The 57671-nt window shown below is 54.2% G+C and carries 49 protein-coding genes, 1 pseudogene and 1 riboswitch (1 of these 51 running past the window's edge); of the genes and pseudogenes, 22 read left to right on the top strand and 28 right to left on the bottom strand.

Features of this window, described 5'->3' with window-relative positions:
- A protein-coding gene (locus ABIB59_RS23655) for an MBL fold metallo-hydrolase (protein ID WP_079498456.1) crosses the window boundary here: on the top strand, positions 1-469 show its 3' portion. 485 nt of this gene lie to the left of the window's left edge; only the last 469 of its 954 coding nucleotides appear in the window; the start codon falls outside the window, past its left edge; its stop codon occupies positions 467-469.
- Between the two features lie 139 nt (positions 470-608).
- On the opposite strand, the gene tpiA is transcribed toward ABIB59_RS23655, so the two are convergent.
- Positions 609-1373, bottom strand: a complete 765-nt coding sequence (gene tpiA, locus ABIB59_RS23650; protein WP_039077308.1) for a triose-phosphate isomerase — start codon at positions 1371-1373, stop codon at positions 609-611.
- Positions 1374-1483: 110 nt separating this feature from the next.
- The gene (locus ABIB59_RS23645; protein WP_039077307.1) at positions 1484-2071 is read right to left on the bottom strand and encodes a DUF1454 family protein; all 588 of its coding nucleotides are present in this window, start codon (positions 2069-2071) and stop codon (positions 1484-1486) included.
- Positions 2072-2183: 112 nt separating this feature from the next.
- Between ABIB59_RS23645 and ABIB59_RS23640 the strand changes: the two genes are divergently transcribed.
- Entirely contained in the window at positions 2184-2603 is a 420-nt protein-coding gene (locus tag ABIB59_RS23640) for a DUF805 domain-containing protein (RefSeq protein WP_039077306.1), read from the top strand.
- Here the strand turns inward: ABIB59_RS23640 and fpr are convergent, their stop codons facing one another.
- The 4 genes from fpr to ABIB59_RS23620 form a co-directional block, all read right to left on the bottom strand.
- Entirely contained in the window at positions 2604-3350 is a 747-nt protein-coding gene (gene fpr / locus ABIB59_RS23635; protein ID WP_039077305.1) for a ferredoxin--NADP(+) reductase, read from the bottom strand.
- 96 nt (positions 3351-3446) lie between these two features.
- On the bottom strand, positions 3447-4457 hold the full coding sequence (gene glpX, locus ABIB59_RS23630) for a class II fructose-bisphosphatase (protein WP_039077304.1): 1011 nt from the start codon (positions 4455-4457) through the stop codon (positions 3447-3449).
- A 196-nt stretch (positions 4458-4653) separates the two neighbouring features.
- Entirely contained in the window at positions 4654-6162 is a 1509-nt protein-coding gene (glpK, locus tag ABIB59_RS23625; protein WP_039077303.1) for a glycerol kinase GlpK, read from the bottom strand.
- Between the two features lie 21 nt (positions 6163-6183).
- Positions 6184-7032 carry an MIP/aquaporin family protein gene (locus ABIB59_RS23620; protein ID WP_039077302.1) on the bottom strand — a complete coding sequence of 283 codons (849 nt, stop codon included), beginning with the start codon at positions 7030-7032 and terminating at the stop codon, positions 6184-6186.
- Between the two features lie 440 nt (positions 7033-7472).
- On the opposite strand from ABIB59_RS23620, the gene zapB reads away from it, so the two are divergent.
- Positions 7473-7718: a septal ring assembly protein ZapB gene (gene zapB / locus ABIB59_RS23615; protein ID WP_103245119.1), complete on the top strand. Its 246-nt coding sequence runs from the start codon at positions 7473-7475 to the stop codon at positions 7716-7718.
- A gap of 191 nt (positions 7719-7909) precedes the next feature.
- Here the strand turns inward: zapB and rraA are convergent, their stop codons facing one another.
- The 7 genes from rraA to priA all read right to left on the bottom strand — a co-directional run bounded on the left by rraA (position 7910) and on the right by priA (position 15887).
- A complete protein-coding gene (gene rraA, locus ABIB59_RS23610) occupies positions 7910-8395 on the bottom strand; it encodes a ribonuclease E activity regulator RraA (RefSeq protein ID WP_039077301.1) in 486 nt (161 codons plus the stop codon).
- A gap of 92 nt (positions 8396-8487) precedes the next feature.
- Complete coding sequence (gene menA / locus ABIB59_RS23605) at positions 8488-9417, bottom strand: 1,4-dihydroxy-2-naphthoate polyprenyltransferase (RefSeq protein WP_132440637.1); 930 nt, start codon at positions 9415-9417, stop codon at positions 8488-8490.
- Between the two features lie 71 nt (positions 9418-9488).
- Positions 9489-10823 (bottom strand): ATP-dependent protease ATPase subunit HslU, encoded by a 1335-nt coding sequence (hslU, locus tag ABIB59_RS23600; RefSeq protein WP_039077300.1) that lies wholly within the window; start codon positions 10821-10823, stop codon positions 9489-9491.
- Positions 10824-10832: 9 nt separating this feature from the next.
- Positions 10833-11363, bottom strand: a complete 531-nt coding sequence (gene hslV / locus ABIB59_RS23595) for an ATP-dependent protease subunit HslV (RefSeq protein ID WP_039077299.1) — start codon at positions 11361-11363, stop codon at positions 10833-10835.
- A gap of 90 nt (positions 11364-11453) precedes the next feature.
- Positions 11454-12446, bottom strand: a complete 993-nt coding sequence (ftsN, locus tag ABIB59_RS23590) for a cell division protein FtsN (RefSeq protein WP_075203617.1) — start codon at positions 12444-12446, stop codon at positions 11454-11456.
- 95 nt (positions 12447-12541) lie between these two features.
- The gene (gene cytR, locus ABIB59_RS23585) at positions 12542-13567 is read right to left on the bottom strand and encodes a DNA-binding transcriptional regulator CytR (protein ID WP_039077297.1); all 1026 of its coding nucleotides are present in this window, start codon (positions 13565-13567) and stop codon (positions 12542-12544) included.
- 124 nt (positions 13568-13691) lie between these two features.
- Positions 13692-15887, bottom strand: a complete 2196-nt coding sequence (gene priA / locus ABIB59_RS23580) for a primosomal protein N' (protein ID WP_165159441.1) — start codon at positions 15885-15887, stop codon at positions 13692-13694.
- A gap of 206 nt (positions 15888-16093) precedes the next feature.
- Here priA and rpmE point away from each other — a divergent pair, with 206 nt between their 5' ends.
- From rpmE to ABIB59_RS23565, 3 genes are all read left to right on the top strand, one after another.
- The gene (gene rpmE, locus ABIB59_RS23575) at positions 16094-16306 is read left to right on the top strand and encodes a 50S ribosomal protein L31 (RefSeq protein ID WP_039055221.1); all 213 of its coding nucleotides are present in this window, start codon (positions 16094-16096) and stop codon (positions 16304-16306) included.
- Between the two features lie 375 nt (positions 16307-16681).
- Complete coding sequence (locus tag ABIB59_RS23570; protein WP_039077295.1) at positions 16682-17362, top strand: oligogalacturonate-specific porin KdgM family protein; 681 nt, start codon at positions 16682-16684, stop codon at positions 17360-17362.
- 110 nt (positions 17363-17472) lie between these two features.
- Positions 17473-19014 carry an MFS transporter gene (locus ABIB59_RS23565; protein WP_079498465.1) on the top strand — a complete coding sequence of 514 codons (1542 nt, stop codon included), beginning with the start codon at positions 17473-17475 and terminating at the stop codon, positions 19012-19014.
- A gap of 420 nt (positions 19015-19434) precedes the next feature.
- Here the strand turns inward: ABIB59_RS23565 and ABIB59_RS23555 are convergent.
- Together ABIB59_RS23555 and metJ are read right to left on the bottom strand one after the other, a co-directional pair.
- A pseudogene (locus ABIB59_RS23555) lies at positions 19435-19551 on the bottom strand (YiiX family permuted papain-like enzyme); the annotation flags it as partial.
- A gap of 95 nt (positions 19552-19646) precedes the next feature.
- Positions 19647-19964: a met regulon transcriptional regulator MetJ gene (gene metJ, locus ABIB59_RS23550; RefSeq protein WP_007369220.1), complete on the bottom strand. Its 318-nt coding sequence runs from the start codon at positions 19962-19964 to the stop codon at positions 19647-19649.
- 276 nt (positions 19965-20240) lie between these two features.
- On the opposite strand from metJ, the gene metB reads away from it, so the two are divergent.
- The 3 genes from metB (at position 20241) to metF (ending at position 24957) form a co-directional block, all read left to right on the top strand.
- Positions 20241-21401 (top strand): cystathionine gamma-synthase, encoded by a 1161-nt coding sequence (metB, locus tag ABIB59_RS23545; RefSeq protein ID WP_071194801.1) that lies wholly within the window; start codon positions 20241-20243, stop codon positions 21399-21401.
- Between the two features lie 2 nt (positions 21402-21403).
- On the top strand, positions 21404-23836 hold the full coding sequence (locus ABIB59_RS23540) for a bifunctional aspartate kinase/homoserine dehydrogenase II (protein ID WP_071194802.1): 2433 nt from the start codon (positions 21404-21406) through the stop codon (positions 23834-23836).
- A gap of 230 nt (positions 23837-24066) precedes the next feature.
- Positions 24067-24957, top strand: a complete 891-nt coding sequence (gene metF / locus ABIB59_RS23535) for a methylenetetrahydrofolate reductase (RefSeq protein ID WP_317086912.1) — start codon at positions 24067-24069, stop codon at positions 24955-24957.
- 26 nt (positions 24958-24983) lie between these two features.
- Here metF and nagA read toward each other — a convergent pair whose 3' ends face one another.
- The 8 genes from nagA to ptsP form a co-directional block, all read right to left on the bottom strand.
- Positions 24984-26129: an N-acetylglucosamine-6-phosphate deacetylase gene (gene nagA / locus ABIB59_RS23530; protein WP_079498474.1), complete on the bottom strand. Its 1146-nt coding sequence runs from the start codon at positions 26127-26129 to the stop codon at positions 24984-24986.
- A 4-nt stretch (positions 26130-26133) separates the two neighbouring features.
- On the bottom strand, positions 26134-26877 hold the full coding sequence (gene nagB / locus ABIB59_RS23525; protein WP_125125583.1) for a glucosamine-6-phosphate deaminase: 744 nt from the start codon (positions 26875-26877) through the stop codon (positions 26134-26136).
- 9 nt (positions 26878-26886) lie between these two features.
- Positions 26887-27801 carry a glycyl-radical enzyme activating protein gene (locus ABIB59_RS23520; RefSeq protein ID WP_079498476.1) on the bottom strand — a complete coding sequence of 305 codons (915 nt, stop codon included), beginning with the start codon at positions 27799-27801 and terminating at the stop codon, positions 26887-26889.
- A 13-nt stretch (positions 27802-27814) separates the two neighbouring features.
- Positions 27815-30238, bottom strand: a complete 2424-nt coding sequence (locus ABIB59_RS23515; protein ID WP_335258182.1) for a glycyl radical protein — start codon at positions 30236-30238, stop codon at positions 27815-27817.
- A gap of 160 nt (positions 30239-30398) precedes the next feature.
- Positions 30399-31148 carry a DeoR/GlpR family DNA-binding transcription regulator gene (locus ABIB59_RS23510; RefSeq protein WP_165159433.1) on the bottom strand — a complete coding sequence of 250 codons (750 nt, stop codon included), beginning with the start codon at positions 31146-31148 and terminating at the stop codon, positions 30399-30401.
- Between the two features lie 136 nt (positions 31149-31284).
- On the bottom strand, positions 31285-32388 hold the full coding sequence (gene gldA, locus ABIB59_RS23505) for a bifunctional L-1,2-propanediol dehydrogenase/glycerol dehydrogenase (protein ID WP_079498478.1): 1104 nt from the start codon (positions 32386-32388) through the stop codon (positions 31285-31287).
- Positions 32389-32439: 51 nt separating this feature from the next.
- Positions 32440-33102 (bottom strand): fructose-6-phosphate aldolase, encoded by a 663-nt coding sequence (gene fsa, locus ABIB59_RS23500; protein ID WP_354037244.1) that lies wholly within the window; start codon positions 33100-33102, stop codon positions 32440-32442.
- Positions 33103-33113: 11 nt separating this feature from the next.
- Complete coding sequence (ptsP, locus tag ABIB59_RS23495) at positions 33114-35615, bottom strand: phosphoenolpyruvate--protein phosphotransferase (RefSeq protein ID WP_354037242.1); 2502 nt, start codon at positions 35613-35615, stop codon at positions 33114-33116.
- Between the two features lie 307 nt (positions 35616-35922).
- On the opposite strand from ptsP, the gene ABIB59_RS23490 reads away from it, so the two are divergent.
- The 5 genes from ABIB59_RS23490 (at position 35923) to ABIB59_RS23470 (ending at position 40930) form a co-directional block, all read left to right on the top strand.
- On the top strand, positions 35923-37002 hold the full coding sequence (locus ABIB59_RS23490; protein ID WP_071194811.1) for a PTS fructose transporter subunit EIIC: 1080 nt from the start codon (positions 35923-35925) through the stop codon (positions 37000-37002).
- A gap of 14 nt (positions 37003-37016) precedes the next feature.
- Complete coding sequence (locus ABIB59_RS23485; RefSeq protein WP_079498482.1) at positions 37017-37337, top strand: PTS fructose-like transporter subunit IIB; 321 nt, start codon at positions 37017-37019, stop codon at positions 37335-37337.
- 93 nt (positions 37338-37430) lie between these two features.
- On the top strand, positions 37431-39728 hold the full coding sequence (locus ABIB59_RS23480) for a formate C-acetyltransferase (RefSeq protein WP_354037240.1): 2298 nt from the start codon (positions 37431-37433) through the stop codon (positions 39726-39728).
- The gene (locus ABIB59_RS23475; RefSeq protein ID WP_354037238.1) at positions 39694-40572 is read left to right on the top strand and encodes a [formate-C-acetyltransferase]-activating enzyme; all 879 of its coding nucleotides are present in this window, start codon (positions 39694-39696) and stop codon (positions 40570-40572) included. The genes ABIB59_RS23480 and ABIB59_RS23475 overlap by 35 nt, the downstream gene beginning before the upstream one ends.
- A 1-nt stretch (position 40573) precedes the next feature.
- Entirely contained in the window at positions 40574-40930 is a 357-nt protein-coding gene (locus ABIB59_RS23470; protein WP_165159429.1) for a PTS fructose-like transporter subunit IIB, read from the top strand.
- Here the strand turns inward: ABIB59_RS23470 and ABIB59_RS23465 are convergent.
- The 3 genes from ABIB59_RS23465 to argE all read right to left on the bottom strand — a co-directional run bounded on the left by ABIB59_RS23465 (position 40917) and on the right by argE (position 45948).
- Positions 40917-41777: a helix-turn-helix transcriptional regulator gene (locus tag ABIB59_RS23465; protein ID WP_271850446.1), complete on the bottom strand. Its 861-nt coding sequence runs from the start codon at positions 41775-41777 to the stop codon at positions 40917-40919. The genes ABIB59_RS23470 and ABIB59_RS23465 overlap by 14 nt on opposite strands.
- A 95-nt stretch (positions 41778-41872) precedes the next feature.
- A complete protein-coding gene (ppc, locus tag ABIB59_RS23460) occupies positions 41873-44524 on the bottom strand; it encodes a phosphoenolpyruvate carboxylase (RefSeq protein WP_039077276.1) in 2652 nt (883 codons plus the stop codon).
- Between the two features lie 272 nt (positions 44525-44796).
- Positions 44797-45948 (bottom strand): acetylornithine deacetylase, encoded by a 1152-nt coding sequence (argE, locus tag ABIB59_RS23455; RefSeq protein WP_317078396.1) that lies wholly within the window; start codon positions 45946-45948, stop codon positions 44797-44799.
- A gap of 172 nt (positions 45949-46120) precedes the next feature.
- Between argE and argC the strand changes: the two genes are divergently transcribed.
- From argC to oxyR, 4 genes are all read left to right on the top strand, one after another.
- Complete coding sequence (gene argC / locus ABIB59_RS23450) at positions 46121-47125, top strand: N-acetyl-gamma-glutamyl-phosphate reductase (protein WP_079498488.1); 1005 nt, start codon at positions 46121-46123, stop codon at positions 47123-47125.
- Positions 47126-47140: 15 nt separating this feature from the next.
- Complete coding sequence (gene argB, locus ABIB59_RS23445) at positions 47141-47917, top strand: acetylglutamate kinase (protein WP_103245116.1); 777 nt, start codon at positions 47141-47143, stop codon at positions 47915-47917.
- Between the two features lie 75 nt (positions 47918-47992).
- Positions 47993-49366 carry an argininosuccinate lyase gene (gene argH, locus ABIB59_RS23440; RefSeq protein ID WP_039077272.1) on the top strand — a complete coding sequence of 458 codons (1374 nt, stop codon included), beginning with the start codon at positions 47993-47995 and terminating at the stop codon, positions 49364-49366.
- Between the two features lie 309 nt (positions 49367-49675).
- Positions 49676-50593 (top strand): DNA-binding transcriptional regulator OxyR, encoded by a 918-nt coding sequence (gene oxyR / locus ABIB59_RS23435; protein WP_039077271.1) that lies wholly within the window; start codon positions 49676-49678, stop codon positions 50591-50593.
- On the opposite strand, the gene sthA is transcribed toward oxyR, so the two are convergent.
- Positions 50576-51976, bottom strand: a complete 1401-nt coding sequence (gene sthA / locus ABIB59_RS23430) for a Si-specific NAD(P)(+) transhydrogenase (RefSeq protein ID WP_039077270.1) — start codon at positions 51974-51976, stop codon at positions 50576-50578. The two genes, oxyR and sthA, sit on opposite strands and share 18 nt — an antisense overlap.
- 196 nt (positions 51977-52172) lie before the next feature.
- Between sthA and fabR the strand changes: the two genes are divergently transcribed.
- Together fabR and ABIB59_RS23420 are read left to right on the top strand one after the other, a co-directional pair.
- Positions 52173-52811, top strand: coding sequence for an HTH-type transcriptional repressor FabR (gene fabR / locus ABIB59_RS23425; protein WP_039077269.1), 639 nt, complete (start codon positions 52173-52175; stop codon positions 52809-52811).
- A 10-nt stretch (positions 52812-52821) separates the two neighbouring features.
- On the top strand, positions 52822-53175 hold the full coding sequence (locus ABIB59_RS23420; RefSeq protein WP_039077268.1) for a YijD family membrane protein: 354 nt from the start codon (positions 52822-52824) through the stop codon (positions 53173-53175).
- A gap of 47 nt (positions 53176-53222) precedes the next feature.
- Here the strand turns inward: ABIB59_RS23420 and trmA are convergent, their stop codons facing one another.
- A complete protein-coding gene (gene trmA, locus ABIB59_RS23415) occupies positions 53223-54323 on the bottom strand; it encodes a tRNA (uridine(54)-C5)-methyltransferase TrmA (RefSeq protein ID WP_165159425.1) in 1101 nt (366 codons plus the stop codon).
- 118 nt (positions 54324-54441) lie between these two features.
- A riboswitch (cobalamin riboswitch) is annotated at positions 54442-54621 on the top strand.
- Positions 54622-54687: 66 nt separating this feature from the next.
- On the opposite strand from trmA, the gene btuB reads away from it, so the two are divergent.
- Both btuB and murI read left to right on the top strand, forming a co-directional pair.
- Positions 54688-56538, top strand: a complete 1851-nt coding sequence (btuB, locus tag ABIB59_RS23410; RefSeq protein ID WP_039077266.1) for a TonB-dependent vitamin B12 receptor BtuB — start codon at positions 54688-54690, stop codon at positions 56536-56538.
- A complete protein-coding gene (gene murI / locus ABIB59_RS23405) occupies positions 56483-57334 on the top strand; it encodes a glutamate racemase (RefSeq protein ID WP_072039696.1) in 852 nt (283 codons plus the stop codon). The genes btuB and murI overlap by 56 nt, the downstream gene beginning before the upstream one ends.
- Positions 57335-57671: the final 337 nt, after the last annotated feature.

Here is a 57671-nt window from a genome sequence, read left to right as displayed (position 1 = left end):
TGTCGACTTCTGGCTTAACCCGTCAAATGTCAATAAGGTGGAGCCAGGTGAAGCACACACTTTTGCTGAAAGTGAAAAGACGCTTCGTCCGGTCATCAATGCCGGGCGGCTAAAAACATTCCAGGCGCCTGCAGCTCTTATGGAGGGGATTCGTGCGGAATCTACCGCGGGTCATACGCCGGGCAGTGTACTGTATCGTGTGGAAAGTGAAGGTCAGACACTGGTTTTATGGGGCGATATTATCCACGCCAAAGCGGTACAAATGCCCGATCCGCACGTGGCAATACACTTTGACGTCAACCGCCAGCAGGCCATTAAAACGCGGGAGCGTGTGCTCAAACAGGCTGCGGAGCAGGGGTATTGGGTCGCCGCCGCACATATTTCTTTTCCGGGGTTTGGCCATGTAAAGCGTGAGGGAGACGGGTATCGCTGGGTGGAAAGTAACTATACGACCCAGTTAGGACAATAACCTGCATAGATTCTGGATGCCCGCATCGATAAAGCCGGGGCGGTAACCAGGTTAAGAGCGTATCTCTCCCCTGGAGGGGAGAGATAACGTGAACACTCCCCGCCTTAACAGGAAGTGAGTGCTCACAGGGGCAAGCGAATTACGCTTTAGCTGCTTCTGCTGCTTTAACGATCACCGCGAAAGCGTCAGCTTTCAGGGATGCACCGCCAACCAGCGCGCCGTCGATATCCGGCTGGGTGAACAGCTCAGCAGCGTTAGCTGCGTTAACGGAACCGCCGTACTGAATGATAACCTGCTCAGCCACTTTCGCGTCTGCTTTAGCAATGTGGTCACGGATGAATTTGTGAACCGCCTGAGCCTGAGCCGGCGTCGCGGACTTGCCGGTACCGATTGCCCATACGGGTTCGTAAGCGATGACCGCGCCTTCAAATGCCGCTGCGCCCTGAGTTTTCAGAACTGCGTCGATCTGACGTGCACACACTTCTTCGGTTTTGCCCGCTTCGTTTTCTGCTTCGGTTTCACCGATGCACAGAACCGGAATCAGGCCTTGTTCTTTCAGAACGGCGAATTTTTTAGCAATGAGTTCGTCAGATTCTGCGTGGTAAGTACGACGCTCGGAGTGGCCGATAATGATGTACTGCGCGCCGATATCTTTGAGCATTTCAGCGGAGGTTTCGCCGGTGAATGCGCCAGACAGGTTAACGTCGACGTTCTGAGCGCCCAGAATGATGTGGCTGCCTGCAGCGGCTTGCTTAGCCAGATCCAGGTACATAGCCGGCGGAGCGATAGCAACGCCACAACCTGTCACGCCAGCCAGCTCTTTACGCAGGTTAGCTACCAGTTCGTTTACCATGTGGCGGCTGCCGTTCAGTTTCCAGTTACCCATCACTAAAGGATGTCGCATTTGAATTCTCCACGCTATAAGAGCGAATTTAAGTAAGATGTCTGCCCGTCAGGGCAGTTTGGTCTGTGAAACAGTATAGAGATTCGTCATGGGAAAGGCTTTGCTTTTTGTCATTTATTGTCGCCTTCCAGGCTTTCAGATAGCGCCAGCTTAATCGGTTCAACAGCGAAGGTCAGCCCCTTTTCGCCGTCATCTGCAACAACATAACGGATAGCCCCTTCCGTTTCGGCATACCAGAGCTTGTTTTTGCCGTTGTTCAGTAATTTTTGCAGCTTTTGCAGACTTTGCGCTTTGGTCAGCGTCGGTGAGAACGCGCGAATCAGCGCCGCCATATACTCCTGGGCTTTCGCTTTGGCCGCCTTTTGCTCTGGCCCCCGGACCGGTAGCCAGGTCATCTGCATGGATTTAATTTTCAACGTGCCGCGTTCCAGCGCCGTGGAGGCATACAAGTTGTCGTTAATTTTGGTCGCGGCGCGGGTCAGGCGTTCAGTATCACCTCGCGAATCGACTGCGCGAAATTCATTGAGCTGCAGGTCGGGATTATCTTCGTTGAATTTTTCCCTGAACTGGCTGATGGATTGTTCGAAGGTGGGAGCACCCGGCAGCAGATACGGGGCCGCCGCCGCAGGTGGCGTATCCTCTGCGATGGCATAGTGATTGATGAAGAGCGCCGTAAACAGGAGCCACCAGGTTTTCATTAACATCGTCCTCACTTCTCTTTGCTCACGATTAAAACGATAACAGTCTGGCTTGTCAAAAACTCACGCGACCAGGGTAAACTACGCAGCACTACAATTAAAGGAACCTTACATGGGTATTCAGCAGTGGTTGTTCTCATTTAAAGGCCGCATTGGTCGTCGTGATTTCTGGATCTGGACCGTTATCTGGGTGCTGGCGATGGCGGCGTTGTTTTACGCGGTCAGTTTTGAACTTCTGGCCAGCCAAAATGCCGCGTTTATGCTGGTTTGCCTGCTCTGGCCAACCGCGTGTGTGATTGTGAAACGACTGCATGATCGCAATAAGTCTGGCAGTTGGTCGTTGTTATTTATTCTTGCCTGGATGCTGCTGGCAGGGCACTGGGAGATACTTGGCGGTACATGGCAATGGGTTGTTGGCCGCTTCGTGCCTGTGCTGATTATGGTGACAATGCTCATTGACCTGGGCGCGTTTATTGGCACCCAGGGCGAGAACAAGTTCGGCAAAGATACGCTTGAAGTACAGTTCCGCTGATCACCAGTAGTGTTCGGCGGTAATGTGGCCCGGGCGGCGGCGCAGGTGTTTCGCCATCTGCCGGGTCTCTTTCAGTAACTGCTGGGTGTCGCGCACCATCTGCGGGTTGCCGCAGAGCATGACGTGGCTGGTGTCGCTGTTCATCGGCAATCCCACCGCCGCTTCCAGTGCGCCGTTCTCAATCAGCGCAGGGACACGCCCTGTGAGCGATCCGGGCACGGTTTCCCGGCTGACCACCGTTTGAATCCGCAATTTGCCTTCATAGCGTTTCTGCAGTTCGAGCATCAGCGGCAGATAGCTTAAATCTGCGGCATAACGTACCGCATGCACCAGCACCAGATTTTTGAAGCGATCCAGGTCCTTCCCTTCCTGCAGGATAGACAAATAAGGCCCAATCGCGGTCCCGGTCGCCAGCATCCACAGCGTGTCGCAGTCCGGCACCTCTTCAAGAACAAAGAAGCCTGCCGCCTCGCTGACAATCAATACCTCATCGTCGGGCTGTAAGGCAGCCAGGCGCGGGCTGAGTTTGCCCTCAGGGACGGTGACCAGATAAAATTCCAGGTCGGGGCTGCCTGGGGCGTTGACGTAGGAGTAGGCACGCTGTACCCGTTCGCCATCGATTTCGAGGCCCAGTTTGGCAAATTGTCCGGCAGTGAAGGGATGAACGGGGGCATGAACAGTCAGGCTGAACAACGCGTCGGTCCAGAACTCGACTTTTACGACTTTTCCTGTAACCCAGTCGGCCATGATTTTCTCCTGTTCAGAATCATTGCCTTATCTTCGTCGTGAATGGGGAGGATTTCCAGCCCGGATGCGCCGGAAAGCTCTCCCTGATAAATAATCTTACAGAATGTGCGTCTGCACGTCCGGGTCTTTGCGATCCAGGTAGTGAATAGACTGGATACGGCGAATGGTGCGCGATTTCCCGCGAATCAGCAGGGTTTCGGTGGTGGCGATGTTGCCTTTACGGCTAATGCCGTCCAGCAGGTCGCCTTTGGTAATTCCGGTTGCGGAGAAAATCACGTTATCGCTGCGTGCCATTTCATCCAGGCGCAGTACTTTATCGGCCTCGATGCCCATCGCCTGGCAGCGTGCCAGCTCAATTTCCCCGATACGGCGATTCTCTTCGTTGTCGCCTTTCACGTGATGACGTGCCAGCAAGCGGCCATTCATATCGCCATCGAGCGCGCGGATGACGGCGGCTGAGACGACACCTTCCGGCGCACCGCCAATACCGTAGAGGACATCGACTTCACTGTCCGGCATACAGGTCAGAATGGAGGCCGCAACATCGCCGTCCGGAATAGCGAAAACGCGGACACCAAGCTTCTGCATTTCAGCGATGGTGGCGTCGTGGCGAGGTTTGGCCAGAATCGTCACCGTCAGCTCACTGAGCGGTTTACCGAGCGCATGAGCAACATTACGCAGGTTATCGGCAAGTGGCAGGTTCAGGTCGATAGTACCTTTCGCGCCAGGGCCGACAATCAGTTTTTCCATGTACATATCCGGCGCATTGAGGAAGCAGCCTTGATCACCCACAGCCAGTACTGCCAGAGCGTTAGCCTGGCCCATGGCGGTCATACGGGTGCCTTCAATCGGGTCAACGGCGATATCCACCGCGTCGCCTTTACCGGTACCGACTTTTTCACCGATATAGAGCATTGGGGCTTCGTCGATTTCCCCTTCGCCAATCACAATGGTCCCGGCGATATTGACCTGATTAAGCATGATGCGCATGGCGTGAACGGCAGCACCGTCGGCGGTATTTTTGTCGCCGCGACCCAGCCACTTATAGCCAGCCAGCGCCGCTGCTTCGGTCACGCGGGAAAATTCAATGGCAAGTTCTCGTCTCATAGCAAACTCGTGAAGTGAAAGAAATTGCGCGAAGTTTAACACACAGAGCAGGTCCGGGCGCGGTCTGGTCCCCTCGCCCTGGCACTCTCTCCAAAGGAAAGAGGGGCGAACCAGCGTGATTTTTGGGGCAGAAGGTGAGCGAACGTGCGGGGCAGGTTTTCACCCTCTCCCCCTAAAGGGAGAGGGTTGGGGGAGATTACTCGTCGCGCTCTTCCCATGCCAGCGCGCGTTTCACCGCTTTTTTCCAGCCCTCGTAACGGTAGTTACGTTCGGTGGTTTCGATGCCCGGACGGAATTCGCGCTCAATGACCGCTTTTTCCTGCAGTTCGTCCAGGTTTTGCCAGAAGCCAACTGCCAGACCCGCCAGGTAAGCTGCGCCCAGCGCCGTAACTTCACGCACTTCCGGACGCTCCACGCGGGTGCCCAGAATGTCCGACTGGAACTGCATCAGGAAGTTGTTGGCTACCGCACCGCCATCCACGCGCAGAGCGTGCAGACGAATGCCGGAGTCAGCCTGCATGGCTTCCAGTACATCACGCGTCTGGTAGGCAATAGATTCCAGCGTTGCGCGAATGATGTGGTTTGAGTTTACGCCACGGGTCAGACCGAAAATCGCGCCACGTGCATACGGGTCCCAGTACGGTGCGCCCAGGCCGGTAAAGGCAGGCACTACATAAACGCCGTTGGTGTCTTTCACTTTGGTCGCGAAATATTCCGAGTCAAACGCATCGCTGATCAGTTTCATCTCGTCGCGCAGCCACTGAATTGACGCACCTGCCATGAATACTGCACCTTCCAGCGCGTAATTCACTTCGCCACTCGGTCCGCATGCGATGGTCGTCAGCAGACCATTTTCTGATTTCACCGCTTTTTCGCCAGTGTTCATTAGCATAAAGCAACCAGTACCGTAGGTGTTCTTCGCCATCCCTTCTTTGACGCACAACTGACCGAACAGCGCTGCCTGCTGGTCACCGGCGATCCCGGCGATAGGAATACGTGTACCGCCTTTACCACCGATGTTGGTCTGGCCATAGACTTCGGACGATTTACGCACTTCCGGCAGCATGGCGCGCGGAATATCCAGCGCATCCAACATCTTGTCGTCCCACTCCAGGGTATTGATGTTGAACAGCATGGTACGGGAGGCGTTGGTGTAGTCAGTGACGTGTACACGGCCCTGGGTCATTTTCCAGATAAGCCAGGTATCGACGGTACCGAACAGCAGCTCGCCACGCTTCGCACGTTCGCGAGAGCCTTCAACATGATCGAGAATCCACTTCACTTTGGTGCCGGAGAAATACGGGTCAACCACCAGACCTGTTGCGTTACGCACGTACTCTTCCATGCCATCACGTTTGAGCTGCTCACAGATTTCTGATGTACGGCGGCACTGCCAGACAATGGCGTTATAAATAGGTTTACCGGTTTCGCGCTCCCAGACGATGGTCGTTTCACGTTGGTTGGTGATACCAATCGCGGCGATTTCATCTGAGTTGATATCCGCTTTAGCCAGCACTTCTACCAGCGTGGAGCTTTGCGTTGCCCAGATTTCCATTGGGTCATGCTCAACCCAGCCTGGCTTAGGATAAATTTGTTCGAATTCGCGCTGCGAAACGCTGATGATGTTGGCGTCATGATCCATTACGACGGCGCGGGAGCTGGTGGTACCCTGGTCCAGCGCAACGATATATTTCTTTTCAGTCATGATTTATGTCCCGTAGTCACATTACAGCGGAGCTTTTTGTTGTGAAGTTGTGGTGGCGTCTTTGTCATCTTCCACAGCACAAACGTCACACGGTAAATTACGGCCAATCAGTTTACGATAACCGAAGGCACCCAGTGATGCGCCGACAATAGGCCCAAACAGCGGTACGAGGAAGTAAGGAATATCTTTCCCACCGGTAAAGGCAACATTGCCCCAGCCTGCCAGCCAGGCGAACGCTTTCGGTCCGATATCACGAGCAGGGTTCATCGCAAACCCGGTCAGCGGACCCATAGAGGCACCAATAACAGCAATCAGAAGGCCAATCAGCAGCGGAGCCAGCGGGCCACGCGGGATCCCGTTGCCATCGTCACCCAGCGCCATAATGACGCCCATCAGAACCGCGGTAATCACCATCTCAACAGCAAAGGCCTGGAAGAAATTGATGTGCGGGTTAGGGTAGGTTGAAAAGATGCCTGCCAGATCGAGGCTTTCGACGCTGCCACGCACCATATGGTGAGTTTGTTCGAAATCGAAGAAAAGATTGTAATAAAGCCCGTAAACAAGTGCGGCCGCGCAGAATGCGCCGGCAAATTGAGAAGCAATAAAGGGTACAACTTTGCGCCCGTCGAAGCAGGCAAACAGCCACAATGCAATGGTCACAGCCGGGTTAAGGTGTGCGCCGGAAACCCCTGCGGTCAGGTAGATGGCCATCGCCACGCCCAGACCCCAAATGATACTGATTTCCCACTGTCCGAAGCTGGCACCTGCTACTTTAAGTGCCGCAACGCAGCCCACACCGAAGAAAATCAACAACCCGGTACCGAGAAACTCGGCGATGCACTGACCTTTTAAGGTTGAGGTTTGACTCATAATCGGATCCTGCAAAGAGTTTAATGGTTATAGTTTGCATGGAGGGAGAAGACTCCAAGATGCCGTGTAGACATACTGTTAATTTATCGTTAACGAGCAAAAACGAGAAATATCGAAATCAAAATGTGTGTGCTGCGTCAATAAAATGAGCGTTTTCGCGCGATGAGGCGCGTTTGCGAAGGAGGGAGAAGTGTGAGCTGAATCATTTTTGTAACCCTCAATTTAACAATTTATTGAAGCGGACCGCAAATGCACCAGGTTTAGGCTGAAAAGTGTTGCAAAGCGCGATCTGCGCGGGTTGTCGCTGGACAGGGGCTAAAGGGCTTCATACAATCGGGTACTAAGACCGTGCGCTAAATACATTAAGGCGTCGCCGTTCACGGAACGCGGATTTACCCGAGTGGTATATACCCATCAACGCCTTGCAATTCAGGAGAGGTATGACGATGTCATTAGAAGTATTCGAGAAGCTGGAAGCGAAAGTACAGCAGGCGATTGATACCATCACGCTGCTGCAGATGGAAATCGAAGAGCTGAAAGAGAAGAACAACAGTCTGTCCCAGGAAGTTCAGTCCGCGCAGCATGATCGCGAAGAACTGGCCCGTGAAAACAACCAGTTGAAAGAACAGCAGCATGGCTGGCAGGAACGTCTGCAGGCACTGCTGGGCCGTATGGAAGAAGTCTGATTACGCGTCATCTTTCGTGCCGTAGCGGCGTTAGCTGCGCTCACTTTCCCCTGGCACGTCGTTTCTGTGTTCCCGGGGATTCGCTCAGTTGTCGGCTTGCTACAACATGAAATCTTTCGCGTAGCTGCTCTGGCTTTCTTTTCCAGAACGGTACAGCGCATAAAAAAGGCACCTTGCGGTGCCTTTTTTGATCACTCGATATCCAGTGGATCTTCGGAAAGGATTATCCCGGTATTATCGGCATAGAGATGGTCGCCGGAAAAGAAGGTCACGCCGCCGAAATTGACGCGAATGTCGCTTTCGCCGATGCCTTCTCCAGCGGCACCCACCGGAATGGCGGCAATGGCCTGAATGCCAATGTCCAGTTCTTCCAGATCATCCACCTGGCGCACCGCGCCGTAGACCACAATCCCTTCCCACTCGTTTTGCAGAGCGATGCGCGCCAGGTCCGCATCAATTAACGCACGACGCACAGAACCACCGCCATCAACCAGCAGTACACGACCACGGCCATTTTCTTCGAGCAGATCGTACAGCAACCCGTTATCCTCGAAACATTTCACCGTGATGATTTGACCGCCGAACGACGACCGTCCACCAAAATTGGAGAACAGCGGTTCCACGACGTTGACATCTTCCTGGTAGATGTCACAGAGCTCAGACGTATCGTATTTCATAGGCTTAACGTTCAGTTGCTGCGAGAGTTGTCAGTATATCGCGCATCACGCATTGTTGGCAAAATCATCAATTGTTAATTGACTTTTGTCAGTTAAAAATGCGTCTGACTCAGCATAATCCCAATCACAAACAAGAGGTTAGTCAGTAAAGCCCCTTTTACTGTACGTTCGAGCATCGGCGGCATGGCTTTCGGATCCCGCTCACGCATCACAAAACGCGCCTGTTTTAACAGCAACGGCGCGGCAAGGACGAACAGCCAACCCCATACGCTATGCAGTGACAGCAGGTTAAACAGTGCCAGACAGAGAAGGGCGCCGGCCAGCAGACCCGCATGGTAGCGGCGTGCGTTCAGCGGCCCTAAGCGTACCACGAGCGTGATTTTGCCATTGGCGCGATCGCTGTCGATATCACGCAGATTGTTGATATTCAGCACCGCAGTCGCCAGCAGCCCGCACGCCGTAGCGGGTAAGATAATCGCAGGGATCAGCATATGCGTTTGCAAATACCAGCTTCCCATTACGCTCAGCCAGCCAAAAAAGATCAGTACCGAAACGTCGCCAAGGCCGATATAGCCGTAAGGTCGTTTGCCGATGGTGTAGGTGATAGCGGCGATGATAGACAGCGCGCCAAGCACCACAAAGCCGATGAAATCCGTCAGGGTTTGTGAGGCGGCCAGCAGCAACAGCAGGCCGGAAATGCAGCTCAGGCCAATGACAATGATCAGCGCACGCTTCATCTGCTCAAGCGAAATCGCCCCTTTTTGCATACCGCGCAACGGACCAATACGGTCGGGTTTATCGCTGCCTTTGACCGCATCGCCATAGTCGTTGGCGAGATTGGAAAGGATTTGCAGCAATCCGGCGGTGCTTAATGCCAGTATGGCAACCAGCGGATCGAAGAAACCCTGCCACCAGGCCAGCGTCGTCCCTACCACGATAGCGGCAAACGCCAGCGGCAGTGTTTTTGGGCGCAGGCTTTCCAGCCAGGCCTGGGTGCGGCTCAAAGGTTGTGCGTCAGTCATAGTCACCAGCCAGTAATAAAAAATGGGGGCATAAGCCCCCATCGGAAATGATGAAAACGTTGTGGCTGCGATTATAAGATAAAACGGCTCAGATCTTCATCTGCCACTAAAGCATCAAGGTGCTTACTCACATAGTCGGCGTCGATGATGATAGTTTCGCCATTCAGGTCGCTGGCGTCATAGGAAATATCTTCCATGAGACGTTCCAGAACGGTGTGCAGACGGCGCGCACCGATGTTTTCGGTGGTCTCGTTCACCTGCCAGGCCGCTTGCGCGATGCGTTTAATCCCGTCGTCAGTGAAATCGATATTGACGCCTTCTGTTGCCATCAATGCTTTGTACTGCACGGTAACCGATGCGTTTGGCTCGGTCAGAATGCGTTCAAAGTCTTGCGTGGTCAGCGCTTTCAGTTCAACGCGAATAGGCAGACGACCCTGCAGTTCCGGGATCAGGTCAGACGGGCTGGCCACCTGGAATGCGCCGGAGGCGATAAACAGGATGTGGTCAGTTTTCACCATGCCGTGCTTGGTAGAAACGGTACAACCCTCTACCAGCGGCAGCAGGTCGCGCTGAACACCTTCGCGGGAAACATCCGGGCCGGATGTGTTACCGCCGCGCTTACAGATTTTGTCGATTTCGTCGATGAAGACGATACCGTGCTGCTCAACCGCGTCGATTGCATCTTGTTTCAGCTCTTCCGGGTTCACCAGCTTCGCCGCTTCTTCTTCAATCAGCAGTTTCATTGCATCTTTGATTTTCAGCTTACGCGGCTTCTGTTTTTGCCCGCCCAGATTCTGAAACATGGACTGGAGCTGGCTGGTCATCTCTTCCATTCCCGGAGGCGCCATGATCTCTACGCCCATCGGTGACGCGGCCAGGTTGATTTCAATTTCTTTGTCGTCGAGCTGGCCTTCACGCAGTTTTTTGCGGAAAGACTGACGTGCAGCAGACGGCTCAGCAACGGTTTCCGGCTGGCCCCAGTTGTTTTTTGCCGGGGGGATCAGTACGTCCAGAATACGCTCTTCCGCCATCTCTTCGGCGCGATAGCGGTTTTTCTCGATGGACTGCATGCGGACCATTTTCACGGCGGCATCGGTAAGATCGCGGATAATGGAATCCACTTCTTTACCGACATAACCCACTTCGGTGAATTTGGTTGCTTCAACTTTGATAAACGGCGCGTTTGCCAGTTTCGCCAGACGGCGGGCAATTTCGGTTTTACCGACACCGGTTGGCCCGATCATCAGAATGTTTTTCGGGGTCACTTCATGGCGCAGCTCTTCATCAAGCTGCATACGACGCCAGCGGTTACGCAGGGCAATCGCCACGGAACGCTTCGCCGCATCCTGACCGATAATGTGTTTGTCCAGTTCGCTGACAATTTCGCGTGGGGTCATTTCAGACATGAGGAATCCTTACGCCTTGGTGGTCAATTCTTCGATGGTGTGGAAGTGGTTAGTGTAGATGCAGATATCACCGGCGATGTTCAGCGCTTTCTCGGCGATATCGCGCGCGCTGAGGTCGGTGTTTTCCAGCAATGCACGGGCAGCCGCCTGGGCATATGGGCCGCCAGAGCCAATGGCAATCAGGTCATTTTCTGGCTGTACAACGTCACCGTTACCGGTGATGATCAGTGAGGCCGTTTCATCGGCCACCGCCAGTAACGCTTCCAGCTTGCGCAGCATGCGATCGGTACGCCAGTCTTTGGCCAGTTCCACCGCCGCTTTCACCAGATGGCCCTGGTGCATCTCCAGCTTACGTTCAAAGAGTTCAAACAAGGTGAAGGCATCAGCCGTGCCTCCGGCAAAGCCTGCGATGACTTTGTCGTTGTACAGACGGCGAACTTTCTTCACGTTGCCTTTCATAACGGTGTTGCCCAGTGTCGCCTGGCCATCACCAGCGATAACGACATGGCCGTTACGGCGTACGCTTACTATTGTTGTCACGAGCAGACCCCCTGGTTACGAATGCAGAATACAAGCCCCGTAGTGATACGGGGCAGAATGCAAGTATAGATGGGGGAGATTTTGGGGGTTTCAACCCCCGGCGGCGAGACGGATGCAGTTTGTGTGGCCGGCCAGTTTCAGACGGCTAATGGTGCTATCTGCGTTATCTTTGCCTTTAACCGGACCGATAACCACGCGATTCCAGCCGTTATTGCTGGTGATGCGAGAATCAAACCCTTCAAAGGCGAGCTGGGCACGAACGGTCTCTGCCTGGTCCGCACCTTTGAACGAACCACACTGTACCATCCAACGGCGTTCGTCTTTTTTCTCGGCCGTTTGCTTCGGTGCTTCTTCATGCGTCACCGGAGCGGCCTGCTGCGTTTTCGGCGCGGCCGCCGTGGTATGTGCTGGCGTTTGCAGCAGATCCTGGTATGGCTGCTGGCTGGCGGCAGATGGCTTTTGCTGAGGCGTTTGCTTCGCTGCCTGCACCGGCGCGGTTTGCGCCGTGCGTGGTTGCTCCGTCACCCGTGGCGGCGTCCGTGTCGGTTGCTCAACCTGCACGTTGCTCCACTGCTGTTGTTGCATCTGCTGCTGTACCTGTTGCTGCGCCTGACGCTGGCGTTGCAGCGTTTGTTGGCGCTGCTCCTGCGTCTGCTCGTTCCACGGCACTTCGTTTAATTGCGTAGGCTGCTGGCGCATATCCGCCTGCATTTGCGCCAGTAACTGACGTTGCTCATTGGTCAGTTGCTCCGGTTTTTCCACTTCACCACCCGCAGATGGCTCGGTAGGCGCACGTACGCCTGGCTGGCGACTTTCCAGCTCTTTAATGTAACGCCAGCGCTCTTCCGGTTTTGGCGGCAGACCATTGCCTGCAACCTTCTGGTTTTGCAGCGTTTCAGATTCTTCTTTCTTGTGGTGGGTAATAAAGTACAGGCCACCGATAAAAGCTACCAGTACTGCGGCGGCAATCGCGACCATTGCGGGCGAGACAGCGGATACGCTACGTTGCTTCTTCCTTGAGCTACTCTTTTTTTGCCGCGAAGGAGCCGACTGGCTGCGGCGTACATAATCTCGTTGTGCCACTATCGTTTCGCTGTATTTATTTCGTTTGTCAGCCCGTCATGTTACTTAAGCGACGGGCTTTTGACCAGAAGAGGGATTCCGATAACGCATTTACGTTAAGTCAACGCCTTAGTTGACCCACGAATGACCAATTCGCAATCCAGTAATCGGGAGCCGCTGCTTACCGTATGCCCTTGTAACTGTTCAAGTAATAACAGCATTGCTTCGCGACCGATATCGAAACGCGGCTGGGCAACGGTGGTGAGCGGAGGATCGCAGAACTCCGCCAGCGAGATGTTATCGAAACCAATAATAGACAAATCATTCGGCACTTTCAGACCACGGCGCTTCGCATAAGACAATGCGCCGAGCGCCATGACGTCGCTATGACAGAATACCGCCGTGGGCGGCTTCGGCAGCGAGAGTAACCGTTCCAGCGCCTCGCTACCAGCGGCAAAGGTAAAGTCGCCACGGGCAATATAGTGCGGGTCAACGGTAATGCCGGAGCGACGCAGCGCCTGTACATAGCCCTGCAGGCGATAGTGGCACAGCGGCATCTCTTCCGGACCGGCGATGCAACCAATGTATTGATGCCCCTGTTCGCGCAGGTAATTCACGGCATTGAAGGCGGCGGTCAGGTTGTCGATATGTACTGTGGGCAGTTCCAGTTCCGGGGCAAATTCATTCGCCATCACCATTGGCGGCAGGTTACGTTGTTCTTCGATGCTGGCATCAAAAGGCAAGCGTGAACCGAGCAGCAACATGCCATCTATCTGCTTAGTGATGATTAAATCGATAAAGGTTTTTTCTTGCTGATTCTGATGAGCACAATCGCCGATCAATACCAGATAGCCATTTTCTGCGGCAGTGACTTCGATGCCACGGATAATTTCACTAAAAAACGGATCGCAAATATCCGGCACAATCACCAGGATCGTCCGGGATTCATTACGTTTAACGTTACGTCCCATCGACTGCGGCAAATAACCCACTTCCATTGCCGCCTGCTCAACCCGATTGCGGGTAGCCTGCGACACTTTATCCGGGTTCATTAACGCACGGGACACCGTTGCCGTGGATACCTTCGCTTTAACGGCAACATCTTTCATGGTCGCGGCTGCAACCTGATTCCTGGTCTTCACCTTCTTCTCCTCGCATGCGCGGCGCAGGCGCAGACACATTTTTATCAGATAGTTAATCTAATCGGTTACAGAATTTTCATTAAAAATGTGATGAAAGTTGAATTTTTCGAGGTGCCTCGCAACCTTAGCCCTCAATAGGGTCCACATCCAGCATCCACTTCACTTTGCGGGCTTCTGGTAAGGTGTTGATAAGCGTAAGCGTGCCGCTGACAATTTGTTGCAGACGCACGCGGGAAGGATGTTGTAGCAGGAGCTGCCAGCGCCAGCGCCCGGCGCGTTTGGGAGCCAGTGCCGGAACCGGACCAAGCACCCAGAGGTGCTGGTCTGCCAGCGGGCTGGATTGCAGCAGATTTTTTAGCTGTTGCAGGAACAGCGGCGCCTGTTGGTTGTTATGATCTTCCGCACGGATGAGCACATGGCTGGTCCAGGGGGGAAGCTGGAGCGTCTGACGTTCCGCCAGTGCCTGCTCAGCGAAGGTGTCGTAACCTTTATGCAGAAGTGTTTGCAATAAAGGGTGTTCCGGATGGTGGGTTTGCAGCACCACTTCACCCTGTTTCCCCGCGCGCCCGGCACGCCCGGAGACCTGGGTATAAAGCTGCGCAAAGCGTTCAGCGGCGCGGAAGTCAGCGGAGAAGAGCGCACCGTCGACATCCAACAGGGCAACCAGCGTGACATCCGGGAAATGGTGCCCTTTCGCCAGCATCTGCGTGCCGATAAGAATACGCGCGCCGCCGCGATGTACTTCCGCCAGGTGTTGCTCGAGCGCACCTTTACGGCTGGTGGTGTCCCGGTCGATACGCGACAGCGGCACCCCCGGAAAAAGCGGGGCAAGCGCCTGCTCCAGTTGTTCCGTGCCCAGTCCAACCGGCATCAGATGGGTTGAGCCGCAGGAAGGGCATTGCCGTGGCACCTGGCGCTGGCTGTCGCAATGGTGGCAGCGTAGATGCTGCTGGGCCTGGTGTAACGTGTAGTAATGATCGCAGCGCGGACACTCGGCAATCCAGCCACAATCATGGCACAGCAGTGCCGGCGCGAAGCCTCGACGGTTCAGGAACAAGATGACCTGATTGCCTGCCTGCAAATGCTGGCGCATGCGATTGACAAGAGCAGGGGAGAGTCCTGCCTGTAGCGCCTGGCCTTTCAGGTCCAGAACATGCTGCATGGCGGGGCGGGCGTTGCCGGCGCGGCGCGTCAGGCGCAGCATCTTATATTTCCGCGCCCGCACGTTGTGGAGCGTCTCCAGGGCGGGCGTCGCCGAGCCGAGTATGATTGGAATCTGCTCGCTGTGGGCGCGATAGACGGCCAGGTCGCGCGCATGGTAGCGCCAGCCTTCCTGTTGTTTATAAGAGCTGTCGTGTTCTTCATCGATCACGATAACGCCCAAATTTTTAAACGGGGTGAATAGTGACGAACGTGTGCCAATGACAATCGCCGCTTCGCCGTTTTTGGCTTTTAACCAGGCCGACAGGCGTTCACTGTCATTGAGTCCGGAATGCAGTACCTCGACCGGGGCAGAAAAGCGTTCGCGAAAACGGGCGATGGTCTGCGGCGTCAGGCCAATTTCCGGCACCATCACCAGCGCCTGTTTCCCCTGTGCCAGCACATTTTCCAGCACGCTAAGATAGACTTCTGTTTTGCCAGAACCGGTTACACCCGCCAGCAGCCAGGCCGAGAACTGGTCCGCCGCGCTGTGAATGGCCCCCACCGCGGTTGCCTGTTCAGTGTTAAGGCGCAGACGCTCGCCGCAGACGGAAAAGCCATGCCGCCAGTCATGATGCGCGGGCTCCTCACTGTTGAGCTCTGCCAGCCCCTTGGTACGCAGTGCTTGTAGCGCGGCGTCATTGAACTCAAGCTCAGCAACCTGATGCCGCCAGATGCGCCCCTGGCGCAGGGCTGCCAGCGCCTGTTGCTGCTTTGGCGAACGTTTAAGGCTATTAAGGTCGACCGCCTGCCCTTGCTCGGTGGCAAACCAGAACCACTGTACTGCGGCACTGGCGGGTTTACCCTGGCGTAGCGGTACAGGAATTGCGTTGAAAAGCACATCGCCAATGGCGTGGTGATAATAATCCGCCGCCCAGAGCAGAAGCCGCCAAACCGGGACGGAAAAGACAGGAGCACTGTCCAGCACTTCAAGCACGCTTTTGAGCTCACTGAGGGGCAATTCACTGGTCTCACCGACGGAGACCACAATCCCCACCCGTTGCTGGGTGCCAAAGGGCACGCGTACCCGGCAGCCCGCGCTGGCGACCATGCTATCGGGAAGCAGGTAGTCAAAGGTGCGGGGCAACGGTACGGGTAGCGCTACATGGGCGACGGGCATCTCAGGATCCTGGCTTGAAAACTGGCGGGATAGTATACACATTGTTAAAGGTGGGGCGCGGATCAGTTTGCATACGTTGGTTAATTTCTGTATGATTCGCCGCCTTTGGTGCGTATTCACGTGCCAGAGATCCACTAATACATTAACTCGCGTGGTGTCTGGCGTTAGGGCTGGAAGAGCGACGCGGCCTTAAACTGAGGTTTCCCATGAAAAAAGGTATTCACCCGAATTATGTAGCTATTACTGCAACCTGTTCTTGCGGTAATGTGATCAAAACCCACTCTACCGTGGGTCACGACCTGAACCTGGACGTGTGCGGCAACTGCCACCCGTTCTTTACTGGTAAACAACGTGTTGTTGATACCGGTGGTCGTGTTGAGCGTTTCAACAAACGCTTCAGCATCCCGGGCAGCAAATAAGTTGCCAGATGAAAAAAGCGCCGCAAGGCGCTTTTTTTGTCCCTGAATTCCGCGCCCTTCTGTGTAACACCCCCTTGCTCTTCATCCCCTACCGCAGTTTTTCGCAACGCCAGTTCTTTTGATTTGGCACGCTGTTTCTTTTTAAAAAATCCAATGTTTCAGTTGGTGACATTAAGCCGACATATCTTTGCTTTTTTGCCACTTAAACGGAATGCTGGCAAAAACTCAAAGGTTTGTACATTTACACTAAAATACAATTCCTCACGTTATTAGGACATTTTTAATTTGTAGCTGTCTTTCACTCGTTACGCTGGCCTGCGAATCCATAGCTACACGCTTTTCTTTTATTGAAATTTACGTCAAAGAGGAATTTCCATGAAGTTGAAATATGCGTTGTTATTACTGCCGGTACTGGCAGGAACAGCCCATGCGGGTTACGTAGACTATCGTCATGAATATTACGATGACGGGCGTAACTATGATCGTGTATATATGTCACAGCGTTTTGCCAGCGGCTTTGGGGTGGCCTTAGAAGGTATTTCCCGTTCTGATGATGCGGATGCGAAAAAGCCGCTAAATAATATGGAAACGAACGGGATTGAGTATACAGCCAACTACCAGTTTACCTGGAGCAACCTGGTCTGGTTGCCTGGTATTGCCATCGAAACGGACGAGAACCAAACCATTTATAAGCCGTTCGTGCGTGTTCAGTACAATATCAACGACAACTGGTGGACCGCCTTCCGTTACCGTTTCGAGTACACTCGTCGTAACGCAGAAGGTCGTGATGACCGTCGCGTTAACCGCCCGGAAGTATGGATTGGTTATAATACCGGGAACTGGATGTTTGAGCTAAACGGTATTTATAAATTTGCTGAAGCTGAAAATCTTTATAACAATACCAAGCGTGATTATGAATATAACGGCCGTATTGCTTATAAATTTGGTTCCTGGGTGCCATTTGTTGAAGTAGGTAATGTGTCTTCTGGTTATAAAACGGCAACGACAGACGATCGCCAGACGCGTTATCGCGTCGGTATCGGTTATAACTTCTAATTACCTTTCTTTCTGTGTCTGAATAATGCGGCGGCAATATATATTGCCGCCGTATCCGCTCGCAATTTTTAAGTCGAAATTTTATATTTCGCTAAGGATTGGGTTAAACAATGTCTACACGCAAAATTGGTTTAGTGAATTATCTGGCGTACGGCTCCGGAGATTTTCTGGGCGCGGGTACAACAGCACTGACCGCCGCATGGTTACTTTATTTTTATACAACGTTTTGCGGCTTAACGCCGATTGAGGCGACCTTCATTTTCGCCATGGCCAGGGTGCTGGATGCCGTTGTCAGCCCGCTGATGGGTTATCTGACCGATAACTTTGGCAATACCTGGTTCGGTAAACGCTTCGGCCGCCGTAAGTTTTTTATTCTGCTCGGTATTCCCTGCGTATTTTCCTATACGCTGATGTGGGTTGGCCACATGAACTATTGGTACTATTTATTCACGTACCTGCTGTTTGATGTGGTGTACACCATGATTCTGGTGCCTTACGAAACGCTGGTACCGGAGATGACCGATGACTTTAAACAGAAAACCAAGTTTTCCGGGGCGCGTATCGCGCTGGCGCAGCTTTCCGCCATTCTGGCCGCATTCCTGCCGGGCATTCTGTTAAGCCATTTCGGCAAAGATAATGCCGTCTCCTTCTTCTATGCCAGTATCGTGTTCGCGGTGATTTGCGCGATCGTCCTGACGCTGGTGTGGACCTTCACCTGGGAGCGCCCGCGTGATGAAGAAGCGGAAGCGGCGAAACCGAAACTGACGCTTGGGCAAAGCCTGAGTCGTCTGATCATTGAGCTGAGTTCCACCTTCCGTATCCGTATTTTTCGTCAGCATCTGGGCATGTATCTTGGTGGGTATATTGCCCAGGACGTTTTCAACGCGGTCTTCACCTACTATGTGGTGTTTGTGTTGATGCAGAGCCCGACACTGGCCTCCAGCCTGATGGGAACCATGGCGATTCTGCAATTTATCGCGGTCATGGGGATGATCCCACTCTGTATTCGTTTCGGCGCTGCGCCGTCTTACCGTATTGTTGTGGTGCTGTTTGGTCTGGCTGCGGTTTCGTTTGCTCTGCTGTCGTTGGCCGGACAGAGCGATAACATGTCGCTGCTGTTGTTTATTTCTGGTATTGCCGGGTTAGGGCGTGGCGGCATCAACTATATTCCGTGGAATATCTATACCTATATCGCCGATGTGGACGAGGTGGTGACAGGTCAGCGTCGCGAGGGCATCTTTGCCGGGATCATGACGTTAACGCGTAAAGCCTCTCAGGCTGGCGCCGTGATGCTGGTGGGTATTGTGATGCAGATGTCCGGTTTTGTTTCCGGGCAGAGTACGCAGGTGCCCGGAGTGAGCCATACCATCCTGATGATTCTGAGTATCGGTACCGTGCTGGTGCTGTCGATCGGTTTCCTGGTGTCGTTGCGCTTCCGCCTGAACTTGTCCACGCACAGCGTTCTGCGCGAAGAGACGGCAAAAATGCGTAGTGCGGGCCGCCTGACGCCGGAATCCATCACCCCACAAGCGCGTAAGACTGTGGAAATGCTGGCGGGTATGCCTTATGACCAGCTATGGGGCAACAACGATATCGGCTATATCAATCGCCAGAAGGCGCGTGAAGCGCAATCTCACGCCTCAGTCATATAGGTGATCATTTGAGCAATGTTTTTGTGACACATGTCACAAAAACATTGCCGATAAGGGTAAACAGGCATATGCTTTTCACTGCGAAAGAGGTTATCAACAACGCGTGAAAGGAAAATGAATATGCTGAATGCACTCAAAAATGTCGTTGTGTCTTACTTCACTTCTCTGGCAGAGGTTCACCCGGAAGTGACCCGCTTCTGATTCAGCCAGCGCAACAGACAGACAAACAAAAAGGCAGAAGATTTCTTCTGCCTTTTTGTTTGTCTCTGCTCCATTACTGGGGATAGCAGTGCACATTCAGGCATGCTCTGTGGTTCTCCACTGCGCTTATAACGCTTCCCGCCGTTAACGTAAGCGACGTATCCAACGTCATTTCTGCGCTTTCCAGCCTCTGGTTGTAGGTATTCAGTATGCTGTAGCAGTGTGGCTAAAGCGCGAATGAGTGGCTTGCTGGATAGCTTTACTTTGCGACGAGCGAGACATCTGAAAGATGATATCGCCCGTCTGCGGTTCATAAGCCAGAACCGGGAAAACCATCACCGCGAGCAGCAAGAGGACAAACTTCTTTGTCATGATTTACATCCTTGTTCGAGACAAAAAAGGCGATTCAATCCATGAGCCGCCTTTTTAAATCAGTACTCCCACGTATCGGGGTCGATACCCAATTCGCGCATAATTACTTTTGCCTCCTCCGGGATTTCATCGCTGCGCTCTTTACGCAGGTCTTCATCGTTGGGCAAAGGTTGGCCGGTAAACGCATGCAGGAATGCCTCACACAGCAGTTCGCTGTTGGTGGCATGACGCAGGTTGTTAACCTGACGACGGGTGCGCTCATCGGTGAGGATTTTTAACACCTTCAGAGGAATGGAAACCGTAATTTTTTTTACCTGTTCACTCTTCTTACCGTGCTCAGCGTACGGGCTGATATATTCGCCGCTCCATTCAGCCATGAGATACCTTTAATCCTCTCAGTCATTAATAAAAGGTCAGAACCTGATCAACGCAGCGCCCGGACCATAATCTCGCGTAGTTTACCGTAGAGTCAGTACCGTGACACGGTGTATCGCTCTGCGTCACTTCACTAAAGCATATAATTTTAACGGCTATTGCGATTTTGCTCAATCTATACGCAAAGAAGTTTAGATGTCCAGATGTATTGACGTCTATTATTCTTATGTTTACTCTGGTGCCTGACTTTTCATCCATTAAGCCAGGAAGCCTTCACCATGACGCGTAAACAGGCCACCATCGCAGTGCGTAGCGGATTGAACGATGACGAGCAGTACGGTTGCGTTGTTCCGCCCATCCACCTCTCCAGCACCTATAATTTCACCGGATTTAATGAGCCTCGAGCCCATGACTATTCACGCCGCGGTAACCCGACGCGCGATGTCGTGCAGCGTGCCCTGGCAGAGCTGGAGGGCGGTGCGGGTGCCGTGATGACCAACACCGGTATGTCGGCGATTCATCTGGTGACCACGGTTTTCCTGAAACCGGGCGACCTGCTGGTTGCGCCGCATGACTGCTATGGTGGTAGCTATCGCCTCTTCGACAGTCTGGCAAAACGCGGCTGCTATAAGGTTTTGTTTGTCGATCAGAATGATGAGCAGGCATTAAAATCGGCGCTGGCGCAAAAACCAAAGCTGGTACTGGTGGAAAGTCCGAGCAACCCATTGTTGCGCGTCGTGGATATTGCGAAAATCTGTCAGCTCGCGCGTGAGGCTGGTGCGGTCAGCGTGGTGGATAACACTTTCCTGAGTCCGGCGTTGCAAAACCCGCTGGCGTTGGGTGCTGATGTGGTATTGCATTCATGTACTAAATACTTGAATGGCCACTCAGATGTTGTCGCGGGCGTGGTGATTGCCAAAGACCCGGAAACTGTCACAGAACTGGCGTGGTGGGCGAATAATATCGGCGTCACCGGTAGCGCCTTCGACAGCTACCTGCTGTTGCGTGGCCTGCGAACACTGTCTCCACGTATGGAAGTGGCGCAGCGTAACGCCCAGGCGATCGTTGAGTTTCTGAAAAAGCAGCCGCTGGTGAAAAAACTTTATCACCCGTCGCTACCGGAAAATCAGGGGCACGAGATTGCTGCGCGCCAGCAGAAAGGCTTTGGCGCAATGTTGAGTTTCGAACTGGATGGCGATGAGCAAACACTGCGTCGCTTCTTAAGCGGTTTGTCATTATTTACGCTGGCGGAATCTTTAGGTGGGGTTGAAAGCTTAATTTCCCACGCTGCCACCATGACACACGCGGGCATGGCGCCGGAAGCACGTGCTGCCGCCGGGATTTCAGAGACGTTACTGCGTATCTCAACCGGCATTGAAGATGGTGAAGATTTGATTGCCGACCTGGAAAATGGCTTCCGGGTCGCAGCTGAGGGATAAACATGAGTGTGAATGCGCAGGCAGGGGCGAAGGTTCGTCAACTGCATAAGTTTGGTGGGAGCAGTCTGGCTGATGTGAAATGTTACCTGCGCGTTGCGGGGATCATGGCGGAATATTCGCAACCGGGCGATTTGATGGTCGTTTCGGCAGCAGGCAGTACCACTAACCAGTTGATTAGCTGGCTTAAATTGAGCCAGACCGATCGTCTCTCTGCGCATCAGGTTCAACAGTCGTTACGTCGTTACCAGAGCGAGCTGATTGCCGGGTTGTTGTCACCGGAGGTGGCTGATGGCCTGATTAGCGAGTTTATTCGTGACCTCGAGCGCCTGGCCGGGTTGCTGGACGGTGGCATTACCGATGCGGTCTACGCCGAAGTGGTGGGGCATGGGGAAGTGTGGTCTGCGCGTCTGATGTCTGCCGTACTGAATCAGCAAGGGCAAGCGTCGGCATGGCTTGATGCGCGCGAGTTTCTGCGCGCGGAACGCGCGGCACAGCCGCAGGTCAACGAAGGCGCCTCCTGGCCGCTGTTCCAGCAACTGCTGGCGCAGCATCCGGATAAACGTATCGTTGTGACGGGCTTTATCAGCCGTAACGAGGCGGGCGAAACCGTACTGTTGGGGCGTAATGGTTCTGACTATTCGGCAACGCAAATTGGCGCATTAGCCGGTGTTACCCGCGTGACGATCTGGAGCGACGTGGCCGGGGTGTACAGCGCCGACCCGCGTAAAGTGAAAGATGCCTGCCTGCTGCCTCTGCTGCGTCTGGATGAAGCCAGCGAGCTGGCCCGTCTGGCAGCACCTGTACTCCACGCCCGAACCCTACAGCCGGTATCCGGCAGTAATATCGATTTGCAGTTGCGTTGTAGCTATAACCCGGAGCAGGGTTCCACGCGTATTGAGCGCGTACTGGCATCTGGCACGGGTGCCCGCATCGTCACCAGTCATGATGATGTCTGTCTGATCGAGTTTCAGGTCCCTGCCGGGCAAGATTTCAAACTGGCGCAACGTGATATAGATGTGATCCTCAAGCGCGCTCAGGTTCGTCCGCTGGCGACAGGCGCGCACGCTGACCGTAATTTGCTGCAACTCTGCTACACCTCGGAAGTGGTGGATAGCGTCTTTAAACTGCTCGACGAAGCCGGTCTGCCGGGCGAGTTGCGTTTACGTCAGGGGCTGGCGCTGGTGGCGCTGGTCGGGGCGGGCGTTTGCCGTAATCCGCTGCACAGCCACCGTTTCTGGCAACAATTGAAAGGTCAGGCCGTGGAATTCGTCTGGCAGTCAGATGAGGGGATCAGCCTTGTTGCCGTGCTGCGCGTGGGGCCAACGGAAAGTCTGATTCAGGGGCTGCACCAGTCACTGTTCCGCGCGGAAAAACGCATTGGCCTGATGTTGTTTGGTAAAGGCAATATTGGTTCTCGCTGGCTGGAACTGTTTGCCCGCGAACAGAGCGCGCTGTCTGCCCGTACCGGGTTCGAATTTGTTCTCGCAGGGGTGGTGGATAGCCGCCGCAGCTTGTTGAATTACGATGGTCTCGACGCCAGCCGGGCGCTGGCCTTCTTCAATGATGAGGCGGTCGAGCAGGAGGAAGAGGCGTTATTTCTGTGGATGCGTGCGCACCCGTACGATGATCTGGTGGTGCTGGATGTCACCGCGAGCCCGCAGCTTGCCGACCAGTATCTGGATTTCGCCAGCCACGGTTTTCATGTGATCAGTGCCAATAAACTGGCAGGTGCCAGCAGCAGTAATAAATACCGCCAGATCCACGACGCATTTGAAAAAACCGGACGTCGCTGGTTGTATAACGCCACCGTCGGGGCCGGGTTGCCAGTAAACCATACGGTGCGCGATCTTATCGACAGCGGCGACAGTATTCTGGCCATCAGTGGTATCTTCTCCGGTACGCTCTCCTGGTTGTTCCTGCAATTTGATGGCACCGTGCCGTTTACCGACCTGGTCGATCAGGCCTGGCAGCAGGGATTGACCGAGCCCGACCCGCGCGTCGATCTCTCCGGTAAAGATGTGATGCGTAAGCTGGTCATTCTGGCGCGTGAGGCAGGCTATGACATTGAGCCAGACCACGTGCGCGTGGAGTCCCTGGTGCCGACGAGCTGTGAAGAAGAGTCTATCGACCACTTCTTTGAGAATGGCGATGAGCTGAATGAGCAAATGACACAGCGTCTGGAAGCCGCTCGCGAGATGGGACTGGTGCTGCGTTATGTGGCGCGTTTTGATGCCAACGGCAAAGCGCGTGTGGGTGTGGAAGCGGTGCGTCCGGAACATCCGCTGGCGGCACTGCTGCCTTGCGACAATGTGTTTGCCATCGAAAGCCGCTGGTATCGCGATAACCCGCTGGTGATCCGTGGGCCGGGAGCCGGTCGTGATGTCACTGCCGGCGCAATTCAGTCGGATATCAACCGCCTGGCGCAGTTGCTGTAGTCGGTAGGTTTTCTCCCTCTCGCTGTGTGAGAGGGTTGGGGTGAGGGCATCAGCGCGCACTCACCCTGACCGCCATGAACTTTTTTCATCTTCGCTGAACATTCCTCACGCATTATGATGATTTTCCTGTTGACGCCCGTCCGCTTTTCCGTCATTTTTACATCTGGACGTCTAAACGGATAGATGTTCGTAGCGCAATAAATAACAACACGCGATTGATGAGGTAAGGTATGAGCTTTTTTCACGCCAACCAGCGGGAAGCCCTGAATCAGAGCCTGGCTGAAGTGCACGGTCAGATTAATGTTTCATTTGAATTTTTTCCGCCGCGCACCAGTGAAATGGAACAGACCTTGTGGAACTCCATTGATCGTCTGAGCAGCCTCAAGCCGAAATTTGTCTCTGTCACCTACGGTGCCAACTCCGGCGAGCGCGACCGCACCCACAGCATCATCAAAGGTATTAAAGATCGTACCGGCCTGGAAGCAGTACCGCACCTGACCTGTATTGATGCGACCCGTGATGAACTGCGTGCTATCGCAAAAGATTATTGGGACAACGGTATTCGCCATATCGTGGCGCTGCGTGGCGATCTGCCACCGGGTAGCGGCAAGCCGGATATGTATGCTGCCGACCTGGTGACCTTGCTTAAAGAGGTGGCGGATTTTGATATCTCCGTTGCTGCTTACCCGGAAGTGCATCCGGAAGCAAAAAGCGCACAGGCAGATTTACTTAATCTGAGACGCAAGGTTGAGGCGGGCGCTAACCGTGCCATCACCCAGTTCTTCTTTGACGTAGAAAGCTATCTGCGTTTCCGCGACCGCTGTGCGTCGACGGGCATTGACGTTGAAATTATTCCGGGGATCCTGCCGGTCACTAACTTTAAACAGGCGAAAAAATTTGCCGATATGACCAACGTGCGTATTCCGGCGTGGATGTCACAAATGTTTGAAGGACTGGAGGACGATGCCGAAACGCGTAAGCTGGTTGGCGCCAGCATCGCCATGGACATGGTAAAAATCCTCAGCCGCGAAGGGGTTAAAGACTTCCACTTTTATACCCTGAACCGCGCGGAAATGAGCTACGCCATCTGCCACACACTGGGCGTTCGCCCGGCGGTATAAGCCAGCGTAAATGCCGGGTGAGCGCATCATCCGGCGACGCTATATGCCACCTCGCCACAACAGAATGTGGTGTGCACATCATAGTTATCCTCCAGCACCACAATATCGGCGTCATAGCCGCGCTGCAGTTTTCCTTTGTGTCCGTCAAGCCCCAGCAGCCGCGCCGGGTTGATCGTGCAGGATTTCAGCGCTGCGCCAAACGGCACCATTGCGCCTTCGACCATATTGTATAAACCGCGATTCAGATGCAGCGTGCTGCCGACCAGCACGCCATTCTCACGTCGCGTGGCGCCATCTTCACCTAAAATCATCGGTTCGCCGCCAAACATATAACGTCCTGGCGGGCATCCCTTCGATTTCATGGAGTCGCTGATCATAATGATGTCGTCGTCATTCTTCACCCGGTACAGATGGGAGGCAGACACAAGGCTCACGAAGATACCATCGGCGATCACTTCCCCGTACAGGCCGTCCAGGCGAAAAGCAGCACCGAGAAGCCCCGGTTCACGATTCACATATTTCGCCATGCCGTTATAGACGTGGGTAACGTTTTTCGCACCGTTGGCGACTGCTTCCAGCACCTGCTCAAACGAGGCATCGGAGTGACCCATGTTGACGGCGATCCCCCGTTGCGCGCAGTAACGGGTCAGGGCGAGGCCTTTATCGTTTTCTGGCGCCAGGGTAATGGCGACAATGCGATTACGCGCCGCCTTTTCGAAAGCCTGGAACTCTACCACGCTGGCCGGGCGAATCTGTTTTTCTGGCTGTGCGCCGCGGTATTTCTGGCACAGAAAGGGACCCTCGAAATGAATTCCGAGGATCTCCGCGCCCGCATAACCTTCATCCATCACGCGGGAAATATTCTCCAGCGCAGAGATCAGTGTGGCATCTTCGTCTGTCACCGTGGTGGGGCAAAAAGCCGTTACCCCTTCTGCCGGGAGGTTAGCCGCCCAGCGGCGCAAGCCTTCGGGATTATTCTCGTTGGTATCGTAATCCCATCCGCCGTGAGCGTGGCTGTCGATAAGGCCGGGGATAATACGGCGCTTAGCAAAATCGAAGTTGGCGTTGTCAGACAGGCCCATGACGACATTGCTGATACGGCCATTCTCAATGTGAATCGTTGCCGGATAAAAGCCGCCGGAAAGCCAGACACGCTCGCTTTGGATGATCATGGTGTCACCTCAGAGAAGGAATAAGTGAAGCGGCTTCCCGGTCACAGATAATCGTGACATCGGGATGCAATAACAAAAAAGATGCCGGGAAAAGCGGGTCAATTGCCGTGCATTCATAGAGCTGTTTCATGACGTGCGCTTTTGACTCGCCGTTGGCAATCAACACAATCTCTTTGCTTTTGAGGATAGTCCCCATGCCAAGGGTAATGGCCTGGCGTGGCACATCTTCACGGCGTTCGAAGAAACGGGCGTTGGCTTCGATGGTCTCGTCATTCAGATCGATAACGTGGCACACCGGGCTGTGTGTACTGTGGGGTTCGTTAAAACCGATATGTCCGTCATGGCCGATACCGAGGACCGCGAGATCGAAATTGCCGTGATCCTGAATCATGCGTTCATAGCGGGCGCATTCAACCGCCAGATCGGCGGCCAGCACATCGGGCACAAAGCGGTTTTCAACAGGCAGGTTGGCATGCTGGTAAAAGTAATTTTCCAGGAACCAGTAATAGCTCTGTGGATCGTCTTTGGTCAGCGGGATGTATTCATCAATATTGAACGAATACGCCCGCGAAAAATCCGCTTCGTTGTCGCGAGCCATGCGGCTCATCTCTTGTAATAAGCCGATTGGCGTGCCGCCGGTGGGCAGCGCCATCACTAAATCCGGTTTACGCTCCAGCGCCTGCGCGACACGTTTTGCCGCCAGTGTGCTCATTTCAGCGTAGTTATCCGTCAGGGTAAAGTTCAGCATCTGTTTTCCTTAACCGCCGATGGTAGCCTTGAGGCCAATATCTTCGGCGTACTGTTTTATCTGTGCGATCATGTCCCGCTGAACGGGCGGGAGATCATGAAGAAGGTAAGGCATACCGAGCTTTTCATATTTGCCGATGCCATAAATGTGATACTCCAGAATATCCACCTGCTGTACGGCGCTGCCGAGGCTGTGGATAAAATCAAGCCGCTTGCGGATATCTTCCGGCTGATCGTTACGCGTTGGGACGATCACCATGCGCGCCAGAATGGGCTTTCCTGTGGCGGCGATCGCTTTTGCGTTTTCCAGGATCAACCGGTTATCCACCCCCGTACAGGCAAGGTGGATTTCCGGGTCGAACGCTTTAAAGTCGTAAGAAACCATATCCACCGTGTCCACCAGGGGCAGCAGCTTGTCACGGCGTATGTTACCGGCAGTGTCGAGACAAAGATGAACACCTGCTGCTTTTAGATGCTGCGCGGTCTGCGTGATAAATTCCGCCTGCAGTGCGGGTTCACCACCGGAGAAGGTCACGCCGCCGTGGCTTTCGTCGTAAAACGCTTTATCGCGTAACAGCAGATCTGCCAGTTCGCGAGAGGTCATCTCTTTACCGACTTTTTCGTAGGCGTCGTAAGGGCAAATATCGACCATCTCAAGCAGGTTGCTACACTGTTTACGGTCAATATTCACCCCCTCGCCAGGTGCAGCAAAGGTAATGGCGTTATTCGCTGCCGCCTGCACACAGGAACCGCACTGACGGCAACGTTCTTTAAACCAGAACACGTTAAAGCCAGGCTTGATGGTTTCCGGATTCGCACACCACTGGCAGCGCAAATTACACTGCTGCATGAATACGGTACTGCGTATCCCCGGACCATCTTTGGTCGAGTAGCGTTGAATGCGGGATATCAAACCTGTTTTCATGGTGCTCTCCGCCTTACCAGGCCAGTTCTGTACGGGCGATAATCGCATCCTGCGCTTCCGGCATCAGCGTTGAGAACAGCGCACAATAACCGGCCACGCGGACCATCAGGTTCGGATAATCTTCCGGGTGTGCTTTCGCCGCCCGCAAAATATTTGAATCGATAATATTGAACTGGTTATGGAAGATATTTTTCTCGCGGCTGGCCTCCATGAAGGCGGTGAATTTTTCCAGGTTTTCGTCGCCTTCCAGCGCGCTCGGGGTGAATTTCATATTCAGCAACTGACCGCCAGCGATTTTCTGGTTTGGCAGTTTCGAAACGGAGTTAATCACTGCGGTCGGGCCTTCTTTATCCGCACCGAGGCATGGAGACGCGCCTTCGTTTAGCGGCAGAGTTGCCAGACGACCATCCGGCGTTGCCCCTACATCAAAACCGTTCGGTACGTAAGAGGTAATGTTGGACGTGGACATGGTATAGCCGCAGCCCTTCGGTCCTTTACCGTAGCGATCGGTTTTGTATTTCGGCAACAGTTTCAGGTAAGACTCGAATACGTCGGCGACAATATGGTCGACATAGTCGATATCGTTACCGAACTTCGGTGCGTTGCGGCACAGCTTACGCACGCGGGCGCCTTCAATGCCATCGAAGTTGCTGTCCATCGCGTCGCGCAGTTGTTTGAGCGTCAGTACCTTGTCATCAAAGACCAGTTTTTTCACTGCGGCGAGGCTGTCGCCCACCACGGAAGGGCCGATGTTGGAAGAGCTGACAAAGTCATATTCCGCGCCGCCGTTTTTCAGGGTCTTACCGCGCTCCAGCGAGCAGTTAATGGTCGCAGAGGCAAAGGCATCGGCATCGTGATATTTCAGTGCGCGATCGCATACCAGATCGCAGTCCACCGCCAGATCGGAGTAGAACTCCAGCAACTGGTTCCATGCGGCCCAGACTTCGTCATAAGACTCATAATTGATCTCGCGCCCCTCTTTGCCGTTTATTTTGACCAATTGGACGCCGGTCGCCGGATCGCAGCCGTTGTTCATGACCAGCTCAAGGATTTTGCCGAAGTTCACATAGGTCATGCCGGTGGCGCGATGCCCCCAGCGGCCCGGAATTGCGGTTTCCACACAGCCCATTGAGGCATATTCGCGCGCCACTTCTTCCGTCAGACCAAGGGTCATCATCGCCGGGATCACCACTTCGTCGCAGAAGATAGACGGCATGCCAAAGCCTTTACGGATCAATTTTGCAGCGTCCTGCATCAGTGAATGCGGGGTGTCTTTGGAGAAACGCACACTCAGGTTTGGCTCTGGCAGACCGGTCAGCGCCATGGCTTCCAGCGACAGATAAGAGAGATCGTTGGTGCCGTCAGTACCGTCCGGCTTCATGCCCCCCACCATCAGGTTGGAGTAGAGCGGGTAGCCGCCGCTGTACTGGGTGTGGCCCCACGGACGTACTTTGTTCAGGCTGTTGGTCATGATGAAGAAGTGGGTCAGGATCTCCAGCGCCTTCTCTTTGCTGATTTTGCCGGCGTTAATGTCTGCTTCGTAGTACGGCCAGACGTACTGGTCAAAACGGCCGAAGGAGAAGGAGTGACCGTTACTTTCGATCATCATCAGCAGGTGGGTCAGATAGACCGCTTCCACGGCTTCGTAGAAGCTCTGCGCTTTGCCTTCCATCAGATGGGCGAACATCTCGCTCATTGCCAGCAGCTCTTCGCGGCGTTTGGTGTCGGTGGTTTTCCCGGCTTCTTCTTTTGCCAGTACAGAGAAGCGTTTGCAGTAGTTCAGCGCCGCTTCCATGGTGATGATAACGGCCTGGTAGAAGTCGGTCTGTTCTTCGGTCAGGTCTTTATCTTCGGCCAGATGCTGTCTGGCGATATCGCGCATGCCGCCGTAGCCGACTTCCAGCACGAAATCATGATTGGGGATGATGTGACCGTCACCAGACATGCTGATGCCGCCACGGTGCAGAACGCCCTGTTTCTCCGCCAGGCGGTTAATTTGCGGCAGGTTTGCCAGCACCTCATCCTGGTGAGTTTTACCCTGCCAGTAATCTTGCAACACGCGCAGGCGCGCTTTGGTCTCTTCTGAAACCTGGAAGCTGTCACCGGAGCGTTTGTCGAATTCGTCCAGCTCGTCGATAACCCAGTTGAAGGAAAATTCCGGGAAGACGGGTGCGGCGAAGTTTGCACTGGCCTGGTTACCGACGATCAGCATGTCCGGCTCAATGTAGATCGTCATTTTTTCCAGAATGTCGGCCAGCGCGAGGGCGCGGCGAATAACGATCGATTTCCCTTCTGAGCGTTTGAAGGAGTCGGTAATGATTTCGGCACGTTCCGGGCAGAGGGTCGCCACGCGATGGAACATCTGATCCTGTTTTTTGGCGATGCGCGCAAAGTCGCAATCATTGTTGGTGGGTTTGAAGCTGAGCAATCCGTTCATAAATTCCCTCACTGGTGAAATGGTTTTATTGCATTTCATGCCTGAGGTGTGCTTTTGTCAACCATAAAATGATCTATTGTGTTCCTTTTGTCACAAAAGAATCCAAATGGAACATTTAAAGGCACAAAAAAACACAAGCGCCCGTGAAGGGCGCGGAGGGTTATTCGACGCTATCGGCCAGGATGAGCTCAGCACAGTGGCCGTTAAGAAGGGTCAGGACGTCGGCAGAAATGCCGCTTTGGCTGATGACGACATCAAAATCGCCCAGTTGGCCATGCCCGGCAAGGAAGGTCTGGCCGAACTTGCTTTTATCGGCCAGCAGGAATTTTTGCCGTCCGGCACGCGCCAGCGCACGCTTCACATGAGCATCAGTGATTTTGGGGACCGTCAGTTCCCCTTGTTCGTTGATGCCCTGAGTGCTCAGAAACACTTTGTCGGCATGCAGCGTAGTGAAGAACTCAGCCGTGCTAAAAGAGACCATTCCCTGGGTGTCATCTTCATACTCGCCGGGTGCGACAATCAATTTGATGTTGCTGCGGCCCTTGAGCAGGTTAACCACCGGCACGGAGTTGGTGATCACCATGATTTTTTTATCAAAGAGACATTGAGCAAACGCCAGCGCCGTGGTGCCGCAGTCGATAATGATCGTGTCACCATCTTCCACCCGTTCAGCCGCTTTTTGTCCAATCAGGTGCTTATCATCAACCATCTGTACGGATTTGAGCTGAAAACTGGGTTCCACGCTGGCACCGCTTGTCAGATACGCGCCGCCGTAGCTGGTTTTCACAATGCCCTGCTTTTCGAAGAAGGAGAGGTCGCGGCGAATAGTCATTTTGGTGACGCCAAACTTCTCCGCCAGGTCATTGACCACGACCTTTTTGTCCTGCTGCAGAATGGCATAGATGCGCATTCTTCTGTCTGATGATTGCATGGTGCGGGTTCGCTAAGAGGAAAAACGCACTATAAAGCACATAAACTGCAGTGACAATATCACTAGAAAGGAACATAAAGAAACACTCCCGGACACTGCCGGGAGTGTGAATGGGTTATTCCCACTCTTGAAGGAAGCGCTGACCGTACTGGTCGGCGACCAGGAGCGCAGCGTACACCTGATCTGCTGTTGCCCCACCCGGCATGTTGTGGATGGTTTCGCCTTCGGCACAGGCCGCTTCTGCCACGATGCGCATTTTTGCAGGAATGTCTTCGGTAATATCCAGCTGTGCCAGCGTAATGGGCAACCCAACGGCGTGAGTAAGCGCGGCGACGGTTTCAATTTCTTCCGCTGGCGCGTTTTCCAGAACCAGTTGTGTCAGCGTACCAAAAGCGACTTTCTCGCCGTGGTAGTAGTGGTGCGCATCGGGAATGGCCGTCAGGCCGTTATGCACCGCGTGCGCCGCTGCCAGACCGCCGCTTTCAAAACCCACGCCGCTCAGATAGGTATTGGCTTCAATAACGCGCTCTAGCGCCGGGGTGACCACGTGCTGTTCTGCGGCCAGCATCGCTTTTTCGCCCTCTTCAAGCAGCGTGTTGTAGCAAAGCTCCGCCAGCGCTAATGCAGCCTGAGTGCACTGACCACCTGCCATGGTCGTGGCGCCGCTGCGTGAACAGGCGCGGGCTTCGAACCAGGTTGCCAGCGCATCACCGATACCCGCAGCCAGTAAACGAGCCGGTGCACCAGCCACGATTTTGGTGTCGACAATGACGCGGTCCGGGTTATTGGGCAGCAGGAGATAACGGTCAAATTCACCGGCGTCGGTATAGATGACGGAAAGCGCGCTGCACGGCGCGTCGGTGGAGGCGATGGTCGGCGCGATGGCGACAGGTACGCCCATAAAGTGCGCCAGCGCTTTCGCGGTATCCAGCGTTTTACCGCCGCCAATACCGAGCACGGCGCCGCAATGTGCGCTTTCCGCGATAGCACGCAGACGGTCTATCTCATTTTGTGAACATTCGCCGCCGAAAGGCACCACTTCGCAGGCCAGTCCGGCATCGGCCAGGCTTTTTTGCAACGCCTCCTGGGCAAAACCTAAAACAAATTTGTCTCCCACCACCAGCCAGCTTGCTGCCAGTGGTTTGAGATACTCACCGAGACGGGTGATAACGTCTGCACCCTGAATATACTTACCTGGGGATTGAATAATGCGGTCCATATATTTCCTCCATTGGCGATGCGGGCCACGTACCGTGACCCTGACGCCCGGTTACAGGTTGAGATTGCCAAATGCGTTATTCCAGTCCTGCTCAAACTTCTCTATTGCTGACTCTACCGCAGGGGTATCGAGCATTTGTTGCGCTACATCCAGGGGAAGCGTGATCGCTTCGCAACCTGCCAGCAGGCAATCGAGCGCCTGGCGAGGGGTTTTGAAGCTGGCTGCCAGCACTTTGCTTTCCGGGGCATGTTGTTCCAGCAGGCTTTGCAGTTCTTGCACGGTGCGAATACCGTCTCCGCCCTGAGCGTCGACACGGTTGACGTAAGGTGCCACATATTTCGCGCCAGCCAGGGCGGCAAGCAGCCCTTGTGCCGCGCTGTAAACAGCAGTGCCGAGTGTCGGAATGCCTTCTTTTTTCAGAAGCTTAATGGCTGCAAGACCTTCGGAGGTTACCGGGATTTTGACAACAATGCCGGGTACGGCATTGCTCAGGTGTCTGGCTTCTTCCACCATCCCCTGCGCGTCGCGGCTCATGGTCTGAGCGAACAGAATACCTTCCGGGCCGATAGCCTTTTGCAGGCGTGGTAACACATCCCAGATGGATTCTTTACCCGCAGCAACAATGCTTGGGTTAGTGGTCACGCCCGCGATGGGGAAGATGCGCGCCAGACGTTCGACTTCTTTCACATTGGCGGTGTCCAGATACAGTTCCATGATGCGTCCTCTTAAAGTTCAAGTTCGTGTTGCAGCAGGCTGGCGATAGCGTCGGCAGAAGCGGCGTTGACCAGCGCGTTGCGGAATTCTTCGTGCATAATGCGGCGGGCCAGGCGTGAGAAAATACGCATATGCTGGTCGCCTGCGGCGTGTTTGTTGAGCGTCAGCATGATGATGAATTGCGCATCGTCATCGCCCCAGCGTACCGGCGCCTTCAGGCGCGCCACGCTGATGGTGGACTGCTCAATATGTTCAGATTTGCTGTGCGGAATAGCGAAGCTAAAACCTAATCCGGTGGAGAAGACCGCCTCGCGCGCCCACAGATCGGCTTCCAGCTTGCGCGGGTAGCGGCAGCGGCTTGCCAGCAGCAGGTTGTCGGTCATCCCTTTGATCACCTCTTCTTTGCTGCGCCAGTCGCTGTTCAGGGTGATGCATTGGGCGGTAACCAGCGGCGCGTCTTGCTGGGTCATGCGGAACTGCGCCAGCAGATGCTCTACCTCCAGCGAGGTGCGGCAAGCCATTGCCTGGTTCATTAACTGGCGGCAGGCGCGGCTGTCGAGTTGCGCCATCCGTGCTTTAGCGGCGGGAATTGACGGCGCGCTCATGCTTATCTCGTCCAGTCCCAAACCGACCAGCAGAGGGAGCACAGACCCTTTCGCGCCAAGTTCGCCGCACAGGCCAATCCATTTGCCCTGACGATGTACCGCCTGCACCGCATAATCCAGCGCGCGCAGGAAAGCAGGGTTCAGGCTGTTGTAATGACGAGTGACTTTGGCGTTGTCGCGATCAACCGCCAGCAGATACTGCGTCAGATCGTTACTGCCAATACTAAAGAAATCAATCTCTTCGCAGCACTGATCGATAATAAACATGACTGATGGCACTTCCAGCATGATGCCGAGCGGGATCTTTTCATCAAACGGAATGTGTTCATTACGTAGCTGCTGTTTGGCCTCCGCCAGCTTCTCTTTGACCCACAGGATCTCTTCCATTGAGGAGATCATCGGGATCATAATTTTCAGCTTGCCGTGCGCGGATGCGCGGAGAATCGAGCGCAGTTGTGTCGTAAACAGCGTGGCGTACTCTTCATAAATACGGACAGCACGATAACCAAGGAACGGGTTGGCTTCGGCAGGAATATTCAGATAATCAACGGGTTTATCGCCGCCGATATCCATGGTGCGCACGATAATGCTGCGTCCCTGAGCGGATTCCAGCGCCTGGCAAAAAATGTTGTACAGCTCGTTCTCATCCGGCGCGCAGGCACGGTCCATATACAGCATTTCGGTTCGGAACAGGCCAATGGCTTCCGCGCCGTTGCCAAAGGCCGCCTGCGCTTCCACAGAGTGGGCGATATTGGCGGCAACTTCCATGCGAATACCGTCAGCCGTGCGTGCTTCCTGAGTCAGCCAGATGCGCTGCTGCTCGCGCAGGGCTTCTTGTACGCGGGCCTCCTGCTGATAGTAACGAGCAACGGGTTCATCAGGTGCAACGACGATGGCGCCTGCGTTGCCGTCGATATAAACCGTCTGCTGTAGCCATGGTGACAACGCCTCAATTTCCACGCCAACCAGCGTTGGAATGTTGAATGAACGGGCGAGAATAACCGTGTGCGAGGTGGTGCCGCCGCTTTTTAACAGCAGACCTTTGAGAAAGGTTTTGTCCAGTTCGAGGAACTGGCTTGGCGTGAGTTCATCGGCCATACAGACCGCGGGCTGGGTGAGTTTTCCCGGCGCCGGAAAGCGCTGTTCGCCATAGATTTGCTGTAAGAGCTGGAAGCAGACATCACGAACATCCAGCGCGCGCTCCTGTAAATAGCAGCTGCTGGAACGGGCGAATTCCTCGCAGAAGTGGCTGGCGCTTTCGATAATCGCCTGAGCGCAGCTTAACCCGCGGGAAACACCTGCCAGCAGATGCTGACGCAGTGAAGCGTCACCCGCCAGCGAGCGGTGAGCTTCCAGAATCGCGCTGGTGGCACCGTCGCTGTCGAGCAGGCGGAACTCAATATTCTTGATTAATAGCGTCAGACCATTGTCCAGCGCGGATTGTTCTGTTTCCGCATCTTTAGCGGGTGGCAGGGAACCCAGCGCGTCGAGATCCAGTGAGGAGAGCCGCGTCAGAACGCCCCCGGCGCTGCCAGTGCATACGCTGCGGGCGCGGAAAATCTGCGGATTCAGGTTTGTTAGTGAGGCCGGAAGGGGGTCCAGTTCACTGCTTTTAACCTCTGCCAGCGGCGCATCACAGTGCGGAAATTCATCACGCAACCACTGACTCAGGCGCTGGTGGGCCGCCTGTTCGTCGGCCCCAGAAATCAGTAACTGACAACTGTCGCCTGCCAGCGTGTCGGTGCCGATGAGTGCCAGCGCGCTCTTCGCATTACCCTTCCGGTCGGTGCGCAAATTATGCCACTCAATCTGTGAGGTAAAGGTGTTACAAAGCGTCTCAACGTGGCTTGCCGGACGTGCATGGACGCCATTGGGCAGCTCACAGGTAAATTCCACAACCAGGGCCATAGCCTCTCTCCCATAACAATTACTTGCTACAGGATAAAAGGCCAACCGCTGAAGGTGCCACGCGACAAATCTGCCAAAAACTGGACAAATGTAATGTAAGTCTCAAAGTGAGAGATAACTCACAAGTCAATGCCTGTCATATAAATTCCGAGATTAACTAAGTTATGAGGCGGATCGCATTTTTGTACTGATATTACAAAAATCCAGTAAATGGCCTTTTTATCCACTGTCTGCACCTTATCGGATTGCCTATTGTTTCCCGCATCAACGTTATGGATATGGGCCTTCACTGGCCCGGGAGCGACTTATGAAAGAGTTGGTGCAGATCCTGAAAAACACCCGTCAGCACCTGATGACCGGGGTTTCGCATATGATCCCCTTTGTAGTGGCAGGCGGTATTTTACTGGCGGTCTCCGTGATGCTGTATGGCAAAGGCGCTGTACCCGATGCCGCGACGGACCCTAATCTCAAGAAACTTTTTGATATTGGCGTCGCAGGGCTGACGCTAATGGTGCCTTTCCTTGCCGCGTATATCGGCTATTCCATTGCCGAGCGCTCTGCGCTGGCGCCTTGTGCGATTGGCGCATGGGTAGGTAACAGCTTCGGCGCCGGATTCTTTGGTGCGCTGATCGCCGGGATTATCGGCGGCATTGTGGTGCACTATCTGAAAAAGATCCCCGTGCATAAGGTGCTGCGCTCGGTGATGCCCATCTTTGTTATTCCTATCATCGGCACCTTTATTACCGCAGGCATCATGATGTGGGGGCTGGGTGAGCCGGTCGGCGCGCTGACCACCAGCCTGACCGCATGGCTGCAAGGGATGCAGCAGGGCAGCATCGTGGTACTGGCCGTTATTTTAGGACTCATGCTGGCTTTTGATATGGGTGGTCCCGTTAACAAAGTCGCTTATGCATTCATGCTGATTTGCGTGTCGCAAGGGGTTTACACCGTGGTGGCAATCGCCGCTGTGGGTATCTGCGTTCCGCCGCTGGGCTTAGGGCTGGCGACGCTGATTGGCCGTAAAAATTTCTCTTCAGAAGAGCGTGAAGCCGGTAAAGCCGCGCTGGTGATGGGCTGCGTTGGGGTAACCGAAGGGGCGATTCCTTTTGCGGCCTCCGATCCGCTGCGCGTGATCCCCTCCATTATGATTGGCTCTGCCTGTGGTGCGGTAACGGCTGCGCTGTCTGGCGCACAGTGTTATGCCGGTTGGGGCGGCTTAATTGTTCTGCCGGTTGTGGAAGGCAAGCTGGGTTATGTTGCGGCCGTTGCTGTTGGCGCGGTGGTGACAGCGGTCTGCGTGAACGTGCTGAAAAGTCTGGCGCGGAAGAAAGTGTCTCAGGTTGACGAGAAAGAAGACGACCTGGATTTGGATTTTGAAATGAATTAAGTGAGGAATGAGCCATGACTAAGATTGTTGCAGTAACCGCATGTCCTTCTGGCGTTGCGCACACCTATATGGCAGCCGAAGCGCTGGAAAGCGCGGCTAAAGCCAAAGGCTGGGAAGTAAAGGTTGAGACTCAGGGTTCGATTGGTCTGGAGAACGAACTGACCGCAGCGGACGTGGCGGATGCCGATATGGTGATCCTGACCAAAGATATTGGCATTAAGTTTGAGGAGCGTTTTGCGGGTAAAACTATTGTTCGCGTCAACATTAGCGATGCGGTGAAACGCGCCGACGCCATCATGAACAAGATTGCTTCGCATCTGGCGCAAACCGCTTAACGTTATTTTGTCGGATGGCGATCGGCCTACCCGTAGGCCGGATAAGGCGTTCACGCCGCCATCCGGCAACAAGCTTGTCCACAGGAGTTCCTCATGACCAACCGTATTCAACGCCTCAAAACTGCGCTGTTTCAACACAACCGTGAAATTTCGCTTGAGCGCGCGCTGCTCTACACCGCCAGCCACCAGCAGACGGAGGGGGAGCCGGTTATTTTGCGTCGGGCGAAAGCGACCGCGTATATCCTTGAGCATGTTGAAATTTCGATCCGTGATGAGGAGCTGATTGCCGGGAACCGTACCGTTAAGCCGCGTGCGGGGATTATGTCGCCGGAAATGGACCCTTACTGGCTGCTTAAAGAACTGGATCAGTTCCCGACGCGTCCGCAGGATCGCTTTGATATCAGTGAAGAGGATAAACGCCTCTATCGCGACGTGCTGTTCCCGTACTGGGAAAAACGGTCGATGAAAGATTTCATCAACGGGCAGATGACCGATGAGGTGAAGGCCGCCGTCAGCACCCAGATTTTTAGCGTTAACCAGACGGATAAAGGGCAGGGGCATATCATTATTGATTACCCGCGCCTGCTGAACCACGGGCTGGGCGAACTGGCGGCGCAGATGCGCCAGCACTGCCAACAGCAGCCGGATAACCATTTTTATCAGGCCGCGCTGTTGCTGCTTGAAGCATCGCAACGGCACATTCTGCGTTACGCTCTGCTGGCGGAGAAAATGGCGGAAAGTTGCCCGGATGCACAGCGCCGTCAGGAACTGCTGACCATTGCCGCTAACTCCCGCCATAACATGCAGCACAGGCCGCAGACCTTCTGGCAGGCGTGCCAACTGTTCTGGTACATGAATATCATTTTGCAGTATGAATCCAACGCCAGCTCGCTCTCGCTGGGACGTTTTGACCAGTATATGCTGCCGTTTTATCAGGCCTCGCTGACCCAGGGCGAAGATCCGGCATTCTTAAAAGAGATCCTTGAATCGCTGTGGGTGAAATGCAATGACATCGTGCTGCTGCGTTCCACCAGCAGCGCACGCTATTTCGCCGGATTCCCGACAGGGTATACCGCGCTGCTCGGCGGGCTGACGGAGAATGGACGCAGCGCGGTGAATGTACTTTCGTTTCTCTGCCTTGATGCTTATCAGAGCGTACAGTTGCCGCAGCCGAACCTTGGCGTGCGCACCAACGCGCTGATTGATACGCCCTTCCTGATGAAGACGGCGGAGACGATTCGCCTTGGCACCGGTATCCCGCAGATCTTTAATGATGAAGTGGTGGTGCCTGCGTTTCTGAACCGTGGCGTTTCGCTGGAAGATGCGCGTGATTACGCGGTGGTGGGCTGCGTGGAGCTGTCGATTCCCGGCAGAACCTACGGCCTGCACGACATCGCCATGTTCAACCTGTTGAAAGTGATGGAAATCAGCCTCTACGAAAACGAAGGCAACAGCGCGCTGACGTATGAAGAACTGCTGGCGCATATTCGCGCCAAAATCAGCCACTACATCACGCTGATGGTGGAGGGCAGCAATATTTGCGATATCGGCCATCGCGACTGGGCGCCGGTGCCGCTGCTCTCTTCGTTTATCAGCGACTGTCTGGACAAGGGACGTGATATTACCGATGGCGGCGCGCGCTATAATTTCTCCGGTGTGCAGGGCATTGGCATCGCCAACCTGAGCGACTCTCTGCATGCGCTGAATGGGTTAGTATTTGAGCAGCAGCGCTTAAGTTTTGACGCGTTGCTGTCGGTATTAAAAGGCAACTTCGCCACCCCGGAAGGCGAGAAGGTTCGCGCCAGGCTGATCAACCGCTTCGAAAAATACGGTAACGATATCGATGATGTGGATAACATCAGCGCTGAACTGCTGCGTCATTACTGCAAAGAGGTGGAGAAATACCAGAACCCGCGCGGCGGGCAGTTTACGCCGGGTTCTTACACCGTCTCCGCGCATGTGCCGCTGGGTTCGGTAGTGGGGGCGACGCCGGACGGTCGTTTCGCCGGGGAACAGCTGGCGGATGGCGGTCTGTCGCCGATGCTGGGCCAGGATATGCAGGGGCCGACGGCGGTACTGAAATCGGTGAGTAAACTGGATAACACGCTGCTGTCGAACGGCACCTTGCTGAACGTGAAGTTTACCCCTGCGACCCTTGAAGGGGAGGCGGGCTTACGCAAACTGGCGGATTTCCTGCGTGCGTTTACCCAACTCAAGCTGCAACACATTCAGTTTAACGTGGTGAATGCCGAAACGCTGCGGGAGGCGCAGCAACGCCCGCAGGATTTCGCCGGGCTGGTGGTGCGCGTGGCGGGCTACAGCGCCTTCTTTGTCGAGCTGTCGAAGGAGATTCAGGATGACATCATCCGCCGCACCGCGCATCAGCTGTGAGGTCGTGGAGCCGCGCAGCGATGAGGTTGCACGCATCTTCAACATTCAGCGTTATTCGCTGAATGACGGACAGGGGATTCGCACGGTGGTCTTTTTTAAAGGCTGCCCGCATACCTGCCCGTGGTGCGCCAATCCTGAATCTCTTTCTCCACGCATTGAAACGGTGCGGCGGGAGAGTAAATGTCTGCACTGTGCGCCCTGTCTGCGCGATGCCGACGAATGTCCTTCCGGCGCGTTTGAGCGTATTGGCCGCGATATCACGCTGGATGAGCTGGAACGCGAAGTGCTGAAGGATGATATTTTCTTTCGTACCTCCGGCGGCGGGGTGACGCTCTCCGGCGGTGAAGTGCTGATGCAGGCGCCTTTCGCCACCCGTTTTTTACAGCGTCTGAGGCGGTTGGGGATTCAGTGCGCCATTGAAACCGCAGGTGATGCCCCGGCCAGCCGCCTGTTGCCGCTGGCAAAGGCGTGCGATGAGGTATTGTTCGATCTCAAAATAATGGATGTCGTTCAGGCGCGTGAGGTGGTCAATATGAATCTGCCGCGCGTGCTGGAGAATTTGCGGCTATTAGTCAGTGAGGGGATCCATGTGATCCCCCGTCTGCCGTTGATTCCGGGCTTTACCCTCAGCACAGAGAACTTACAGCGCGCGCTGACGTTGTTGACATCATTAGGCATAGAGCAGGTACACCTGCTACCGTTTCATCAGTATGGCGAACCGAAATATCGCCTGCTGGGGCAGCAGTGGTTGATGAAAGATGTCCCTGCCCCGTCGGCGCAAGAGGTGGCGGCATTGTGTGAAATAGCGGAATGCGCCGGATTTCAGGTAACCATAGGGGGTTAACATGGCAGTCGCACCTGTACGATATCTGGTGGCAGTGACCGCTTGCGTGAGCGGCGTGGCGCATACCTATATGGCTGCTGAACGGCTGGAAAAGCTCTGCCAGCAGGAGAAGTGGATCATCAAGATTGAAACCCAGGGGGCGCTGGGGACTGAAAATCGCCTGACGGAAGAGGATATCAGCCGCGCCGATGCAGTATTGCTGATAACCGATATTGAACTGGCGGGCGTGGAACGATTTACCCAAAGCCGCTACGTCCAGTCGGGCATTAGCGCTTTTTTGCGGGAACCTCAGCGGGTGATGAGCGCGGTGCGTAAACTTCTTTCAGCGCCGCAGCATACCCATCTTATTCTGGAGTAGTCTTCTTTTCCGTCAACTGGCTGTGATACTGCCGACGATACTCTGACGGCGAACGTTCCGTATTTTTCCGAAACAGACGGCAGAAGTAGTTGCTGTCGACAAACCCACAGGTGTGAGCCACCTCTTTGACCTTCAGATCGTAACCCTTCAGCAGCGTTTTGGCATGTTCCAGCCGCGTATGGTTCAGGTATTCGTTAAAGCCGATGGCTCCCGTTTTCTGAAACAGGTGTGAGAGGTAATTCGGCGAGATATAAAACGCCTGCGCCACCGACTCACGGGTTAACGGCATAGCGTAATTTTCGTCGATATAGTCGCGAATGGCTTCGAAAAGTGCCTGGCTACGCGAGGCCGTTTGAATCTGACTGCCCAGCAGGTCGGCGCAGTGGCTCAGCAGGCTGGCGACGATAAGGCGAGCGGTTTGCTGTTCTTTCGGCTGCATTTGCATCTCGTGCAAGGTTTGCAGAAGGAATGAACCAATACGAGGACCCCGGCGCGCGACGTGTTGTTTGGCCAGGTTATGTAACTCAGCGCCATCCCAGTGAGTGACGCTGAAACCGAGTTGTTGCTTACCGAACAGTACGCTCAGCATAGTGACAGGCTTCTGCCATTGCGGAGCGTTCCAGCCGCCAGCGGGGATGTAAAGCACATCCTGTTCGCTCATCAATGACGTCTCTCCATTGATGCCCATATCTGTCAGCGTTCCTTCCAGCACAATTTCCAGACGCGGGAAATCCACCTGTAACGCTGAGGCGGGTGCAGGACCTGTGGCGGTAGCAAAACAGATGTACCGCAGAGGTGTCTGGCCGCTAATCAGGCGGGTAAGCAGATGGCTGACATCGTAATTCATGGTTTCCTTTTCCGTGCGCGCGAACCGCTCAACCTTAACTGGCGGCATAAAAAAAGGCCACACAATGTGTGACCTTTTACGCCAGGCTGTGAGGGTTAACCGGTATTACGCATACCTGCCGCTACGCCTGCGATGGTGACCATCAGCGCCTGCTCTACACGGCGATCCGGCTCTTTACCTTCCTCTTCCGCTTTACGGGAACGATGCAGCAACTCAGCCTGCAGCACGTTCAGCGGGTCGGTGTAAATATTACGAAGCTGAATAGACTCGGCAATCCACGGCAGGTCGGCCATCAAATGGGAGTCGTTGGCGATCGCCAGAACCACGTTGATATCGGCTTCGAGCAGTTTACGCAGCTCGCTGCCCAGTGCCCACAGTTCTGGTTTCACCAGACGCTGGTCGTAGTATTCCGCCAGCCACAGATCCGCTTTGGAGAAAACCATTTCCAGCATACCAAGACGGGTTGAGAAGAACGGCCAGTCGCGACACATGGCTTCCAGCTCGCTCTGTTTGCCGTCTTCTACCACTTTTTGCAGTGCCGCGCCCGCACCCAGCCAGGCCGGGAGCATCAGGCGGTTTTGCGTCCAGGCGAAAATCCACGGAATGGCGCGCAGAGATTCTACGCCGCCGGTCGGACGGCGCTTGGCCGGGCGTGAACCGAGCGGCAGTTTGCCCAGTTCCTGCTCTGGCGTTGCAGAGCGGAAGTACGGCACGAAGTCTTTGTTTTCACGCACGTAGCCACGATACAGATCGCAGGAGATATCTGACAGCTCGTCCATGATGTGACACCAGGACTCTTTCGGCTCCGGCGGAGGCAGCAGGTTGGCTTCCAGAATGGCGCTGGTGTACAGCGACAGGCTGCTGATGGTCACTTCCGGCAGACCGTATTTGAAGCGGATCATCTCGCCCTGTTCGGTCACGCGCAGGCCGCCTTTCAGGCTTCCCGGCGGTTGTGACAGCAGTGCCGCATGGGCCGGGGCACCGCCACGACCAATCGAGCCGCCACGGCCGTGGAACAGCGTCAGTTCAATGCCCGCTTTCTCGCAGGTTTTGATAAGCGCATCCTGTGCCTGATATTGCGCCCAGGATGCGGCCATCACGCCCGCGTCTTTTGCGGAGTCGGAATAGCCAATCATGACCATCTGTTTGCCCTGAATAAAGCCGCGATACCAGTCGATGTTCAGCAACTGGGTCATCACATCGTTGGCATTATTCAGGTCGTCAAGGGTTTCAAACAGCGGTGCAACCGGCAGGGCATAGTCGATACCGGCTTCTTTCAGCAGCAGGTGAACACCCAGCACGTCGGATGGGGTCTTCGCCATGGAGATCACGTAGGCGGCTACCGATCCTTTCGGGGCATCAACGATCGCTTTGCAGGTCCGGAGAACCTCAAGGGTTTCATTGCTCGGCTCCCAGTTACGCGGTAGCAGAGGACGCTTGGAGTTCAGTTCGCGGATCAGGAAAGCCTGTTTATCGGCTTCGGACCAGCTTTCATAATCGCCGATACCCAGGTAACGGGTCAGCTCGCCCAGCGCTTCGGTGTGGCGGGTGCTCTCCTGACGAACATCAATACGCACCAGCGGCACGCCAAAACATTTCACGCGGCGCAGGGTATCGAGCAGTTCGCCATTAGCGATGATGCCCATGCCGCATGCCTGCAGCGATTTGTAACAGGCATATAGCGGTTCCCATAGCTGTTCGTTCTGGCTCAGCAGACCTTCTGGTTTCGGCAGTCGTTGGCCTTTCAGGCGCGCTTCCAGCCAGGCCTGCGTTGCCATCAACTGGCCGCGCAGTTTTTTCATCAGGTAACGATACGGTTCCTGCGCGCCTTCAGCACCGGCCAGCTCGCGAAGCTCGTCGGTACATTCGACCATCGAGAGCTCAGAGATCAGCAACTGAATATCTTTCAGGAACAGGTCGGTCGCCTTCCAGCGGCTCAGCAACAGGACGTGACGGGTAATGTCTGCGGTGACGTTCGGGTTGCCGTCGCGGTCGCCGCCCATCCAGGAAGTAAAGCGTACCGGTACGAAATCGACCGGTAACTTGTAATTCAGGTTCTCTTCAAGCTGTTCATTGAGCTCGCGAAGATAGTTAGGCACACCTTCCCACAGGCTGTTTTCCACCACCGCAAAGCCCCATTTGGCTTCGTCGACCGGGCTGGGACGGTGTTTACGGATTTCATCGGTATGCCAGGACTGCGCAATAAGCTGGCGCAGACGGCGCATCAGTTGATGGCGCTCATAATCGGCGATATCGGTATTATCTAACTGCTTTAAGCAGTTGTTCACTTCCACCATTTTATGGATCAGCGTACGGCGGGTGATCTCTGTCGGGTGGGCGGTCAGCACCAGCTCCAGCGACAGCGATTCGACGGCTTGCTTGATGGTCGCTTCGTTGAGATCGGGTTGGTCTTTCAGTTTACGCAGAGTACGAGCAATCACTTCCGGGTTGCTTGCAGCTTCGCCTTTTGGCGAAATGCTGTGGTATTGCTCAGCGGTGTTGGCAAGGTTCAGAAACTGGCTGAATGCGCGGGCAACCGGCAACAGTTCATCATTGGACAGGTTTTGCAGCGTATTGAGCAGCTCCTGACGACTCGCTTCATTACCAGCACGTGAAGATTTGGACAGCTTACGGATTGTTTCGACCTTATCAAGAATGTTCTCTCCCAACGCATCCTTGATGGTATCCCCCAGCAGCTTGCCGAGCATACTGACATTACTACGCAAAGCGGAATATTGTTCGTTCATGTTAACCCAGACACCCCATCTCATTTTATTTTGTTATATCCACCGTCCTGCAACGTGAAACGGATAGATATCAGACACCGCCTTTTATAAAGCCACGTAAAACCCACGACGTCAATTGCGGCGAAATCGGTTCAGCAAACGAATAAATGGCGTGAATTTACGAAATTTAATTCGCTTCCCGGCTAATAAGCGTTGCTTATGGAATTGTGAACAACGTCACTCTATTTTATCCTCACTCCGAATGTGGTTAATCGGAGTGAGGTGGTGACAAATCAATGCCAGCAGAAGTGATGAACCACCTGTGTAATTAACTCACGGGTGGGTTTAATAAAGCGGGTCTCAAGATATTCATCGGGCTGATGAGCCTGATTGATTGATCCTGGCCCCAACACCAACGTCGGGCACAGCCTCTGGATAAACGGCGCTTCGGTGCAGTAGTTCACCACTTCTGTTTCTACACCCAACAGTTTTTCGACCACATCGACTAGTTGATGGTCCTGCGGGCATTCGTAACCCGGGATCGGCGGATGAAGTTCAGAAACCGTCAGGCGACCTGGCCAGCGGCTGCTTACTGGTTCGAGCGCATCATTGAGCAGGCCGTTCAGATCGTCGAGAGTCATACCCGGAAGCGGGCGGATGTCCATATGCAATTCACAGCAGGCGCAAATACGGTTGGAGGCGTCACCGCCGTGGATGCTGCCGAGGTTCAGTGTCGGATAGGGCACGGTGAACGCATCGTAGTGGAAACGCTCTTTCAGATTGTCGCGCAGTTGCAGAATATGGCCGATGGCATCATGCATCAGTTCAATGGCGTTCACCCCGCGTGCGGGATCGCTTGAGTGGCCCGATTGCCCCAGTATGCGAATGGCGCTGGAGATATGGCCTTTATGCGCGCGGACCGGTTGCAGTGAGGTCGGCTCGCCGATGATGGCGCAATCCGGTCGCAACTGTGTATTTTCGGCAAAGTAACGCGCGCCTGCCATGCTGGTCTCTTCATCGGCAGTCGCCAGAATGTAGAGCGGTTTTTTCAGTTTCGTCACATCAACATCACGCAACGCATCAAGAATGAAGGCGAAGAAGCCTTTCATGTCGGCAGTACCCAGGCCGTAGAGCTTATTATCATGCTCGGTCAGGGTGAACGGATCGCGCGTCCAGCGACCATCATCAAAGGGAACGGTATCGGTATGGCCGGTCAACAGAAGGCCGCCTGCACCCTCACCGATGCTGGCTAATAGATTAAACTTGTTGCGTGTGCCGGGGACGGGTTGCACTTCAACCTTGAACCCGAGGTCGCCAAACCATCCAGCAAGCAGATTGATTAAAGAAGCATTGCTTTGATCAAGGGCTTCTTCCGTTGCGCTGATAGACGGAGTGCCAATCAGGGCGCGGTAAATCTCGATAAATGGTGGCAAATTCATTTTCATTGTTGACATACCTGAGTTCGTGATAGTATCAATATTCATGCATTAATAGTGAATAAAAATACATTAATGCTGAGCGTAAAGGAACCCATCCGGCGCCTTTACAGCGCGACGTGGGATTGATGCCGAATCACTCCCTGGCAAACATGACGTACTAAGAAGGTAGACTGCCCCGATGTTGAACACATTAATTGTGGGTGCCAGCGGTTACGCCGGCGCAGAGCTAGTGACCTATGTAAATCGCCATCCTCATATGAACATAACCGCTTTGACGGTTTCAGCGCAAAGTAATGATGCAGGAAAATTGGTCTCTGATTTACATCCGCAGTTGAAAGGCATTGTCGACCTGCCGTTGCAGCCGATGTCGGATATCAGTGAGTTCACTCAAGGTGTGGATGTCGTGTTTCTGGCGACGGCGCATGAAGTGAGCCACGACCTGGCGCCGCAATTCCTCGCAGCGGGCTGCGTGGTTTTTGACCTGTCTGGTGCGTTTCGTGTTAACGATCCCGCGTTTTATGAAAAATTCTATGGCTTCACTCATAAGCATCCGGACCTGCTCGCGCAGGCAGTGTATGGCCTGGCGGAGTGGAGTGCGGATGCGCTGAAAGAGGCGAATCTGATAGCCGTGCCGGGCTGCTACCCAACGGCAGCGCAACTCTCCCTTAAACCGCTGATTGATGCGGGCGTGCTGGATCTCAACCAGTGGCCGGTCATTAATGCGACCAGCGGCGTGAGTGGCGCAGGGCGTAAAGCTGCTATCTCGAACAGTTTCTGTGAAGTCAGTCTGCAGCCGTATGGCGTGTTCAATCATCGCCATCACCCGGAAATCACTACTCATCTGGGTGCTGAGGTTATTTTTACCCCGCATCTGGGCAATTTCCCGCGCGGCATTCTGGAAACCATTACCTGCCGTCTGAACCCTGGCGTAACACAGGCGCAGATCGCGGAGATTTTCCAACAGGCTTATGGCGATAAACCGCTGGTGCGCCTGTACGACAAAGGCGTTCCGGCGCTGAAAAATGTGGTTGGCCTGCCGTTCTGTGATATTGGTTTTGCCGTGAAGGACCAACACCTGATTGTCGTGGCCACCGAAGATAACTTATTAAAAGGTGCGGCTGCGCAAGCAGTGCAGTGTGCCAATATTCGTTTCGGCTACGCTGAAACCCAGTCTCTTATCTAATTGAGTGCAGGCCTGATGATGAATCCATTAATTATTAAACTCGGCGGCGTACTGCTGGATAGTGAAGAAGCGCTGGAGCGTCTGTTTACCGCGCTGGTGAATTACCGCGAGTCGCACCAGCGCCCGCTGGTGATTGTCCACGGCGGCGGCTGTGTGGTGGATGAGCTGATGAAACAGCTCAACCTGCCGGTGAAAAAGAAAAATGGTCTGCGCGTGACCCCGGCCGATCAAATCGACATTATCACTGGCGCACTGGCGGGGACGGCGAACAAAACCTTGCTGGCCTGGGCGAAGAAACATCAGATTGCCTCTGTCGGCCTGTATCTTGGCGACGGTGACAGCGTGAAAGTGACGAAACTGGATGAAGAACTGGGTCATGTCGGCCTGGCACAACCGGGTTCACCGAAACTGATTAACACGCTGCTGGAGGGTGGTTTCCTGCCAGTGATCAGCTCTATCGGCGTGACGGATGAAGGCGAACTGATGAACGTCAACGCAGATCAGGCGGCGACGGCACTGGCGTCAACGCTGGGCGCAGACCTGATTCTGCTCTCTGATGTGAGCGGTATTCTGGATGGTAAAGGCCAGCGTATTGCCGAGATGACGGCGGCGAAAGCGGAGCAGTTAATCGCCCAGGGCATCATCACCGATGGCATGATTGTGAAAGTGAATGCGGCGCTGGATGCTGCGCGTACTTTGAATCGCCCGGTGGATATCGCCTCCTGGCGGCATGCAGATCAGCTACCGGCGCTGTTTAACGGTACACCGATCGGCACACGTATTCTGGCTTAAAATTTTCCCTGAACCCTCTCCTGAGAGGAGAGGGTGAGAGACAGGCAACACTAAACGAATTTAAGGAAGCATGTTATGGCACTTTGGGGTGGGCGTTTTACTCAGGCAGCAGATCAACGGTTCAAACAGTTCAACGACTCTTTGCGCTTTGACTATCGCCTGGCGGAGCAGGATATCGTTGGCTCTGTGGCCTGGTCCAAAGCGTTGGTCACCGTGGGTGTACTAACCAACGATGAGCAGCGACAACTGGAAGAGGCGCTGAATATCCTGCTCGAAGAAGTGCGCGCGAATCCGCAGCAGATCCTCGAAAGTGATGCCGAAGATATCCATAGCTGGGTGGAAGGTAAACTGATCGATAAAGTCGGCCAGTTGGGTAAAAAGCTGCACACCGGGCGTAGTCGTAACGATCAGGTCGCGACCGACCTCAAACTGTGGTGTAAAGACACGGTGGCTGAGCTGCTGACCGCAAATCGTCAGTTGCAGAGCGCACTGGTGGAAACCGCGGAAAATAACCAGGATGCAGTCATGCCGGGTTACACCCACCTGCAACGTGCGCAGCCGGTCACTTTTGCCCACTGGTGCCTGGCTTATGTAGAAATGCTGGCGCGTGATGAAAGCCGCCTGCAGGATACGCTTAAGCGCCTCGATGTGAGTCCGCTGGGCTGCGGCGCGCTTGCAGGCACTGCTTATGAAATCGATCGTGAGCAGTTGGCAGGCTGGCTGGGCTTTGCGTCCGCGACCCGCAACAGCCTGGACACCGTTTCTGACCGTGACCACGTGCTGGAACTGCTCTCCGACGCCTCTATTGGTATGGTCCATCTCTCCCGTTTCGCCGAAGACCTGATTTTCTTCAACACCGGTGAAGCCGGGTTTGTTGAACTGTCCGATCGCGTTACTTCCGGCTCCTCCCTGATGCCGCAGAAGAAAAACCCGGATGCGCTGGAGCTGATCCGCGGTAAATGTGGCCGTGTGCAAGGCGCCTTGACCGGCATGATGATGACCCTGAAAGGTCTGCCGCTGGCCTACAACAAAGATATGCAGGAAGATAAAGAAGGGCTGTTCGATGCGCTCGATACCTGGCTTGACTGTCTGCACATGGCGGCGCTGGTGCTGGATGGCATTCAGGTGAAACGTCCGCGTTGCCAGGAGGCGGCACAGCAGGGTTATGCGAACGCGACTGAGCTGGCAGATTATCTGGTTGCCAAAGGCGTGCCATTCCGTGAGGCGCACCATATTGTTGGTGAAGCAGTAGTGGAAGCAATCGGTCAGGGCAAACCGCTGGAAGAGCTGGCGCTGGCGGATTTGCAGAAGTTTAGCGCGGTGATTGCCGATGATGTCTATCCGATTTTGTCGCTGCAATCTTGCCTGGACAAACGCGCCGCAAAAGGCGGTGTGTCACCGAAACAGGTTGCTCAGGCCATTGCGGATGCGAAAAATCGTTTAGTTTGATTTGTGCGGGCTGGTGCCCTCACCCCGGCCCTCTCCCACAGGGAAAGGGAGCAAACACTAAAAATGGCAACTTCGGTTGCCATTTTGCTTTTATCCCGGGCTTTTTTACGCAAAAAAAAAGCGGACCACGGGGTCCGCAAATGTTCACGTTGGCTTTAGTTGTTCAGAGAGAAGGTTGCAGTGGCATCAAGGGTAATGTCTCCCGCTGCGTTTCTTGAGCTAATTATTGAACAGAATGCTTGATAGGGATAATCGTTCGTTGCTATTCTATCTATCGCCATGAACTATCGTGGCGACGGAGGATGAATAATGAATATTCGTGATCTTGAATATCTGGTGGCGTTAGCCGAACACCGCCATTTTCGCCGCGCAGCGGATTCCTGCCACGTCAGCCAGCCAACACTGAGCGGGCAAATTCGTAAACTGGAAGACGAGCTTGGCGTTATGCTGCTGGAGCGTACCAGCCGCAAAGTCTTGTTCACTCAGGCCGGTTTGCTGCTGGTGGATCAGGCACGTACCGTGCTGCGTGAGGTCAAAGTGCTCAAGGAGATGGCAAGCCAGCAGGGGGAGACGATGTCCGGCCCGCTGCATATTGGCTTAATCCCTACCGTTGGACCCTATCTGCTTCCGCATATTATCCCTATGCTGCATCAGACATTCCCGAAACTGGAAATGTATCTGCATGAGGCGCAGACGCATCAGCTTCTGGCGCAACTGGACAGCGGCAAGCTCGATTGTGCAATCCTGGCGTTGGTGAAAGAGAGTGAAGCCTTTATTGAGGTGCCGCTTTTCGACGAACCCATGATGTTGGCGATTTATCAGGACCACCCCTGGGCGAATCGCGACCGCGTCCCGATGTCCGATCTGGCGGGTGAAAAGCTGCTGATGCTGGAAGATGGACACTGCCTGCGCGATCAGGCGATGGGCTTCTGCTTTGAAGCGGGTGCAGATGAAGACACTCACTTCCGGGCGACCAGTCTGGAGACACTGCGTAATATGGTGGCTGCGGGCAGCGGTATTACGTTGCTACCGGCGCTGGCGGTACCGCGTGAGCGTGTGCGGGATGGTGTGGTGTATCTGCCCTGTATTAAACCGGAGCCGCGTCGTACTATTGGTCTGGTCTATCGTCCGGGTTCACCGCTGCGTAGCCGCTATGAGCAGCTGGCAGAGGCCATCCGTGGTGCGATGGATGGCCATTTCGACAGTGCGTTAAAACAGGCGGTTTAAGCCATTTAGCGCAGCTACCCGATAGGCTTCCGCCATGGTCGGGTAGTTAAAGGTGGTATTAACAAAGTACTCGATCGTGTTACCGCCACCTTTCTGCTCCATAATCGCCTGGCCGATATGAATGATTTCGGCCGCGCGTTCCCCAAAGCAGTGAATCCCTAAAATCTCTTTGGTTTCGCGATGGAACAGGATTTTCAGCGTGCCAACGTTCATACCCACAATCTGCGCGCGCGCCAGATGCTTAAACTGTGCCCGGCCCACTTCATAAGGTACTTTCATTGCCGTTAGCTGCTGCTCGGTTTTGCCCACAGAGCTAATTTCCGGAATGGTGTAAATGCCGGTTGGAATGTCTTCAACCAGGTGCGCTGTCGCTTCGCCTTTCACCATCGCCTGTGCGGCAATACGCCCCTGATCATACGCTGCTGAGGCAAGGCTTGGATAACCGATCACATCACCCACCGCATAAATATGCGGCAACGCTGTCTGGTACATACTGTTGACTTTCAACTGACCACGACCATCAGCATCCAGACCAATATTTTCCAGTTGTAAACTGTCGGTGTTACCGGTGCGTCCGTTCGCATAGAGCAGGCAGTCTGCTTTCACTTTCTTGCCCGATTTCAGGTGCATAATCACACCATCATCCATTCCCTCGATCTGCTCGTACTCTTCGTTATGGCGGATAACGACGCCACTGTTCCAGAAGTGGTAGGAAAGGGAGTCCGACATTTCCTGATCGAGGAAAGCCAGCAGGCGATCGCGGGTGTTGATCAGATCAACTTTGACATTCATTCCCCGGAAGATCGAAGCATATTCGCAGCCGATCACCCCCGCACCGTAGATAATTACGTGGCGAGGTTCATGGTGCATATTCAGAATCGAGTCGCTGTCGTAAATGCGCGGATGAGAGAAGTCCACATCGGCCGGGCGATAGGGGCGGGAGCCACAGGCTATCACGAACTTCTCGGCGGTGAGGGTTTCTACTGAGCCGTCCGGACACTCCAGCGAAACTGTGTGTGGGTCAATAAAATGGGCGTTACCCTGCAAGATCTCGCAGCGATTACGCTCATAAAAGCCTTGCCGCATCTGCGTTTGTTGGTTAATCACGCTATCCGCATGGTTGAGAATGTCGGCGAAAGAGGAACGAAGAAGGCGGGTGTGGTCGCTATATAAAGGGTTTTGGTTAAATTCGATAATACGGCTGACCGCGTGGCGAAGGGCTTTCGAGGGGATGGTTCCCCAGTGGGTACATCCTCCGCCCACGTTGTGATAGCGCTCAATCACCGCTATCCGGGCACCTTGTTTAACCAGCCCCATAGCAGCGCCTTCGCCGCCGGGACCGGAGCCTATAACTATTGCGTCGTAATCGTAGGAATGTGGCATGGGAGGGCTTACCTGTTCTTATACATAAAAACAACATAATAGTAACATCGTTAGCGGCATAACCCAATTATCGTTGTGCTTTTTTCATGCAGCAAAGCAGAAAGAGCTCGTAAACAATCATTCACAATCCAGTACAATCCGATTAGTTTTATTCTCTGGTATAGTGCCAGCAGGTCTGCGGAGGGATTCAAGCATCGTGATGGGCGTTAGAGCGCAACAAAAAGAAAAAACCCGGCGTTCGCTGGTGGAGGCGGCATTTAGCCAGCTTAGCGCTGAGCGTAGTTTTGCCAGCCTGAGTTTGCGCGAAGTTGCGCGTGAAGCGGGCATCGCCCCGACGTCCTTTTATCGCCATTTCCGCGATGTGGATGAGCTTGGCCTGACTATGGTCGATGAGAGCGGCTTAATGCTGCGCCAGTTGATGCGTCAGGCGCGACAGCGTATCGCAAAAGGCGGCAGCGTTATTCGAACGTCCGTTTCGACCTTTATGGAATTTATCGGCAACAATCCGAACGCATTTCGTCTGCTGCTACGTGAACGTTCCGGCACCTCAGCGGCATTCCGCGCTGCGGTAGCACGTGAAATCCAGCACTTTATTGCGGAACTTGCCGATTATCTTGAACTCGAAAACCATATGCCGCGTGCGTTCACCGAAGCGCAGGCCGAGGCAATGGTCACTATTGTTTTCAGCGCGGGTGCCGAAGCACTGGATATCGGCGTTGAGCAACGCAGGCAATTAGAAGAGCGACTGGTATTGCAACTGAGGATGATCTCCAAAGGTGCGTATTACTGGTATCGCCGTGAACAAGAAAAAATGGCGCATCAAACCGACGAGTGAAGGATAAGTAATGAAACAATCTGTCCAGGATAAAGGTACGTTGTTGCTGGCACTGATCGCTGGCTTATCGATTAACGGCGCATTTGCAGCGATTTTTAGCTCGATCGTGCCTTTCTCCGTTTTCCCGATTATCTCACTGGTGCTCACGGTGTATTGCCTGCATCAGCGTTATCAAAACCGAACCATGCCGGTCGGGTTACCGGGGCTGGCAGCGGCTTGCTTTATTCTGGGCGTGTTACTTTACAGCACCGTGGTACGAGCGGAATATCCGGCTATCGGCTCTAATTTCCTGCCTGCGGTATTGTCCGTGATCCTGGTTTTCTGGATTGGTTATCGTATGCGTAACCGTAAGTCGGAACTGTAATCCAAATAAATAAAGCGCATCCGGCCCTTGAGCTGATGCGCTTTTTTTTACTTCGCCGTGAGCAATACGCCGCACTCCATATGGTGCGTGTAAGGGAACTGATCGAACAGCGCAAGGCGTTCAACGCGGTGCGTCTGGCTCAGAGTTTCCAGGTTCTTACACAGCGTCTGCGGGTTACAGGAGATATAAAGAATGCGCGGATAGGCCTGCACCATCTTTTCTGTCTCGACGTCCAGTCCGCTGCGCGGCGGATCGACAAAAATCGTCTCGCACTGATAGCCTTTCAAATCGATACCCTGCAAGCGGTTGAAGTCACGTACACCGTTCATTGCCTGGGTAAACTCTTCTGCCGACATACGAATGATTTGCACGTTATCGATATGATTCGCTGCGATATTGTATTGCGCGGCCGCAACCGAAGGCTTGGCGATTTCTGTGGCCAGAACGCGGTCAAAATTACGTGCAAGTGCCAGGGAGAAATTGCCGTTGCCGCAGTAGAGCTCCAGCAGATCGCCCGCTGAATCTTTCGTCGCGCCCAGCGCCCACTCCAGCATCTGAATATTCATCGCCGCGTTAGGTTGTGTGAAGCTGTTTTCAACCTGGCGATAAATCATCTCTTTCCCGGCGACCGGCAGACGCTCGTCGATATAATCCTGATCCAGCTCGATTTTAGTTTTGGTGGCGCGCCCGATCAGATGCACATTCAGGTTTTTAGCACGTAAAGCATCACGCAGACGTGTAGCCTCTTCACGCCATTCGTCATCCAGCTTTTTGTGATACAGCAGGGAGACAACGGCCTGGTTGCTCATGGTGGTCAGGTAATCAATCTGGAATAGCTTGTGGCGCAGCACCTTATTGCCGCGCAGGCCTTCCATCAGCTCTTTCATTAACTGATTAATCAGCTCGCTTGCCGCCGGGAAGCTATCGACACGGATTCGGCTTTTCGTCTGTTGATCAAAGATAATGTGGTAGAGATCGTCACCGTCGTGCCAGATACGGAATTCGGCGCGCATGCGGTAATGGCTGACCGGTGAGCGGAACACCTCCGGAACGGGCGCGGAAAAAGGCGTCATCATGGCTTGCAGACGTACGACTTTCTCAGCCAACTGGGCTTCGTACTGTTCTGTTGGCAGGTGTTCGGGTGTCATTGTGTTTCCTGAATGATTAAGAATAACGCGGGGATTGTAGGGATTGCTCAGGGGATGTCCAGTCCCGGATGTTTTTTCGCTTCCTGGCATAGCAGTCTGGACATCTATATGTTTCTGAATGTAGCATCCTTGTTCCGGTCCTGTGAGTTAAAAGGGAATCCAGTGTAAATCTGGAGCTGACGCGCAGCGGTAAGGATGTGTGGGATGATAGCGAAAGCAGACACTGCATATATATGTGGGAAGTCATCATCTTGTTGTACCTCCTAGCCCGAAGACCTGCCGGAATTACGTCGCATTTGGTGCCATCATCGCGAGCTATTGATGACACCTGCGGCATCCTTATTATTTTGTGGATGCTCTCACAATGATTAAAAAAGCTTCGCTGCTGACGGCGCTCTCCGTCACAGCTTTTTCCGGCTGGGCGCAGGATGGCAACCCGGACACTCTGGTGGTAACAGCAAACCGTTTTCAACAACCGGTGAATACCGTACTGGCGCCCACCGATGTGGTGACGCGTGAAGATATTCAACGCTGGCAGTCAAAAGATCTTAACGATGTGATGCGTCGTCTGCCGGGGGTGGACATTGCCCAGTACGGTGGAATAGGGCAGAGCTCCTCTCTTTTTGTTCGCGGTACCGAAGCGCGTCATGTACTGGTGCTGATTGACGGTGTACCGATGGCGCGTGCCGGTATTGGCAATGCAATCGATATTGGTCAGATCCCGGTCTCGCTGGTACAACGTATTGAATACATCCGTGGGCCACGCTCTGCGGTTTATGGATCCGGTGCCATCGGCGGCGTGGTTAACATCATTACGATGAGTGACGATGAGCGCGCGCAGATTAACGCAGGGATGGGGACCAACGGTTACCAGAACTATGACGGCGCGATAAATCAACGCTTTGGCGATACGATGGTCACTGCTGCTGGTGCGTATCAGACGACCAAAGGTTTCAACGTTCAGCCGGATTCAACCTACGCGGATGACAGCGATCGCGACGGTTATCGCAATAAACTGTTCTGGGGCGGTGTTCAGCATAAGTTTAACGATAGCGTCTCAGGTTTCTTCCGTGGCTATGGCTACAGCTCCAATACTGACTATGACCAGGGCAGTGGTGGTTACGCAGGTGGTGGCGATGAAAGCCAGAACTATACCCAATCATGGGATACAGGCCTCAATTATCATTCCGGCATCTACTCATCTCAGCTGATTGCCAATTATCAGCACCTTAAAAATTATAATTACAATGCGCAAGATGGTCGCTATGCAGCGAGCGCAAGCCTGGACAATATGGAACAGCGGTACATCCAGTGGGGTAACAACGTCGAGGTGGGACATGGTTCCGTTAGCGGTGGCGTTGACTGGAAACAAGAGAAACTGCAATCCAGCGGCACATCCAGTACGGATATCTATAAGCGCGACACCACCGGACTCTATTTGACCGGCCAGCAGCAAATAGACAAAGTAACCCTGGAAGCGTCCGGGCGTGAAGACCATGACGAGCAGTTCGGTTGGCATGGTACCTGGCAGACAGCAGCGGGTTGGGAGTTCGTTGATGATTACCGAGTGACGCTTTCTTATGGGACCGGATTCCTGGCGCCATCGCTTGGGCAGCAGTTTGGCGCGGAGCGGTTTGGCATTGCTTCCAACCCGAATCTGAAACCGGAAGAGTCGAAGCAATGGGAAGCAGGGCTTGAAGGCCTGACGGGGCCGCTGGACTGGCGTCTGTCTACGTATCGTTATGAAATCAATAACCTGATTGATTACGATAACAGCGCTTATTACAACGTAAAATCGGCAACGATCAAAGGCCTGGAGTGGACCGGAAACGTGACAACAGGTCCTGTCGATCACCATTTGACGCTGCAATATATCGATCCGCGTGATGACGAAACCAATAAGGTGCTTGCTCGCCGTGCGAAGCAGCAGGTTAAGTATGAACTGACCGGGCAGATTTATGACCTTGGCTGGAATGTGGCGTATCAATATCTGGGGCAACGCTATGACAACGCCTATGACGCAACTACCTATACCTCCCATACCGTTAAGCTGGGCGGTGTAAGCGTCTGGGACATTGGATTGTCATATCCGATGACCTCACATCTGACAGTTCGTGGTAAAATAGCTAACCTGTTCGATAAAGATTACGAGACAGCTTATGGCTACCAAACTGCAGGACGAGAATACACCTTGTCTGGCAGCTACACCTTCTAAACTGCGGCCCACCGTGCTGGTGTTTGATTCTGGCGTAGGTGGGTTATCTGTTTATGATGAGGTCCGGCATCTCCTGCCGGACCTGCATTACATTTACGCGTTCGATAATGTCGCCTTTCCTTATGGTGAAAAGAGCGAAGAGTTCATTGTCGAACGTGTTGTCGAAATCGTCACTGCCGTTCAGGCTCAATATCCCCTGGCGCTTGCCGTCATTGCCTGTAATACCGCCAGCACCGTTTCTTTACCTGCGCTACGTGAGAAATTCGCTTTCCCGGTTGTTGGGGTGGTTCCCGCGATCAAACCCGCTGCACGCTTAACGGCGAATGGTGTGGTGGGGTTACTGGCCACACGTGCAACCGTAAAGCGTCCTTATACCCACGAACTCATTAAGCGCTTCGCTAACGAATGCAAAATTGAATTGCTGGGTTCAGCGGAGATGGTTGAGCTTGCGGAAGCGAAGCTGCACGGTAAGCCCGTTCCGTTGGACGAACTCAAACGCATTTTACGCCCGTGGCTGCGGATGCCTGAGCCGCCGGATACCGTGGTGCTTGGATGTACGCATTTCCCTTTATTGCAGCATGAGCTGTTGCAGGTGCTTCCGGAGGGAACGCGGCTGGTGGATTCGGGGGCGGCTATAGCGCGTCGTACGGCCTGGTTGCTTGAGCATGAGGCGCCTGAGGCTAAATCAGCAGATGCAAATCTGGCGTATTGCATGGCCGTCACACCTGAAACTGTTCTTTTATTGCCCGTTTTACAGCGCTATGGCTTCGGGACGCTCGAAAAACTCGCGCTTTAGTGGCCTTTTGAGCAAAAAAGAGACGGTTGAAAAGTTTTTTAAAATTAGGGCTTGTCACTTCCTGAGAACTCCCTATAATGCGCCTCCACTGACACGGAACAACGGCAAACAAGCCGCCGGGTCAGCGGGGTTCTCAGGCGAATGCCGGTGAGAACTCCGCAGAGAAAAGTGAAAATAAACACTTGACTCTGCAGCGGGAAAGCGTAATATGCACACCCCGCGCCGCAGCGAAAAACGAAGCGGCACTGCTCTTTAACAATTTATCAGACAATCTGTGTGGGCACTCAAAGTGACATGGATTCTTAATGTCTTCGGACACTAAATGAATACCAAGTCT

The organism is Citrobacter sp. UYEF32 (assembly GCF_040546205.1).
GTDB classification, from domain to species: domain Bacteria; phylum Pseudomonadota; class Gammaproteobacteria; order Enterobacterales; family Enterobacteriaceae; genus Phytobacter; species Phytobacter diazotrophicus.
Note: the sequence above shows the minus strand (reverse complement) of the source record. Positions and strands in the feature narration are given on the sequence as shown.

Bases quoted from the DNA above. Each gene is read 5' to 3' on its own strand.
- ABIB59_RS23565 (WP_079498465.1), top strand. From the start codon at position 17,473: ATGTCTACACGCAAAATTGGTTTAGTGAATTATCTGGCGTACGGCTCC.
- ABIB59_RS23515 (WP_335258182.1), bottom strand. From the start codon at position 30,238: ATGAACGGATTGCTCAGCTTCAAACCCACCAACAATGATTGCGACTTT.
- ABIB59_RS23640 (WP_039077306.1), top strand. From the start codon at position 2,184: ATGGGTATTCAGCAGTGGTTGTTCTCATTTAAAGGCCGCATTGGTCGT.
- murI (WP_072039696.1), top strand. From the start codon at position 56,483: ATGGCTACCAAACTGCAGGACGAGAATACACCTTGTCTGGCAGCTACA.
- ABIB59_RS23480 (WP_354037240.1), top strand. From the start codon at position 37,431: ATGACCAACCGTATTCAACGCCTCAAAACTGCGCTGTTTCAACACAAC.
- gldA (WP_079498478.1), bottom strand. From the start codon at position 32,388: ATGGACCGCATTATTCAATCCCCAGGTAAGTATATTCAGGGTGCAGAC.
- rpmE (WP_039055221.1), top strand. From the start codon at position 16,094: ATGAAAAAAGGTATTCACCCGAATTATGTAGCTATTACTGCAACCTGT.
- glpX (WP_039077304.1), bottom strand. From the start codon at position 4,457: ATGAGACGAGAACTTGCCATTGAATTTTCCCGCGTGACCGAAGCAGCG.
- tpiA (WP_039077308.1), bottom strand. From the start codon at position 1,373: ATGCGACATCCTTTAGTGATGGGTAACTGGAAACTGAACGGCAGCCGC.
- nagB (WP_125125583.1), bottom strand. From the start codon at position 26,877: ATGCTGAACTTTACCCTGACGGATAACTACGCTGAAATGAGCACACTG.
- trmA (WP_165159425.1), bottom strand. From the start codon at position 54,323: ATGACACCCGAACACCTGCCAACAGAACAGTACGAAGCCCAGTTGGCT.
- menA (WP_132440637.1), bottom strand. From the start codon at position 9,417: ATGACTGACGCACAACCTTTGAGCCGCACCCAGGCCTGGCTGGAAAGC.
- ABIB59_RS23485 (WP_079498482.1), top strand. From the start codon at position 37,017: ATGACTAAGATTGTTGCAGTAACCGCATGTCCTTCTGGCGTTGCGCAC.
- priA (WP_165159441.1), bottom strand. From the start codon at position 15,887: ATGCCCGTCGCCCATGTAGCGCTACCCGTACCGTTGCCCCGCACCTTT.
- ABIB59_RS23645 (WP_039077307.1), bottom strand. From the start codon at position 2,071: ATGAAAACCTGGTGGCTCCTGTTTACGGCGCTCTTCATCAATCACTAT.
- ptsP (WP_354037242.1), bottom strand. From the start codon at position 35,615: ATGGCCCTGGTTGTGGAATTTACCTGTGAGCTGCCCAATGGCGTCCAT.
- metB (WP_071194801.1), top strand. From the start codon at position 20,241: ATGACGCGTAAACAGGCCACCATCGCAGTGCGTAGCGGATTGAACGAT.
- fsa (WP_354037244.1), bottom strand. From the start codon at position 33,102: ATGGAACTGTATCTGGACACCGCCAATGTGAAAGAAGTCGAACGTCTG.
- ABIB59_RS23465 (WP_271850446.1), bottom strand. From the start codon at position 41,777: ATGAATTACGATGTCAGCCATCTGCTTACCCGCCTGATTAGCGGCCAG.
- ABIB59_RS23475 (WP_354037238.1), top strand. From the start codon at position 39,694: ATGACATCATCCGCCGCACCGCGCATCAGCTGTGAGGTCGTGGAGCCG.
- rraA (WP_039077301.1), bottom strand. From the start codon at position 8,395: ATGAAATACGATACGTCTGAGCTCTGTGACATCTACCAGGAAGATGTC.
- ppc (WP_039077276.1), bottom strand. From the start codon at position 44,524: ATGAACGAACAATATTCCGCTTTGCGTAGTAATGTCAGTATGCTCGGC.
- zapB (WP_103245119.1), top strand. From the start codon at position 7,473: ATGACGATGTCATTAGAAGTATTCGAGAAGCTGGAAGCGAAAGTACAG.
- ABIB59_RS23510 (WP_165159433.1), bottom strand. From the start codon at position 31,148: ATGCGCATCTATGCCATTCTGCAGCAGGACAAAAAGGTCGTGGTCAAT.
- glpK (WP_039077303.1), bottom strand. From the start codon at position 6,162: ATGACTGAAAAGAAATATATCGTTGCGCTGGACCAGGGTACCACCAGC.
- btuB (WP_039077266.1), top strand. From the start codon at position 54,688: ATGATTAAAAAAGCTTCGCTGCTGACGGCGCTCTCCGTCACAGCTTTT.
- metF (WP_317086912.1), top strand. From the start codon at position 24,067: ATGAGCTTTTTTCACGCCAACCAGCGGGAAGCCCTGAATCAGAGCCTG.
- argE (WP_317078396.1), bottom strand. From the start codon at position 45,948: ATGAAAATGAATTTGCCACCATTTATCGAGATTTACCGCGCCCTGATT.
- fpr (WP_039077305.1), bottom strand. From the start codon at position 3,350: ATGGCCGACTGGGTTACAGGAAAAGTCGTAAAAGTCGAGTTCTGGACC.
- argB (WP_103245116.1), top strand. From the start codon at position 47,141: ATGATGAATCCATTAATTATTAAACTCGGCGGCGTACTGCTGGATAGT.
- nagA (WP_079498474.1), bottom strand. From the start codon at position 26,129: ATGATCATCCAAAGCGAGCGTGTCTGGCTTTCCGGCGGCTTTTATCCG.
- argH (WP_039077272.1), top strand. From the start codon at position 47,993: ATGGCACTTTGGGGTGGGCGTTTTACTCAGGCAGCAGATCAACGGTTC.
- metJ (WP_007369220.1), bottom strand. From the start codon at position 19,964: ATGGCTGAATGGAGCGGCGAATATATCAGCCCGTACGCTGAGCACGGT.
- hslU (WP_039077300.1), bottom strand. From the start codon at position 10,823: ATGTCTGAAATGACCCCACGCGAAATTGTCAGCGAACTGGACAAACAC.
- ABIB59_RS23470 (WP_165159429.1), top strand. From the start codon at position 40,574: ATGGCAGTCGCACCTGTACGATATCTGGTGGCAGTGACCGCTTGCGTG.
- oxyR (WP_039077271.1), top strand. From the start codon at position 49,676: ATGAATATTCGTGATCTTGAATATCTGGTGGCGTTAGCCGAACACCGC.
- ABIB59_RS23570 (WP_039077295.1), top strand. From the start codon at position 16,682: ATGAAGTTGAAATATGCGTTGTTATTACTGCCGGTACTGGCAGGAACA.
- ABIB59_RS23420 (WP_039077268.1), top strand. From the start codon at position 52,822: ATGAAACAATCTGTCCAGGATAAAGGTACGTTGTTGCTGGCACTGATC.
- ABIB59_RS23490 (WP_071194811.1), top strand. From the start codon at position 35,923: ATGAAAGAGTTGGTGCAGATCCTGAAAAACACCCGTCAGCACCTGATG.
- sthA (WP_039077270.1), bottom strand. From the start codon at position 51,976: ATGCCACATTCCTACGATTACGACGCAATAGTTATAGGCTCCGGTCCC.
- ABIB59_RS23520 (WP_079498476.1), bottom strand. From the start codon at position 27,801: ATGAAAACAGGTTTGATATCCCGCATTCAACGCTACTCGACCAAAGAT.
- argC (WP_079498488.1), top strand. From the start codon at position 46,121: ATGTTGAACACATTAATTGTGGGTGCCAGCGGTTACGCCGGCGCAGAG.
- ABIB59_RS23620 (WP_039077302.1), bottom strand. From the start codon at position 7,032: ATGAGTCAAACCTCAACCTTAAAAGGTCAGTGCATCGCCGAGTTTCTC.
- ABIB59_RS23540 (WP_071194802.1), top strand. From the start codon at position 21,404: ATGAGTGTGAATGCGCAGGCAGGGGCGAAGGTTCGTCAACTGCATAAG.